At 67.1% G+C, this 41339-nt stretch carries 41 protein-coding genes, 2 tRNA genes and 1 riboswitch (1 of these 44 only partly in view); of the genes, 16 read left to right on the forward strand and 27 right to left on the reverse strand.

What is annotated here, in order from left to right; all coding sequences use genetic code 11:
- The 5 genes in view from AC27VE_RS15235 to AC27VE_RS15255 are tightly spaced (at most 59 nt apart) and all read left to right on the forward strand, a layout consistent with a single transcriptional unit that may run on beyond the window.
- Nucleotides 1–367: the 3' portion of an ABC transporter ATP-binding protein gene (locus AC27VE_RS15235; RefSeq protein ID WP_280029210.1), read on the forward strand. 356 nt of this gene lie to the left of the window's left edge; 367 of the gene's 723 nt are visible here — the last part of the coding sequence; its start codon lies beyond the left edge, outside the window; its stop codon occupies nucleotides 365–367.
- A 10-nt stretch (nucleotides 368–377) separates the two neighbouring features.
- Nucleotides 378–1568 carry a CaiB/BaiF CoA transferase family protein gene (locus tag AC27VE_RS15240; RefSeq protein ID WP_488704345.1) on the forward strand — a complete coding sequence of 397 codons (1191 nt, stop codon included), beginning with the start codon at nucleotides 378–380 and terminating at the stop codon, nucleotides 1566–1568.
- An 11-nt stretch (nucleotides 1569–1579) separates the two neighbouring features.
- The gene (locus AC27VE_RS15245; protein ID WP_488704346.1) at nucleotides 1580–2521 is read left to right on the forward strand and encodes a hydroxymethylglutaryl-CoA lyase; all 942 of its coding nucleotides are present in this window, start codon (nucleotides 1580–1582) and stop codon (nucleotides 2519–2521) included.
- 59 nt (nucleotides 2522–2580) lie between these two features.
- Nucleotides 2581–3366, forward strand: a complete 786-nt coding sequence (gene otnI / locus AC27VE_RS15250) for a 2-oxo-tetronate isomerase (RefSeq protein ID WP_454677982.1) — start codon at nucleotides 2581–2583, stop codon at nucleotides 3364–3366.
- A 29-nt stretch (nucleotides 3367–3395) separates the two neighbouring features.
- Entirely contained in the window at nucleotides 3396–4376 is a 981-nt protein-coding gene (locus tag AC27VE_RS15255) for a Bug family tripartite tricarboxylate transporter substrate binding protein (protein WP_427960693.1), read from the forward strand.
- A gap of 11 nt (nucleotides 4377–4387) precedes the next feature.
- On the opposite strand, the gene AC27VE_RS15260 is transcribed toward AC27VE_RS15255, so the two are convergent.
- Both AC27VE_RS15260 and AC27VE_RS15265 read right to left on the reverse strand, forming a co-directional pair.
- The gene (locus tag AC27VE_RS15260) at nucleotides 4388–5293 is read right to left on the reverse strand and encodes an EamA family transporter (protein WP_488704347.1); all 906 of its coding nucleotides are present in this window, start codon (nucleotides 5291–5293) and stop codon (nucleotides 4388–4390) included.
- 66 nt (nucleotides 5294–5359) lie between these two features.
- The gene (locus AC27VE_RS15265; RefSeq protein WP_006227120.1) at nucleotides 5360–6004 is read right to left on the reverse strand and encodes a LysE family translocator; all 645 of its coding nucleotides are present in this window, start codon (nucleotides 6002–6004) and stop codon (nucleotides 5360–5362) included.
- A gap of 192 nt (nucleotides 6005–6196) precedes the next feature.
- Here AC27VE_RS15265 and AC27VE_RS15270 point away from each other — a divergent pair, with 192 nt between their 5' ends.
- Entirely contained in the window at nucleotides 6197–6667 is a 471-nt protein-coding gene (locus AC27VE_RS15270; protein WP_006227121.1) for an Lrp/AsnC family transcriptional regulator, read from the forward strand.
- On the opposite strand, the gene AC27VE_RS15275 is transcribed toward AC27VE_RS15270, so the two are convergent.
- Nucleotides 6654–7643, reverse strand: coding sequence for a Bug family tripartite tricarboxylate transporter substrate binding protein (locus tag AC27VE_RS15275; RefSeq protein ID WP_488704348.1), 990 nt, complete (start codon nucleotides 7641–7643; stop codon nucleotides 6654–6656). The genes AC27VE_RS15270 and AC27VE_RS15275 overlap by 14 nt on opposite strands.
- 187 nt (nucleotides 7644–7830) lie before the next feature.
- Entirely contained in the window at nucleotides 7831–8754 is a 924-nt protein-coding gene (locus tag AC27VE_RS15280; RefSeq protein ID WP_488704349.1) for a LysR family transcriptional regulator, read from the reverse strand.
- 151 nt (nucleotides 8755–8905) lie between these two features.
- On the opposite strand from AC27VE_RS15280, the gene AC27VE_RS15285 reads away from it, so the two are divergent.
- Nucleotides 8906–10078: a M20 aminoacylase family protein gene (locus tag AC27VE_RS15285; protein WP_488704350.1), complete on the forward strand. Its 1173-nt coding sequence runs from the start codon at nucleotides 8906–8908 to the stop codon at nucleotides 10076–10078.
- 16 nt (nucleotides 10079–10094) lie between these two features.
- Here the strand turns inward: AC27VE_RS15285 and AC27VE_RS15290 are convergent, their stop codons facing one another.
- The 7 genes from AC27VE_RS15290 to AC27VE_RS15320 are packed head-to-tail and all read right to left on the reverse strand — an operon-like array spanning nucleotide 10095 to nucleotide 18466.
- On the reverse strand, nucleotides 10095–12557 hold the full coding sequence (locus tag AC27VE_RS15290) for a mechanosensitive ion channel family protein (protein WP_488704351.1): 2463 nt from the start codon (nucleotides 12555–12557) through the stop codon (nucleotides 10095–10097).
- A 44-nt stretch (nucleotides 12558–12601) separates the two neighbouring features.
- A complete protein-coding gene (locus tag AC27VE_RS15295; RefSeq protein WP_488704352.1) occupies nucleotides 12602–13381 on the reverse strand; it encodes a 3-oxoacyl-ACP reductase in 780 nt (259 codons plus the stop codon).
- 1 nt (nucleotide 13382) lies between these two features.
- Nucleotides 13383–14384: an ABC transporter substrate-binding protein gene (locus AC27VE_RS15300; protein ID WP_488704353.1), complete on the reverse strand. Its 1002-nt coding sequence runs from the start codon at nucleotides 14382–14384 to the stop codon at nucleotides 13383–13385.
- 20 nt (nucleotides 14385–14404) lie between these two features.
- Nucleotides 14405–15169: an ABC transporter permease gene (locus AC27VE_RS15305; RefSeq protein WP_488704354.1), complete on the reverse strand. Its 765-nt coding sequence runs from the start codon at nucleotides 15167–15169 to the stop codon at nucleotides 14405–14407.
- Nucleotides 15166–15930, reverse strand: a complete 765-nt coding sequence (locus tag AC27VE_RS15310; protein WP_488704355.1) for an ABC transporter ATP-binding protein — start codon at nucleotides 15928–15930, stop codon at nucleotides 15166–15168. Before AC27VE_RS15310 ends, AC27VE_RS15305 begins: the two co-directional genes overlap by 4 nt.
- The gene (locus tag AC27VE_RS15315) at nucleotides 15927–17387 is read right to left on the reverse strand and encodes an acyl-CoA reductase (protein ID WP_488704356.1); all 1461 of its coding nucleotides are present in this window, start codon (nucleotides 17385–17387) and stop codon (nucleotides 15927–15929) included. Before AC27VE_RS15315 ends, AC27VE_RS15310 begins: the two co-directional genes overlap by 4 nt.
- The gene (locus AC27VE_RS15320; RefSeq protein WP_488704357.1) at nucleotides 17384–18466 is read right to left on the reverse strand and encodes a LuxE/PaaK family acyltransferase; all 1083 of its coding nucleotides are present in this window, start codon (nucleotides 18464–18466) and stop codon (nucleotides 17384–17386) included. The genes AC27VE_RS15315 and AC27VE_RS15320 overlap by 4 nt, the downstream gene beginning before the upstream one ends.
- A 70-nt stretch (nucleotides 18467–18536) precedes the next feature.
- Nucleotides 18537–18628, reverse strand: a riboswitch (TPP riboswitch).
- A gap of 166 nt (nucleotides 18629–18794) precedes the next feature.
- Here AC27VE_RS15320 and AC27VE_RS15325 point away from each other — a divergent pair.
- The gene (locus AC27VE_RS15325; RefSeq protein WP_315139812.1) at nucleotides 18795–19100 is read left to right on the forward strand and encodes a type II toxin-antitoxin system RelB/DinJ family antitoxin; all 306 of its coding nucleotides are present in this window, start codon (nucleotides 18795–18797) and stop codon (nucleotides 19098–19100) included.
- Between the two features lie 75 nt (nucleotides 19101–19175).
- Here AC27VE_RS15325 and AC27VE_RS15330 read toward each other — a convergent pair.
- Together AC27VE_RS15330 and AC27VE_RS15335 are read right to left on the reverse strand one after the other, a co-directional pair.
- Nucleotides 19176–19251 (reverse strand) — tRNA-Phe (locus tag AC27VE_RS15330).
- 130 nt (nucleotides 19252–19381) lie between these two features.
- Nucleotides 19382–19457, reverse strand: a tRNA-Phe gene (locus AC27VE_RS15335).
- Between the two features lie 273 nt (nucleotides 19458–19730).
- Between AC27VE_RS15335 and hemA the strand changes: the two genes are divergently transcribed.
- The 5 genes from hemA (at nucleotide 19731) to AC27VE_RS15360 (ending at nucleotide 24046) form a co-directional block, all read left to right on the forward strand.
- Nucleotides 19731–21005 (forward strand): glutamyl-tRNA reductase, encoded by a 1275-nt coding sequence (gene hemA / locus AC27VE_RS15340; RefSeq protein WP_006227134.1) that lies wholly within the window; start codon nucleotides 19731–19733, stop codon nucleotides 21003–21005.
- Nucleotides 21006–21089: 84 nt separating this feature from the next.
- Entirely contained in the window at nucleotides 21090–22172 is a 1083-nt protein-coding gene (gene prfA / locus AC27VE_RS15345) for a peptide chain release factor 1 (RefSeq protein ID WP_006227135.1), read from the forward strand.
- 10 nt (nucleotides 22173–22182) lie between these two features.
- A complete protein-coding gene (prmC, locus tag AC27VE_RS15350) occupies nucleotides 22183–23016 on the forward strand; it encodes a peptide chain release factor N(5)-glutamine methyltransferase (protein WP_427960719.1) in 834 nt (277 codons plus the stop codon).
- Between the two features lie 132 nt (nucleotides 23017–23148).
- Nucleotides 23149–23475: a Grx4 family monothiol glutaredoxin gene (gene grxD, locus AC27VE_RS15355; RefSeq protein WP_006227137.1), complete on the forward strand. Its 327-nt coding sequence runs from the start codon at nucleotides 23149–23151 to the stop codon at nucleotides 23473–23475.
- A gap of 7 nt (nucleotides 23476–23482) precedes the next feature.
- Entirely contained in the window at nucleotides 23483–24046 is a 564-nt protein-coding gene (locus AC27VE_RS15360) for a UbiX family flavin prenyltransferase (RefSeq protein ID WP_006227138.1), read from the forward strand.
- Between the two features lie 42 nt (nucleotides 24047–24088).
- Here AC27VE_RS15360 and AC27VE_RS15365 read toward each other — a convergent pair whose 3' ends face one another.
- Nucleotides 24089–25162 carry a tetratricopeptide repeat protein gene (locus AC27VE_RS15365; RefSeq protein ID WP_488704358.1) on the reverse strand — a complete coding sequence of 358 codons (1074 nt, stop codon included), beginning with the start codon at nucleotides 25160–25162 and terminating at the stop codon, nucleotides 24089–24091.
- A gap of 173 nt (nucleotides 25163–25335) precedes the next feature.
- Here AC27VE_RS15365 and AC27VE_RS15370 point away from each other — a divergent pair, with 173 nt between their 5' ends.
- The gene (locus AC27VE_RS15370; RefSeq protein ID WP_088588883.1) at nucleotides 25336–26130 is read left to right on the forward strand and encodes a MetQ/NlpA family ABC transporter substrate-binding protein; all 795 of its coding nucleotides are present in this window, start codon (nucleotides 25336–25338) and stop codon (nucleotides 26128–26130) included.
- A 28-nt stretch (nucleotides 26131–26158) separates the two neighbouring features.
- Here the strand turns inward: AC27VE_RS15370 and AC27VE_RS15375 are convergent, their stop codons facing one another.
- From AC27VE_RS15375 to AC27VE_RS15390, 4 genes are read right to left on the reverse strand one after another with little or no spacing between them, the layout of a single operon-like run.
- Nucleotides 26159–26974, reverse strand: a complete 816-nt coding sequence (locus AC27VE_RS15375) for an SDR family NAD(P)-dependent oxidoreductase (protein ID WP_427960722.1) — start codon at nucleotides 26972–26974, stop codon at nucleotides 26159–26161.
- Nucleotides 26971–27762 (reverse strand): citryl-CoA lyase, encoded by a 792-nt coding sequence (locus AC27VE_RS15380; RefSeq protein WP_088588885.1) that lies wholly within the window; start codon nucleotides 27760–27762, stop codon nucleotides 26971–26973. Before AC27VE_RS15380 ends, AC27VE_RS15375 begins: the two co-directional genes overlap by 4 nt.
- Nucleotides 27759–29279: a class I adenylate-forming enzyme family protein gene (locus tag AC27VE_RS15385; protein ID WP_488704359.1), complete on the reverse strand. Its 1521-nt coding sequence runs from the start codon at nucleotides 29277–29279 to the stop codon at nucleotides 27759–27761. Before AC27VE_RS15385 ends, AC27VE_RS15380 begins: the two co-directional genes overlap by 4 nt.
- Before the next feature lie 17 nt (nucleotides 29280–29296).
- Nucleotides 29297–30286 (reverse strand): Bug family tripartite tricarboxylate transporter substrate binding protein, encoded by a 990-nt coding sequence (locus tag AC27VE_RS15390; protein ID WP_488704360.1) that lies wholly within the window; start codon nucleotides 30284–30286, stop codon nucleotides 29297–29299.
- Between the two features lie 102 nt (nucleotides 30287–30388).
- Here AC27VE_RS15390 and AC27VE_RS15395 point away from each other — a divergent pair, with 102 nt between their 5' ends.
- Nucleotides 30389–31195, forward strand: coding sequence for an IclR family transcriptional regulator (locus tag AC27VE_RS15395; protein WP_488704361.1), 807 nt, complete (start codon nucleotides 30389–30391; stop codon nucleotides 31193–31195).
- Here AC27VE_RS15395 and AC27VE_RS15400 read toward each other — a convergent pair.
- The 4 genes from AC27VE_RS15400 to AC27VE_RS15415 form a co-directional block, all read right to left on the reverse strand.
- Complete coding sequence (locus AC27VE_RS15400) at nucleotides 31143–31688, reverse strand: DUF934 domain-containing protein (protein ID WP_006227142.1); 546 nt, start codon at nucleotides 31686–31688, stop codon at nucleotides 31143–31145. The two genes, AC27VE_RS15395 and AC27VE_RS15400, sit on opposite strands and share 53 nt — an antisense overlap.
- On the reverse strand, nucleotides 31681–33423 hold the full coding sequence (locus AC27VE_RS15405) for a nitrite/sulfite reductase (protein WP_006227143.1): 1743 nt from the start codon (nucleotides 33421–33423) through the stop codon (nucleotides 31681–31683). Before AC27VE_RS15405 ends, AC27VE_RS15400 begins: the two co-directional genes overlap by 8 nt.
- Before the next feature lie 542 nt (nucleotides 33424–33965).
- Nucleotides 33966–34157, reverse strand: coding sequence for a DUF2970 domain-containing protein (locus AC27VE_RS15410; RefSeq protein ID WP_183015691.1), 192 nt, complete (start codon nucleotides 34155–34157; stop codon nucleotides 33966–33968).
- A 74-nt stretch (nucleotides 34158–34231) separates the two neighbouring features.
- Nucleotides 34232–35167: a LysR family transcriptional regulator gene (locus tag AC27VE_RS15415; protein WP_006227145.1), complete on the reverse strand. Its 936-nt coding sequence runs from the start codon at nucleotides 35165–35167 to the stop codon at nucleotides 34232–34234.
- A gap of 256 nt (nucleotides 35168–35423) precedes the next feature.
- On the opposite strand from AC27VE_RS15415, the gene AC27VE_RS15420 reads away from it, so the two are divergent.
- The gene (locus tag AC27VE_RS15420) at nucleotides 35424–36761 is read left to right on the forward strand and encodes a DUF3100 domain-containing protein (protein ID WP_006227146.1); all 1338 of its coding nucleotides are present in this window, start codon (nucleotides 35424–35426) and stop codon (nucleotides 36759–36761) included.
- A gap of 120 nt (nucleotides 36762–36881) precedes the next feature.
- Here the strand turns inward: AC27VE_RS15420 and AC27VE_RS15425 are convergent, their stop codons facing one another.
- The 5 genes from AC27VE_RS15425 to AC27VE_RS15445 all read right to left on the reverse strand — a co-directional run.
- A complete protein-coding gene (locus tag AC27VE_RS15425; protein ID WP_488704362.1) occupies nucleotides 36882–37472 on the reverse strand; it encodes a hypothetical protein in 591 nt (196 codons plus the stop codon).
- A 241-nt stretch (nucleotides 37473–37713) separates the two neighbouring features.
- Nucleotides 37714–38313 carry a glutathione S-transferase gene (locus AC27VE_RS15430; RefSeq protein ID WP_088591094.1) on the reverse strand — a complete coding sequence of 200 codons (600 nt, stop codon included), beginning with the start codon at nucleotides 38311–38313 and terminating at the stop codon, nucleotides 37714–37716.
- A 24-nt stretch (nucleotides 38314–38337) separates the two neighbouring features.
- A complete protein-coding gene (locus tag AC27VE_RS15435; protein WP_488704363.1) occupies nucleotides 38338–40044 on the reverse strand; it encodes an FAD-dependent oxidoreductase in 1707 nt (568 codons plus the stop codon).
- A gap of 5 nt (nucleotides 40045–40049) precedes the next feature.
- A complete protein-coding gene (locus AC27VE_RS15440) occupies nucleotides 40050–40778 on the reverse strand; it encodes an SDR family NAD(P)-dependent oxidoreductase (RefSeq protein WP_488704364.1) in 729 nt (242 codons plus the stop codon).
- Nucleotides 40779–40787: 9 nt separating this feature from the next.
- Nucleotides 40788–41339: SDR family NAD(P)-dependent oxidoreductase (locus AC27VE_RS15445; protein ID WP_488704365.1), on the reverse strand; the 552-nt coding region annotated here is incomplete at its 5' end.

A 41339-nucleotide genomic window follows, 5' to 3' on the forward strand; every position in this document is an offset into this window, starting at 1 on the left:
TTGCTTTGCCATGTTCCCGCGCCTGAAAGAGCGCCGGGATCAGTATGCGGGCACGCTGTCGGGCGGCGAACAGCAGATGCTGGCCATCTGCCGCGCGCTGATGAGCAAGCCGCGCATCCTGATGCTGGACGAGCCGTCCCTGGGCCTGGCGCCGCTGATCGTGGCCGAGATCTTCAAGATCATCAAGTCGCTGAAGGAACGCGGCATGACGATCCTGCTGGTCGAGCAGATGGCCAATCAGGCGCTGGCGATTTCGGACCGCGCCTATGTGCTGGAGGTGGGCTCCATCGTGATGGAGGGCACCGGCCAGGAATTGTTGGCCAGCGAGCGCGTGCGCGAGGCCTATCTGGGAAAACACAAGAGCTGACGAGGCAATCATGTCATCCAAACCATTGAGCGGGATCCGTGTGCTGGAGTTGGGCCAGCTGATCGCCGGGCCGTTCGCCGCCAAGATGTTGGGCGAATTCGGCGCCGAGGTGATCAAGATCGAGCCGCCCGGCAAGGGCGACCCCCTGCGCAACTGGCGCCTGATCCACGACGGCACGTCCGTCTGGTGGCAGGTGCAGTCGCGCAACAAGAAATCGGTCAGCCTGGACCTGCGCCAGCCCGAGGCGCAGGACCTGATCCGCGCCCTGGTCAAGGACATCGACGTCGTGGTCGAGAACTTCAAGCCGGGCACGATGGAAGGCTGGGGCCTGGGCTGGGAAGACCTGCGCGCCATCAATCCGCGGCTGGTGATGCTGCGCGTGTCCGGTTATGGCCAGACGGGCCCGTACCGCGACCTGCCCGGCTTCGGCGCCATCGGCGAAGCCATGGGCGGCCTGCGCCACCTGAGCGGCGAGCCGGACCGCACCCCCGTGCGCGTGGGCATTTCCATCGGTGATTCGCTGTCCGCGCTGCATGGCGTGATCGGCATCCTGCTGGCGCTGCGTGCGCGCGACCAGAACGGCCAGGGCCAGATGATCGACGTGGCGCTGTATGAATCCGTCTTCAACATGATGGAGAGCCTGTTGCCGGAATACGCCGTGTTCGGCGAAGTGCGCCAGCCGGCGGGCAGCAGCCTGCCGGGCATCGCGCCCAGCAATGCGTACCGCTGCCAGGACAACAAGTACGTACTGGTGGCCGGCAACGGCGACAGCATCTTCAAGCGCCTGATGGGCGTGATCGGCCGCCCGGACCTGGCCGATGCGCCGGAACTGGCCAACAACGCCGGCCGCGTGAAGCACGTGGTGATGCTGGACGACGCCATTTCGCAGTGGACGGGCCAGCACCCGCTGGACGAGGTCCTCGTCCGTCTGAACGAAGGACAGATACCGGCCGGCAAGATCTACGACGTGGCCGATATCGCCACCGATCCGCACTACCAGGCGCGCGGCATGATCCTGGACGGCGCGCTGCCCGATGGCACGCCGATCAAGCTGCCGGGCATCGTGCCCAAGCTGTCGGAGACGCCGGGCGAGGTGCGTAGCGCCGCGCCCGCCCTGGGCCAGGACACGGACGGCGTGCTGGCCGGCCTGGGCATCGACGAGGCGAAGCGCGCCGACTGGCGCGCGCGCGGCATCATCTGAAAGGGACAGCCATGAACGAACCGAGCGCAACCCGCAAGAAGCTGTACATCCAGGACGTGGCGCCCCGGGACGGCTTCCAGAACGAAAAGCAGTTCATCGAGACGCAGGACAAGATCGACTTCATCAACGCGTTGTCCCAAAGCGGATTCGCCAAGATCGAGGCCACGTCCTTCACCTCGCCCAAGGCCATTCCGGCACTGCGCGACGCCGAAGCCGTGATGCACCAGATCGAACGCAATCCGGACGTGGTCTACACGGTGCTGGTGCCCAACGTGCGCGGCGCGCAACGGGCGCTGGAGTGCAACGTGGACGAGGTCAACCTGGTGATGTCGGTGAGCGAGACCCACAACCGCGCCAACCTGCGCATGACGCGTGAGCAGTCGTTCGAGCAACTGAGCGACGTGGTCAGCGTGGTGCGCGGCAGCCGCGTCGCGGTCAACGTGTCGCTGTCGACGGTTTTCGGCTGCCCGATGGAAGGCGACATCAACGCCTTCGACGTGCTGGAACTGGTGGGGCGCTTCGCCGCGCTGGGCGTGGATGGCATCACCCTGTGCGACACGACCGGCATGGCCTATCCCACGCAGGTGGGCAAGATCAGCCGCGAGGTCCGCCGGCTGTTTCCGGATCTGACCACGACCCTGCACTTTCACAACACGCGCGGCATGGCGCTGGCCAACACGCTGGCGGCGCTGGAGGCGGGCGTCGACCGCTTCGACGCGTCGCTGGGCGGACTGGGCGGATGCCCGTATGCGCCGGGCGCCAGCGGCAACGTCTGCACGGAAGAACTGGTGCACATGCTGGAACTGATGGGCTACGACACGGGCGTGGACCTGACCCGAATTTTGGGCATCGCGGCGACCTTGCCCGCGCTGGTCGGGCACGACATCCCCAGCCAGATCCTGAAGGCGGGGCCGCGCCTGACGCTGCATCCGGCGCCCGACTTCGGCGGGTAGCCCCGGCGGGGCGGCGGTGTGCTAAGTTGCCGGGAATGCCGCCCGGCCCGGAGCCCGCCATGCTGAAATTCGCCGCCAACCTGTCGATGATGTACCCGGAACATGCGTTCCTGGACCGCTACGCCGCAGCAGCGGCGGATGGTTTTCTGGGCGTGGAATGCATGTTCCCATATGAAGCGCCCGCGGCCTTCGTGCGCGAACGCATCGATGCGGCCGGGGTGTCGCAGGTGCTGTTCAACGCGCCGCCCGGCGTGGTCAGCCAGGGCGAGCGCGGGCTGGCCGCCTTGCCCGGCCGGCAAGCGGAGTTCCAGGCCGGAATCGAACAGGCGCTGTCCTACGCGACGGCGTTGTCCTGCTCGAATGTCCACGTGATGGCGGGCCTGGCGCCGGCCGACGTGCCGCGCGAGGCCCTGCTGGATTGCTACCGCGAGAACCTGGACTGGGCCGCGCGCCAGGCGCGTTCGGCGGGCGTCACGGTGCTGATCGAACCCATCAATACCCGCGACATACCGGGCTATATCCTCAATCGCCAAGACGATGCGCATGCGATCGTGCAGGCCGTCAATGCGCCCAACCTGAAGGTGCAGATGGACCTGTACCATTGCCAGATTGTCGAAGGCGACGTCACCGCCAAGCTGCGGGAATACCTGCCGACCGGACGCGTGGGGCACCTGCAGATCGCCGGCGTGCCGTTGCGCCACGAACCGGATCGCGGCGAACTGGATTACGGCTGGGTGTTCGGCGTGCTGCGCGAACTGGACTACCGGGGATGGATCGGCTGCGAATACCGGCCGGCAGGCGATACCTCCGCCGGCCTGCGCTGGCTGTCCCCCGCACGCGGTTGATGGACGCGAACATTTCAGGAGACCAGGTCATGAGTACAAGCACCATCCGCCGCGCCTTGCTTGGGGCGGCGCTGTCGGCCGCCGCCGCATTTTCCGCCAGTGCGCCCGCCGCGGAATATCCGGACCATCCGATCCGCTGGCTGGTGCCGTTCAGCCCCGGCGGCGGCAGCGACCTGGCGACCCGCATCGTCGCCAAGCACGTGGGCGACTCGCTGGGCCAGACGGTGGTGGTTGAAAATCGCCCCGGCGCCGCCACCATCGTCGCCGCGCAGGAAACCGCCCGCGCCGCGCCGGACGGCTATACGCTGATGACGGCAGGCATGAGCACCCTGGCGCTGAACCCGTCGTTGTACAAGAACCTGCCTTACGAGCCGTTCCGCAATCTGTCGATGGTGTCTACGCTGGTGAACCTGCCCATCGTCCTGGTGGCGTCGCCGGCATCCGACTTGACCACCATGACCGACGTCTTGATGTATCTGCGCAGCGGCAAGCAGGCCAGCTACGCCTCGCTGGGCGTGGGCAGTCCGCACCATCTGGCCATGGAACTGTTCCTGCAGACCTTCGGCGGGCAGGCCACGGCGATCCCATACAAGGGCACGCCGCCCGCCCTGCAGGACGTGGCCTCGGGGGTTGTGCCCCTGATGATGGCCGACCTGGCCGCCGCGCGGCCGTTGATCCAGGCGGGCAAGCTGCGCGCCATCGCCGTACCGGCCGCGCAACGGTCGGCGCTGCTGCCCGACGTGCCAACCTTCGGGGAGGCCGGCGCCTATCCCCTGGAAGCCGCGGCGTGGCAAGGCGTGGTGGCCCCGGCCAGGACGCCCAAGCCTATCGTGGAAAAGCTGAGCCGCGCCATCGTGGCGGCCTTGCAGTCGCCCGACGTGATCAAGCAACTGACCTTGCAAGGCATGGAACCCGCCGGCAGCACGCCGGACGCGTTCTTTGCCTATGCGAGCGAGGAACGCGACCGCTGGGGCGCGGTGATCCGCCACAAGGGCATATCGGCCGACTGACGGCGCATGCCTTAGTCGGGGGCGGGCACCTGGGCCTTGCGGCTGCGTTGCGCGGTTGCCGCGCAACCGGCCGACGCCAGGATGATCCCGCAGATGGCCAGCCATTGCGTCTGGGTCAGGTGTTCGTTCAGCACGATCACCCCGGCCAGCGCGCCCATCGCGGGCTCCATGCTGAGCAGCACGCCAAAGGTCTTTTGCGGCAGCCGCCGCAGCGCCACCATTTCCAGCGAATACGGCAAGGCGCTGGACAGGATGCCGACTCCGATGCCGGCCAGGATCAGCTTGGGGTCCAGCAGGGCCATGCCCGCATGGGCGGCGCCCACCGGTAGCGCGACCATCGTGGCGGCCAGCAGGCCCAGCGACGTCGCCTGGCCGCCGTGCACGTTGCCGGCCATCTTGCCGAAGATGATGTAGAGCGCCCAGCAGACCGCGGCAGCCAGCGCGTAGGCGATGCCCGTCGGGTCCAGGTCATGGATGGATTGGCCGGTGGGGATCAGCAGCACGAGTCCGGCCAGCGCACAAGCGATCCAGACAAAGTCGATCGCGCGCCGTGACAGCACCACCGCCAAGGTCAGCGGCCCGGTGAATTCGATGGCGATCGCCACGCCCAACGGCAGCGTGCGCAGCGCCATGTAGAACAGCAGGTTCATGCAGGCCAGCGTGACGCCGTACAGGGCGATCTTGGCCGCGTTCTTTTTGGTCAGCGGAAAGCGCCACGGCCGCCAGAACGCGATCAGGATGATGGCGCCGATCACGATGCGGTAAGCGGTCGTGCCCTGCGCGCCCACTTCGGGAAACAGCGACTTGGCGAACGAGGTGCCAATGCACAGCGAGGCCATGGCGCCGATCAGCGACAGGGTGGGAAGTAGGGTGGAGGCCGAGGCGTTCTGCCCGGTGTTCAAGGTGGCGGCGGTCATGGTGGCGGGGTGAAGCTCAAAGCGTTGGGGCGGTGCGCAAAATCAAAAAGGGCCTGGGTCCAGCCATCACGGGCCAGGATTCACGGCGGTGGAGTAAAGCACATACAGGGCCAGGCCGACCATGATGGCGCCCAGCAGTCCTTGCTGCATCCGCAGGAACCACGGATTGCGCCCGACCCAGCCGCGGATACGCGACGCGCCGAATGCGAAGCAGCTGCCATAGGGCAGGCTCAGCACCTTCATCGTGATGCCCAGCACCAGCATCTGGACCCACACGGGCCCGTTGTCCGGCGTGGTGAACTGCGGCAGGAAGGCGATCATGAACAGCAGCACCTTCGGGTTCAGCAGATTCGTCATGAAGCCCTGCCAGAAGGCGTCGCGGGCGTCGCCCGGCCGGGCGCTCAGCGACACCTCGGCCGATTGCGCGCAGCGGATGATCGCCTTGATGCCCAGGTAACCCAGGTACAGACCGCCTGCCGCCTTGATGCCCACGAACAGCGCCGGGAAGGCCCGCAGCACGGAGGCCAGGCCCAACACCACAGCCGGCACCTGGATGAAGCCGGCCGCCACATTGCCCAGCACGCTATGGAAGGCGGGGCGGAACCCCTGCGTCATGCCCCGCGACAGCGTCAGCGCCATGTCGGGGCCGGGCGTGAGCTTGAGCGCCGCATCGGCGGCAAGGAAAAGCAGGAAAAGCTGGAGTGAGGGCATTGCGGGATACGGCTGGAAATCCCGCGTGGCGGGTGGCAGGCTCCCAGTGTAAGCAAGCCGCCTGAATATTTCCTTCGTCCGCAGGGCCGGAAATGAAGTTTCCCGTCGAAATGGGGCCGGATTCCGTCGCGGGCAGGATTAGAATCTGGCGGGTAGCCCTATCCGCCCAGATACCACGCGTTCCGAGCCCCCATGGAACTAGACGATTTCGACCTTCAGATCCTGCAAAGCCTGCAGGAAGACAACCAGCGCACCAGCCAGGACGTTGCCGAGCGCGTGAACCTGTCGCCCGTGTCCTGCCTGCGCCGCATGAAGCGCCTGCGCGAAGCCGGCGTGGTCACGGCCGACGTGTCGGTGGTGGATCCCGCCGCCGTGGGACGGGGGATCATGATGGTGGTGCTGGTGTCGCTGGAGAGCGAGCGCGCCGACAAGCTGGACCAGTTCAAGCGCGCGATGTCGGGCGCGCCCGAGATCATGCAGTGCCTGTCAGTCACGGGCGAGGTCGATTTCGTGCTGACCCTGACCATGTCCGACATGGCCGAATACGAGGTCTTCGCCCAGCGCCACTTCTGGGGCAACCCCAACGTCAAGCGCTTCTCCACCCTGGTGGTCATGAACCGGGTGAAGCACGGGCTGACGGTGCCGATGCCTACATCGGCTTGAGCCCCAGCGCGTCGATCATCTGCCGATACTTGGCGACCTGCGCCACCGCGTAGGCGTCGGCATCCTGCTGGCTCATCGGCCGCAACAGCAGCCGTCCTTCGGCTTCCATCCGCTCGCGCAGGTCGGGCTGCTCCAACGCATATCCCACCGCGCGGCGCAAAGTGGCCACGGCTGGCGCCGGCGTATCCTGCCGCACGTAGTAACCGCCCGCGATCGTGTAGACGAAGTCCGGGATGGTCTTGCTTTGCGAGATCAGCGGCAGCTTGGCCAGCGGCGGGGGCAAGGTGTCGGAAAAGCTGGTCAGGATCTTTATCTGCTGCTGCGCCGCCATGCCTTCCATCGCCTGCTGATAGGGCAGGACGGCGAAATCGACCTGCCGGCCGATCAGGTCCTGCAGGGCGGGCGCCGCGCCGCGATAGGGCACGTGCAGGAATTCCGCACCCACGCGCCGGCCCAGGTACTCGGTCATGATGTGGTACAGGGAACCCACCCCGACGCTGCCGAAGGTCAGGGGCTTGGCGCCCGGCCGCTTGGCGTAGGCGATGAAGTCATCGACGGTCGATACGGGTAAGTCAGCGCGCGCCAACAGCACGATGGTGGCTTCGCTGATGGGCTGGGTCAGGCGGAAGTCTTCGGGCTTGTAGCGGGCCGCCGTGTTCAGGAACGGGCTCAGGATGACTTCGTTGGCCGACCCATGCAGGAAGGTGTAGCCGTCGGGGGCGCTGGTCAGCACGCGGCGCGCGCCCAGCATGCCGGCGCCACCGCCTACGTTCTCGACGATGACCTGCTGCTTGAGCGCATGGGCGATGTGCACGCCGAACTGCCGCGCCGAGGCATCGCTGGCGCCGCCGGCCGGATACGGCACGATCAGGCTCAAGGGCTTGTCGCCGGGGTAGTCCGCGGCCTGCGCCAGCGGGGCGGCAGCGCAGGCCGCCAGGCAAATGGCGGCCGCCCGGGCCGGTAGGTTCCAACGCATGCTGCTTCTCCCTTGTCATTGCTGTTGTCGAGGCAGTCGGGTTCCCGGACTGCTTCACGCAGTCTAGGCAGCGGCGTTTGCCCGCATCAATGTCGGGCGGCCGGTCGGATCATTGTGAATTCCGCAACGATGCGCTGCCGGCCTGGGGGTGGCCTGCATCAGTGCGTAAGGTTCAGGCGAGGACGGCTCAGGCGCGCCGGGGCTCCAGGGCGGGAAACGTCTTCAGGATGTGGCGCAGCATGCTGGCGGTCGCGGGCGGCAGGTGCCGGCCCGCCAGGCTGATGACGTGCGTGCGGCTGTTGTTCAGGATGGGATTGGCCAGCGGCAGCGACACCATCTGGCGGAACTGCGCGCCTTTGAGCGGCATGGACAGCGGGTTCACGACATAACCCAGCCCCTGGCTGGCGAACTCCCACAGGATCTTGAACGAATTGGTCAGCAAGGCTGGCTTGAGCTTGACGTTTTCGTCCAGCTCCGCCGCCTGGATGTGCTGGCGCACGCCGAACGATTCGTCCATCGCGGCCCAGCCGTGCGGCGCCAGGTCCGCCAGCCGCAAAGCCCGGCGCGTGCGCGCCAGCGGGTGGTCCTTGTGCACATGCACGCGCATCGGCGCGGCGCGGGAATAGTGCGACCGCAGCCGGACATCGTTGGGCGGCTGGAAGGCCAGGGCGATCTGCGCGCGTTCCTCCACGATGCAGCGCACGGTTTCGTTGGTGCCGGCCACATGGATGCTATAGGTGATGTCGGGATGCTGGCGCACGAACGAAAGTAGGACGGGTTCCCACAGCATGTCGACGAACCCTTCGCCCAACGCCAGCTCGACGTGGCCGCGGGTGGCGCTTTTCAGGTTGTTGACCTCGGCCTGGAAGGACTCATTCAAGTCCTGCTGCCGCCGCGCGAACAGCGCCACCAGGCGCCCCGCATCGGTCGGCACGACGCCGCGTCCGCGGCGTTCCAGCAAGGTCAGCCCCGTGTCCGCCTCCAGCCGGGCGATGGCGCGGCTGATGGCCGACGGATCGGTATTCAACTGGTCGGCCGCGGCGCGCAGCGTGCCGGTCTCGATGACTTGCAGCAGACACAGCGTCCGCTTGAACTCCAGGACATCATCCATCAGGGCTTCCTTGCCGCGGTCTTGGCGTGGGGTTGGATCGTTGCAAAAACCGCATCGATAAGACTTGATCATTGCTATCGGCTTTGTACCCGCGCCTGTCTATAGTCGGTAGCCGTATTTCCCCCAAGCCGCCTTACGGAGACCCCGCCCCATGGCCATCGTCCAATCGCCCGTCAGCCCCGACCTGCTGCATCAAATGCGCGAATGGCGCCGCGATCTGCACGCGCATCCTGAAACCGCCTTCTGTGAATTCCGCACGGCTGACCTGGTGGCCCGGGAGCTCGAACGGGCCGGCGCTGTCGTTCACCGCGGGTTGGGCCAGACCGGCGTGGTGGGCACGATGACACGAGGCGAGGGGCCGGTGATCGGCCTGCGTGCCGACATGGACGCGCTGGACATGCAAGAGCTGGGTGACGCCTCGCACCGTTCGACCATCGCCGGCAAGATGCATGGCTGCGGCCACGACGGCCATACCGCCATGCTGCTGGGCGCGGCGCATCATCTGGCCGGCGACACCGGTTGGCGGGGCACGCTGCATTTCATTTTCCAGCCTGCGGAAGAGCACGCGGGCGGCGGATTGGCGATGGTGCGGGACGGCCTCTTCACGCAGTTTCCCTGCGACGCCGTCTTCGCGCTGCACAATTCGCCCAACCTGCCCTTCGGGACGGTGGCAACCCGCGTGGGTACCGTGATGGCCAACTGCGATACCTACGAGATCACCGTGACGGGCAAGGGCTGCCACGCAGCCCAGCCTGAACATGGCGTCGACCCCATCGTGGCGGCGGCGCAGGTGGTCACCGCCATGCAGACCATCGTCAGCCGCAACGTCAAGCCCACCGATGCGCTGGCGCTGAGCCTCACGCAGATCCACGCGGGCGACACGTGGAACGTCGTGCCCAACAGCGTGCTACTGCGCGGCAGCTGCCGCACGCTGACGGCCGCCACGCGCGACCTGGCCGAATGCCGGCTGCGCGAGGTGTGCGCCGGCGTGGCCATGACCTCCGGCACCACGATCGACGTGCAGGTGTTCCGCGGCTATCCCGCATGCGTCAACACCGAGGCCGAAGTGCGCTTGGCCGCCCGGGCGGCGGCGCGCGTGGTGGGCGCGGAACAGGTGGACACGGCCTGCACGCCGCGGATGGGGTCGGAGGATTTCGCCTATATGCTGGAGCAGCGCCCCGGCGCGTATGTGTTCGTGGGGGCGGCCCGCCCGGGACAGGACAATCCGCCTGTGCACAACCCGTACTACGATTTCAACGACGACATCCTGCCCTTGGGCGCGCACTATTGGGTGGAACTGGTGAAGGAAGCGATGCCCGCATAAGCCGCGGCGCCACGGCTCAGCCGGATTCGGTGGCCGCGGGCGGCGGCCGCGTCGCCAGCATGGCGCCGGCCTCGTTCGAAATGCTGCGCAGATGCAGGTCGCGCTGCGGGAACGGGATCTCGATGCCGGCCTGTTTCAGCGCCGTATACATGCCCGTCAGCATGTCGCTGCGGATATCGATCCAGCGGTCGAAATCGGTGGTCCAGGCGCGCAGGCTGAAGTCCAGCGTGCTGGCGCCGAAACCCATGAACAGCACCACGGGCGCCGGGTCGGCCACGATGCCGGGCGTTTGCCGCGCCACGCCGTTCAGCAGCGCGATCACCTGCGCAGGGTCGGTGCCGTATGCCAGCCCGACGCTGATTTCAATGCGGCGGCTGCGGTCCAGCATGGTCCAGTTCGTCAGTTTTTCGGACAGCAAGGTGCCGTTTGGCACGATCACATCGGCGCCTTCGAAAGTCTTGATCCGCGTGGCCCGCATCCCGATCTCGCGCACTTGCCCCGACGTGCCGCTGATGTCCACGACGTCGCCGGGCTGGATCGGGCGTTCGAACATCAGGATCAGGCCCGACACGAAGTTGTTCACCACGTTCTGCAGGCCGAAGCCGATGCCCACGCCCAACGCGCCAAACACAATGGTCAGTTGGCTGGTCTGGAAGCCCGCCGCCGACAGCGCGATGCCCAGGCCCAGCAGCAGCACCAGGTAATAGGTCAGCGACGCGATGCTGTTGCCCACCCCGCGAGGCAGCGCCATGCGCGTCAGCACCTCGTCGTGCAGGACCAGGCGGATGGTGCGCGCGGCCCAGAACGCGATCACCACCGAGATCAGGAACACCAGGATATTGCCCAGGCTGATCGAGATCGTCCCGACGGCCAGCGTATAGGAGAGCAGTTCGGCGACGAAGGCGTAGGTCGACCGCAGTACGCGGAAGCGGTCCATCGCGTACACCGCCCAACCCACGGCGGCGGCCGCGGTCAACAGGCGGATCAGCAGTTGCACCAGCGGCGGCGCATGTTCGCGCGCCAGCCGGAAGCGAGAGATCCCCTGACGCGCCAGCAGCAGTTGCAGCAGCGTGGTGATGACGGTGACGCCCGCGTAGAGCACCAGCCCGAAGTAGCCGCTGCCGATGACGGCGCTGGTCAACATTTCGGCCAGGGACACATTGCCGAACAGGTTGGCGGCCAGCGACGCGCACAGCAGCGCCGCGGCGCCCCAGGCGATGGCCCGCAAGGCGCGCATCTGCCGCGTGGGGGCGACGGGCACCGCTTTGTGGCCCCGGCGCATCAACCACAGGATGGCGGCCAGCGCGACGGCGGTCAGCGCTACGGTGGACAGCCGGTAGAACAGCGTGTTGGCCAGAAACAGGAACCCCAGGCGCTCGGCCAGGAACAGCCCGGTGATGACGTGCGGCCACTGATCCATCTGGCGGCGGACCGAGGGCGGCAGCAAGCGCAGCACCGGCACCGCCGCCAGCACCAGCGCGACCTGCTGCACCATCAAGGGGGCATCCGGCTCCAGCGCCAGCACGCCCAGCATGGACAGCAGCAGCCACGTCGACAGGGGACGGCCAAGCACGCCTGCTGCGGTTTCGCTCATGACGCCCGCCCGGATCGCGTCCCGGCTTTTTCGCGCCAGCCATAGCAGCAGCGGCAGCAGCACCAGCTGCAATATGCGCAGCGCGCGCTGGTTGCCGCTTTCGGCCGCGTTGTAATCGCGGGCGAAACGCACTTCGATGTCCAGCCCCGTGCGCAGCAGCGCCATCGTGTCCTGGCCCGAGTCCGGGGTTTGGCCCAGGGCCCAGAGCGGGGGCGAATCCACGCGCATCAGGCGGGAATCGATGTAGTCGATGGCGTCGGTCACCGAACGTTGGCCGGCCTTGATCCGTTCCTCGATGGAAGCGGCGCGCTGTTCCAGTTCGGCTTGCCGCGACAGCGGCCCGGACAGCGCCTGGGCGGCTGCGGTCAATTGCGCCAGCACCGCATCCATGCGGTCGGTCAGCGCGGGCGGCAGGTTGGCCGCACCCGCGGCATCCTTGATCGCCTGCCACGCGGCGCGCCGCCGGAACAATTCCGCCGCGTCGCTGGCGTACCAGGAGGTGGCCTGACGCAGGTCGGATCGCCAACGCGCCAGCCGGTGGGCGTCAAACAGCCAATGCCGCTCCAGGCTTTCCACCCGCATGATCGGCAGGGTGCGCAGCTGGGCGGGCTGGAATTCATAGAGTTTTTCGTCGGCGGACTTGGCGATGGCGTCCAGCGTGGGTGTGAACGCCGTGCCCGGGTCGGCCGTGGCGACGCGTTGCAGCACGCCTTCGGCGTACCGCAGGTCGGTATCCGCCCGCAACGGGATGTCCGCCATCTGGATGGCCTCGGGCGGAGCCGGGGCGGGCGCCGCCGGCGCCGAGGCCGTTTGTGCGCTTGCCAGGCCCGGCAGGCCTAGCAGCAGTCCGAACAGGCAGTGGAGGATTCGTGCTCGGACGCGCATGTCGCGACTCCGTTGGGATGCGGCGAACCGGGGGGCTACCCACTCTAGCGCATCACCAGTCCGCCGTCCACGAACAGCACCTGCCCGGTCATGAATCCGCTCCAGTCGGACGCCAGGAACAACACGGGGCCGGCAACGTCCTCGGGCCGGGCGATGCGCCGCAGCGGCGTGGTGGCGATCAACTGCTCGCGAAACGACTCCTGCGTGCCGCCGCTGGCCTGGGTCGGGTAGACCAGGCCGGGGGCGACGCAGTTCACGCGGATGCCGTAGGGTCCCAGTTCGGTGGCCAGATTGCGGCTGAACGCCACCAATGCCGCCTTGGCGGTGGTGTAGTCGTGATACGGCACCACCGGATGCTCGATCAGGTTGCTGGCGATGTTGACGATGGCGCCTTGCGCGCGCTGCTTGAAATGCGGCAGCGCGGCGCGGCAGACGTTGAACGCCGCCCCGACGGCGCCGTCGAACTGCGATTGGTAGTCCTGCCAGCCGAGGGCGTCGAACGCGGTGCGCTGCCGGGGATCGAACGCGTAATGCCGCAAGGCGTTGTTGACCACCACATCCAGCCGGCCCGCATCCTGCACGATGCCGTCGACCATGGCGCGCACCGCCTCCGGCGAGCCGACATCGGCCTGCACGGCCCAGGCGTCGCCGCCGGCGGCCTGGCATTGCGCCACCACGGCCTCGGCGGCCTCGGCATTGCTCAGGTAGTTGACGACCACTGTCGCGCCTTCCCGCGCAAAGCCGCGGGCGATTTCGGCGCCGATGCCGCGGCTGGCGCCGGTCACCAGCACCACCTTGCCTGTGAACTTCAGGGCGGCGCTCATGTCAGGCTGCCGGCAGCAGGCTGGCGTCGACGGCGGCGGACACGTCGATGCGATTCTGAATCAGGCCCAGCTTGCGATAGGCATCGGCGGCCTGTTGCAGCAGGTCCAGATCCAGCGTGCCCAGCGGGCGGCCGCCGGAAGCGATCGAGGCCGCATTGCGCAACCGGATCACTTCCAGGTTGATGGCGCGGTCGGTGCCGTCGATGGCGCGCTTGCCGGCCAGCGTTGCGGCTTCCTCCGGCTGGGCGATCATCCACGCGGCGCTGTCGCGGTACGCCTTCAGGAACGCGCGCAGCAACGGCTGCTTTTGCTGCAGGACGGATTCCCTCACCACGAACAGGTCGCTGGACATGTTCAGGGTGTCGCGCACTTCCATCACATTGACCTCGCCCAGGCCGCGCCGGCGTCCCACGAGCAGGCCGGTGTCGGTGGCGGCGGTGGCGTCGACCTGGCCTTGCAGCAGCGGGGCGAAATTCAGCACGCCCGTCACGACGATTTCAACGTCGGCCTCGGTCAGGCCGGCCTGGTGCAGCATCACCAGCAGGTTCTGGCGCGTGCCGCTGGCCAGGCTGTAGACGCCGATGCGTTTGCCTTTCAGGTCCGCCGGCCGCGTGATGTTGGCCGACTTCAGCGACACCACGTTGAAGACGTTCTGCGGGTAAATGTCGTAGATGGCGCGCAGCTTCTCGCCCTTGTCCAGGGCCATGAAGAACGAACCCGGGTCGGTGAAGGCCACGTCGGCCTGGCCGCTGAGGATGTTGCGGATGGCGTCGCCGCCGCCCGCGCCCGGCAGGTAGACCAGTTCCACGCCCTGCGCCTTGAAGAAGCCCTTGTCGGGCTCGGCCAGCAGGTTGGTGATTTCGCTGATGGGCTTGCTCCAGCCGGCCAGCGTGACCTTGCCTGCGGCGGCGTCTTGGGCGCATGCGGCCGCCGGCGCCAGAGACGCCGCGGCGAAGCTCGCGGCTGCGGTCAGCAGCGCGCGGCGGGTGGGAGAGGGGAGCATGGGACGAGTCCTGAAGAATGTCATGAGTGATCGGCGTAGGGGCGCAGCAGGCGCCGCTCCAGCATCAGCGTGGCCTGATAGCCCAGTAGCCCGATGGCGGCGATGGCCGTCAGCGCCGCGAACATGAGGGGCGTGTCCATCATGCCTTGCGCGGCGATGATGACGGCGCCCAACCCGCGGCTGGCGCCGATGAATTCGCCCACCACGGCGCCGACCAGCGCCAGCACCAGGGCCACGCGCAGCCCGGCCAGGATGCCGGGCAGCCCCGCGGGCAGTTTCAGGCGCAGCAAGGTCTGCGCGCGCGAGGCGCCCAACATGCGGAACAGCTGCAGCCGGTTCGGATCCACCTGCCGCAAGCTGGTCAGCGTGTTTTCCATCAAAGGGAAGAAGCAGATCAGCGCGGTCATGACGACGGTGGGCGCCATGCCGAAGCCGAACCACAGCACGAACAGCGGCGCCAGCGCCAGCTTGGGCACGACCTGGCTGATGATGACGTAGGGCTTGAGCACGCGATCCAGCAAGGCCGATTCCGCCAACGCCACGCCCATCGCCAGGCCGGCTGCGCCGCCCAGCGCCAGCCCCAGCAGCATTTCGGCCAGCGTGGCGCCGATGTGCGGCCACAGATAGCCGGTGGCAAGGCTCGTCCACAGCGTCGTGGCGACGGCGGAAGGGGCGGGCAGCACCAGCGCGGAAATGCCCGCTTGCCTGACAACCGCCTCCCAAGCGCCGATCAGGACGACCAGCAGCGCGACCGCCAAAAAGCGAGACGTGAAGGCGGCCGTCATGGGCGGGCCCCGTTCATGAATTCGAACACCTGCGCGCAATATGCATTGAACGCGGCGCCGTGCCGCATGGACTGCGTGCGCGGCGCGGGCAAGTCCACGTGCAGGTCGGCCACCATGCGGCCTTGGTGCATGACCGCGACGCGGTCGCCCAGGTAGACGGCTTCGCTGATGTCGTGCGTGACGAACAGCACCGTTGTCTTGCGCAGGCGGCACATCCGCACCAGGTCGTCCTGCAGCTCGCCGCGCGTGATGGCGTCCAATGCCGCGAAGGGCTCGTCCAACAACAGCAGGGCCGGCGCAAGGATCAGTGCCCGTGCCAGTGCCACCCGGCTCTGCTGTCCGCCGGACAGTTGCCGGGGGTAATGCTGCGCATGGTCGGACAGGCCCAGCATTGCCAGCAGTTCGTGCGCGTGCGCGGTGTCCTCCGAAGACGGACGGCGTTGCAGCGACACGGGCAGCAGCACGTTGTCGATCACGCGGCGCCATTCCAGCAACGTGGGGGCCTGGAACACATAGCCCAGCTGCGGCCCGGGGGCGGCGGGCGTACCGTCCCACAGGCGGATGTGGCCGGATTGCGGCCTCAGCAGGCCGGCGGCCAGCTTCAGCAGCGTCGTCTTGCCGCAGCCGCTGCGCCCGACCAGGCAATGAAATCCACCGGCCTCCAGTCGCCAATCGATACCGTCGACGATGGGTGGGCGGCCCGGGTAGGTATAGACCGCCCGTTCGATGTCCAGAAAAGGCCTGGTCACAGCGGCGTTCATGGCTCGTAGGACGCGAACGGATCGGCCGCGGCTTCGGCGGACTGCTCGATTTCAGTCATGCGGACGAGATCCAGCAAATTGAAGCGGCCATCGTGATGCCAGCCGGCTTCGGGCACGCTCATCGCGCCGATGGCGCTCACGCGGGTGACGCCTGCCGCGCCCAGTTGTTCGGCCAAGCGGTACAGCTCTTCCGGCGTGGCGGCCACGCCGGCGGTCTGCAGGAATTCGCGGCGGGACGCCACTAGCGGCGCCACCTCGTCCAGCGCGTCGATGCCGGCCACCGTGATGCTGCGCTGCAGAGCGGTCGGCGCCAGGGAGGCCGCCTCATCGACGTAGGCCACGCTCCATGCCGTTTCCATGTCGCCGATCAGCGCGTCCGCGCCGCCTGGGGGCAGCGTCCATTCGATCGACTGCCGCCATTTCGCCACGGCGGCAGATTCTTCCAGGTCTAATGCGCGCCGCGGAAAGCGTCGCTGCAGATTCGACAGCTCGCCGGCCAGGTAGCCCGCGAAATCGCGCGGCGAGACCGGGCCGCCGCGTTGCACATAGAACACGTGCGGCGAATAGCATCCCTGCTGGTCGTAGCGCATCACGTCCCACGCCGCGCGCCGGGCCAAGGCGGGCGCCTTCTGGGCGTCCAGCGCCATTGCGCTGACCACGCCGAAACCCAGCTTGTGCCCGTGCGCCAGAAAGCGTGCCGTGACCGGCAGGCGGCGCTGGATGGCGTGCAGCGCGTCGTTGCCGCCGTAGGCCACGACCGTATCGGCCTGGGCATAGAGCGCCGACGCGTCTTCGTCTCCCGCGCCGCGCCACCACACCACGGCCAGGCAATCGGCCAGCGGCGGGTGCACCTCGGCCAGCAAGCGTGCGAACCAGCCCGCGAACAGCGGCTCGGCGCTGGGCAGTTTTCCAATGTTGCCGGCCTTCACCAGCAGCCCGCAGACCAGGCTCCACAACGCCAGCGCGGGAACGTTGCCCGCCCAGCTATGGGCGAGCAGCTGCGGACCGTAGGCGCGCACCGCGCCGCCCTTGGCGGCAGGCTGGAAGCCGTCCAGCACTTTGGGGTTGGCGAAGTCTTCGGCCACGAAGCGGTGCAGTTGTGGTGCGCGGAACGTCTTGAAAAAGCCGGTCAGGCCCAGGCGTACCATCTCGGCGTCGTAGCCGCTGACGATCGGCAGCAGCGCGTCGGCCTGCCGCCGGTACGGGTCGTCGGGATCAAGCAGGCGGGCGATGGCGCGGTCGATGACTGCGATGATCTCCGACACCGTCATCGTCTTCAGATGCTGCGCGCTGGCGCGTTTGACGCGCTCGGCAAGTGCCTGCATCTGCAGCGCGGTCAATACCGGCACCGCGACGTCGACGCGCTGGCCATCCTGCTCGAACGGCAGGGTCTGCCATTGGACGTCGGCCGCGGCCAGTCCCGGCAGGTATCCGGCCTCGACCCGGACCGTGTTCATGGCGTGGCCGACCGGATGAATTCTTCCACCGCCAGCGAGCATCCCTTGGCCTGCGCGCCCTCGGCGCGGCCCAGCAGCAGGAAGCCGCCGTCTGCCGGCAGGCCGACGTCTTCCGTCAGGATGGTGTTGACCGAATTGAAGTTGCCCAAATCGCAGTGCGCCAGGATGCCGCGTTCACCGGCCGGCACGGTGCGTCCGGTGGCCGGATCGACCAGGCGCGAACGGATCCAGTGCGGCCCCGACTTGACCGACGGCACGACGGCATTGCCGTCGTCATAGAACTGCGTGCTCAGTTCCGTCATGCCGTACATGTTGATGCACAGCGTGCGCGGCACGCCCAGCAGCTCCGACAGTTCCGAATAAAAGGTGTCCAGCGGCAAGTCGCGCGACTGCCCCTTGTAGCCGCCGGTGTCCAGGATGCGGCTTCCGGGCGGCAGGCGGAATGACCGGCCTTCCTTGCGCAGCGCGTCGATCACATGCACGAAGCTGAAGCTGGCGCCCAGCAGCGCATAGGGCTCGCCCCGGCGCTCGACCTCTTCCAGCTGACGCCACAAGCCGTCCAGGTCGATGCCCTGCGGCGACATGAAATAGCGGCTGTCTTCGGTGCCGAAGGCGGACTTCGCCAGCGCCAGGTAATGCGCCAGCGACGAATTGGGCATCGCGATTTCGTCCGGGAACAAGATACCCATCGGCAGGCGAGGCGTGCCCTGCATGACGCGCTGGGAAAAATTGCGGGTCATGGACAGGTCGTACACGGCCAGGTGCGGATGGAAATGCCGCCCGCGCATATCGGCGCGCGTCGTGCCGCTGGTCATGAACACGCGCTCGTCAGGACGGGGCGGCTCGCAGCGCAGCTCCATCGCCTTGAAGGCATCGATGGGCACCGCCGGAATGTCGCTCCACGTCTTCACGTTGCGCACCGTCGCGCCGCGGCGCTGGCAGAAACTGCGATAGGGGGCGCTGGCGCCGTACTGATAGGCGAAGAGGCGCAGCGCGAGCTGATCGAACTGCTCGTCGGTGCAGCCGTCCTGGGCGATGAATTCGAGTACTTCCGCGACCGGCGGGGCGACGTTGTTCATGGGCGTTCGTGGCAATCCTGTACAGGGAAGCTCCGAAGCCCGCCTGCGCAAGCGGCGCAAGGGCGCGGCAGGACAAGGCGAATGCTCTTCTTACGCCGGCATGAACCGGGTCAAGTTCGCGGGTCTGAATCTCAGCACTGGCGTGCACCCCGGAGCAGGATCGATTTTACCCTGCAATGGGATTTCCCCCTTTTCCGGGCAACCATGTCATGAGTTCGGGTTCAGGATGTCCACCTTGGTTTTGGATCAAGTATTTGACAGCGGTCTTGTGTAATTCAATTGAATTACAATGCGGGAATCCCAAGTCTAGTCCACCAGGAGGCCTGCCATGCCCGCCACCGCTCTTGTTCAAACCCGCATCGACCCCGTTCTGAAAGCGCGCGCCACGCAAGTACTCAACAACATGGGCCTGACCGTGTCGGATGCCGTGCGTATTCTCTTGACCCGCGTGGCCAATGAAGGAACGCTGCCGTTCAATTTTGCCGTGGACCCTGCCGCGCATGACGCCTGGTTTCGCGCCAAAGTGCAAGAAGCCTTGAGCGACACGCGGCCAGCCGTGCCCAATGAAGAGGCCTCAGCCCACTTCGCCAAACGCCGCGCCGCCGCCCTGCGCAAAGCCGAGGGCAAGACGTGAAGGTGGAGTGGTCAGCGCTGGCGATGGAAGGCCGGAGGAACTCAGTGGCTGAGTATCGGCGCTAGGAGGAAATGTTGGTGGCCTGGGGCGGAATCGAACCACCGACACAAGGATTTTCAATCCTCTGCTCTACCGACTGAGCTACCAGGCCAACACGTACGCTTTGCAAAAAGCCCAGCGCGGCGGCTGGGCTTTTTCGGGATCTGTTGTCAGTTGTCTCGGTTGCCTTCAGTTGTCTGTCTGGCTGCCGCGACTCCGGTATTCGATCCCGATAATTCTTTTGGTGGCCTGGGGCGGAATCGAACCACCGACACAAGGATTTTCAATCCTCTGCTCTACCGACTGAGCTACCAGGCCAACGAAGTCCGCAACTATACACAAATTTCTTGCCGTGCGCCAGCCGGGGCGGAAAAATCCTCTATCCCTTTTGGCCGGAGCGCTTGCGCCAAGTGTTGGGAGAATGGCACGCAAGGGTGCGACGCAGGGTCGCGGCAAGGGGGCGGATTGGCCTGGGGATAACCCGCAGGGGTATAATCTTTAACGGTCTGCTGTTACGGCTTGGGGAACTTTCCGCAGTATCGTCCCCACACCTGACGCATTGTTCTTGGTGGCAGTTCTTCACGCTTACTCATGTCGGTAGCTGTCCTCGCCTTCGGTCTGAATCACACGTCCGCGCCGGTTTCGGTTCGCGAACGCGTGTCCATGCCCGTCGATCTGGTCAAGCCCGCGCTGGAAGGCCTGCGTTCGGCGTTTGGCGGCTCGGTCCGCGAAGCTGCCATCCTGTCCACCTGTAACCGCACCGAAATCTACTGCGCCGCTGACGGCCACGTTGCCGATCAGTTGCCCGCATGGCTGGCTGAACACAACCGCCTGGACGCCGGCACGCTGCGCCCGCACCTGTATCGCCACCATCAAGACGACGCCGTCCGCCACGCCTTCCGTGTGGCCAGCGGCCTGGATTCCATGGTGCTGGGCGAAACCCAGATCGTGGGCCAGATGAAGGACGCCGTGCGCGCCGCCGGCGAAGCCGGATCGCTGGGCACCTTGCTGCACCAGATGTTCCAGCGCACCTTCTCGGTCGCCAAGGAAGTGCGGTCCCAAACCGCCATCGGCGCGCAGTCCGTGTCCATGGCCGCCGCCGCCGTCCGCCTGGCCGAGCGCGTGTTCGGCAATCTGGACCAGGCCCGCACGCTGTTCATCGGCGCGGGCGAAATGATTGAACTCTGCGCCACGCACTTCGCCGCGCAGCGTCCGCGCAGCATGGTCGTGGCCAACCGCACGGCCGAACGCGCCGAAATCCTGGCCAACCGCTTCTCGGCCAGCACCATGAAGCTGTCGGACCTGACCGACCGCCTCTCGGAATTCGACGTCATCGTGTCCTGTACGGCAAGCTCCCTGCCCATCCTCGGGTTGGGGATGGTGGAACGGGCTACGCGCCTGCGCCGCCACCGCCCGATGGTCATGATCGACCTGGCCGTGCCGCGTGACATCGAACCCGAAGTCGGCCGCCTGGACGACGTCTACCTGTACTCGGTGGACGACCTGGGCCGCCTGGTGCAGACCGGCACCGACGCCCGCCGCGCCGCCGTCGTACAGGCCGAAGCCATCATCGAAACCCGCGTCCAGGGCTTCATGCACTGGATGCAGTCCCGCGAAGTGGTGCCCGTCATCCGCGACCTGCATCAGGCCGCCGAAGACGTCCGCGCCGCCGAACTGGAACGCGCGCGCCGCCTGCTGGCGCGCGGCGAATCGCCCGAAGCCGTGCTGGAACAACTGGCGCACGGCCTGACGCAAAAATACCTGCACGGCCCGCTGGCGGCGTTGAACCGCAGCGAAGGCGACGAGCGCAAGCAGCTGCTTGCCTGGATGCCGCGCCTTTTCCCCGGCCGCGACTCCCGCCGTTAGCGAATCTGTCCCACGTCCCGCCTCCTGGCGGGCGTTCGTCTTGTGGGCGCCCGCTATTCCTGTCTTCTCTTTGGTCATTCCCCCATGAAATCATCCATGCGCAGCCGGCTGGAGCATCTGTGTCACCGCCTGACCGAGGTGGACGCGTTGCTCGCCCAACCGGAAACCGCGTCCGATATGGACCGTTTCCGCAAGCTTTCGCGCGAACGCGCCGAACTGGAACCCGTGGTCGAGGCATTCACCGCCTTTGCCCGGACCGAGGAAGACCTGGCGACCGCGCAGGAAATGCTGTCGGACCCCGACATGAAGGCGATGGCGGAAGACGAGATCAAATCGGGGCGTGGCAAGCTGGAAGGCCTGGAAAGCGCGTTGCAGCTGTTGCTGCTGCCGCGCGATCCCAATGACGGCCGCAGCGTGTTCCTGGAAATCCGCGCGGGCACGGGTGGCGACGAAAGCGCGCTGTTCTCCGGCGACCTTCTGCGCATGTACACGCGGTACGCGGAAACGCGCGGCTGGCGCGTGGAACTGATGTCGGAAAGCGCGTCGGAACTGGGCGGCTACAAGGAAGTGATCGCGCGGATCGACGGCGACGGCGCCTACGGGCGCCTGAAGTTCGAGTCCGGTGCGCACCGCGTGCAGCGCGTGCCCGCCACCGAAGCGCAGGGCCGCATCCATACGTCGGCTTGCACCGTGGCCATCATGGCGGAAGCCGACGAGATGTCGGAGATCGTCATCAACCCGAGCGACCTGCGCATCGACACGTTCCGCGCCAGCGGCGCGGGTGGCCAGCACATCAACAAGACCGATTCGGCGGTGCGCATCACCCACTTGCCCACGGGCCTGGTGGTGGAGTGCCAGGATGACCGTTCGCAGCACCGCAACAAGGACAAGGCCATGCAAGTGCTGGCCGCGCGCCTGAAAGACAAGGAAACCCGCGAACGGCAAAGCAAGGAAGCCGCCGAGCGCAAGAGCCTGATCGGCACGGGCGACCGTTCCGAACGCATCCGCACCTACAACTTCCCGCAGGGCCGCGTGACGGACCACCGCATCAACCTGACGCTGTACAAGCTGCAGCAGATCATGGAAGGCGATCTGGAAGAACTGACCGGCGCGCTGATCGCCGAACACCAGGCCGAGCAGCTGGCGGCGCTGGGCGACGACATCTGAGGCGCGCGCCATGACCCAGCCCCAGTTGAACAGCCTGCTGGCCGACACCCGGCTGCCGCGCCTGGAAGTGCGCATGCTGCTTGAGCACGTGCTGGGCAAGCCGCGCGCGTGGCTGCTGGCGCATGACACCGATCCGCTGGATCCCCAGGTGGCGGCCGACTACGAGGCCTTGCTTGCGCGGCGCGTGGCCGGCGAGCCCATGGCCTATCTGCTGGGCCACCGCGAGTTCATGGGGCACCGGTTCCGCGTGACGCCCGACGTACTGATTCCGCGCCCCGATACCGAAGTGCTGGTGGAGACCGCGCTGGAATGCGTGGCCGGCGTGGCGGGCCCCGCCGTGCTGGACCTGGGCACGGGCAGCGGCGCGATTGCGATCTCGATCGCCCTGGCCCGCCGCGATGCACGGGTGATGGCCTCGGATGTCAGCGCCGCCGCGCTGGCGGTTGCCGCCGGTAATGCCTGGGAGCTGACCGCGTCGGTGCGCTTCGTGGAAGGCAGCTGGTACGAGGCCGTGCCTGCGGGCGAAGGCTTCGACCTGATCGTGTCCAATCCGCCCTACGTGGCCAGCGACGATCCGCACCTGGACCAGGGCGACCTGCGTTTCGAGCCGCGGGGGGCGCTGACCGATGGCGCCGGCGGCCTGGAGGACCTGGGCCATATCGTGGCGGGGGCCGGCCGGCACCTGAAACCGGGCGGCGCGCTATGGATGGAGCATGGTTGGGACCAGGCGCAGGCGGTGCGCGATTTACTGGCCGCCGCCGGCTTCGAAGACGTGCGCAGCCGCCAGGACCTGGCCGGAATCGAACGCATTTCTGGCGGGCGCTGGCGGGCCGCCGGGCGCTGACCGGCGCCGCTTGTTACAGATTCCGCCCCTGAATTCCCGGCATAGGCCGGCGCCGCATCCGGGTAATCCGGGCGGTTTCCCCGGCTGTACCTATAATTGGCGTATTCCGTTATGCCTGTCCAAGAGACCACCATGAGCGACGTTCAAGAATTCATCCGCGAAACCGTGACCCAGCACCCCGTCGTGCTGTTCATGAAGGGCACCGCCCAATTCCCGCAATGCGGCTTTTCCGGCAAGGCCATCCAGATCCTGAAGGGCTGTGGCGTGAAGAAGCTGGTTACCGTCAATGTGCTGGAAGACGACGAAGTCCGCCAGGGCATCAAGGAATTCTCCAGCTGGCCCACCATCCCGCAGCTGTACGTGGCGGGCGAGTTCATCGGCGGCTCGGACATCATGAATGAGATGAACGAATCCGGCGAACTGAAGACGCTGCTGGAGCAATCCGGCGCCACGGCCTAAGTCGTCCATGCGGCGACTGGTCATCGGCATCACGGGCGCCACCGGCGCGCTCTATGCGGTGCGCATGCTGCAAGCGCTGCGCGGCGTGGACGATGTCGAGACGCATCTGGTGGTGTCCGCGTCCGGCGTGCTGAACATCAAGCATGAGCTTGATGTCAGCCGCCACGACATCTATGCGCTGGCCGACCACGTGCACTCCGTGCGCGACGTGGGTGCCACGCTGGCCAGCGGCGCGTTCCAGACGGCGGGCATGGTCATCGTGCCGTGCTCGATGCGCACGCTGGCGGCCGTGGCCCACGGCCTGTCCGATAACCTCATTACCCGAGCGGCCGACGTTACCTTGAAGGAACGCCGGCGCCTGGTGCTGATGGTGCGCGAGACGCCCTTCAACCTGGCTCACCTGCGCAACATGACGGCCGTGACCGAAATGGGCGGCATCGTGTTTCCGCCGCTACCGGCCTTCTACCACCGGCCGGCCTCCATCGAAGAGATGGTGGACCACACGGTGGCGCGCGTGCTGGAGCTCTTCGACATCGTCGTGCCCGGCCCACACTGGGAAGGCATGAAGTAGCAGGGCCCCGCGGGACCCTGGGCTCGACGGCACTGCTGCTGGCTACTGCACCAGCCCCAGCCCATTCAGCGCGGCCAGGTTTTCCGGCCATTGGCGCGCGCGGGCGTTCTGCAGTTCGATGCGGGCCCAGGCCATCCAGCCTGCCCATTCGATGCGCTTGTCCCATGCGGTGCCCCACGCCTGCAAGGCCGCCAGTCCGGCGGCCGCATGCTGCTCGGCGGCATCGAAATCACCCGACGTCAACGCCAACTGTGCCAGCAGCAGGCGCGGTTCGCCCACCCACGGGTTGTGCGCGACCGCGGCTTCCAGCAGATGTCGGGCGCTGTCCATTTCCGTCAGCGGATGCATGCGCGTGATGACCTGCCAGTACAGCGCGCTGGCGGCCGCTTCGTCGCGCGGGCTGAGCGTGGCGTGGCATTGCTCGAACGCGGGCGGGATGGGGATGCCGGTGTCTGCGGGCATGCGCGACAGCGGCGCCAGCAGATGCGACAGCATCGACAGGATGTTCGACGGCGGCTTCAACGGGCCGGGCCACAGCGACGAGGCCCAATTCGTTTTCAGGTCGCGGCGCTGCTGCTGCGGATAGCCGGCGAAGATCTCGTCCTGCCAGCTGTGCCATTGCTCGCCGATGTCGGCGGCGGACACCACGATGAAGGCGGCGACCTGGCGCGGCGTGAAGGTGAATATCTGGCCGTCGGCGCCTTCCAGCGTCAAGCCATCGTTGCCTGCGCCCTGGCCCTGCAGCACGGCCTGCACGAATTTCGTGCGCGGCATCGCGCAGAACAGGCTGACCCATTCTTCGGCTTCCGTGCCTAGCACCTCGCGCAAGGTGGAGCGCTCGCGTTCGCGGTCGAACAGCGTCAGGTCCACGTATTCGTTGCCGTAGACGCTATGGAACAGGCCCAGCAGGCGCACTTCGCGCGGCTGGTTCCATAGCGTCAGCGTGCGGTACACGCCCAGCAGGTGGTGCTTGAACGTGCCCGCCTTGTGCCAGTCTTCTCCGGCGCTGCGCGCGAACAGCAGGTCCAGCAGCGCAGGCAGGTCCGCATCGACGGCGGCGTAGTGGTCGGCGAGCAGGGCGCGGGCCTGCGGATGGAGTTCGTTTGACGTGGGCATGGCGTTGGCGTGATGAATGAATGCAGCCGCTATTGTGTCCGCATGGCGCGGGCTTGTCATGGCGGCATGCCTTATACTGTTTTGCACATATCAATATGAATATTCATCGCTTCCGGTTTTGAGGGACGCTCACTAGAATCGCGGGTCATTCTTCCTTTCCGTAGAGTCCCATCATGCGCCTTCGCCATTCCCTGGCCGTTCTTGCCTCGTTGATCAGTATTGCCGCCGGCCCGGCCATGGCGCAGGACGCCGAACTGAAGGTGGGCGTGACTGTCGGCCCGCACGCGCAGATCGGCGAAGTGGTGCAGCAGGTGGCGGCCAAGGACGGCCTGAAAGTGAAACTGATCGAATTCAGCGACTTCATCCAGCCGAACGCCGCGCTGGATGCCAAGGAGCTGGACCTGAACATCTACCAGCACAAGCCTTTCCTGGACTCGCAGAACAAGGCGCGCGGCTACAAGCTGGTGCCCGTGGCGACCGCTGTGGTGCAGCAGATGGGCATCTATTCCAAGCGCCTGAAGTCGCTGGACGACCTGCCGCAGGGCGGCAAGGTAGCCATTCCGAATGACCCGACCAACGGCGCCCGCGCGCTGCTGGTGCTGCAGGCCGCCAAGCTGATCAAGCTGAAGGATGGTGTCACGGTGACCGCGTCGCTGTTCGATGTAGTCGAGAACCCCAAGAACCTGAAGTTCATCGAAATCGAAGCGGCGCAGTTGCCGCATTCGCTGTCGGATGTGGACGCGGCGGCCGTGAATTCCGCCTACGCCATCCCCGCGGGCCTGTCGCCCGCCAAGGACGCGCTGGCCCTGGAAAGCAAGGACGCGCCGTTTGCCGCCGTGGTGATCGCCGCGCGCGAAGACAACAAGAACGATCCGCGCATCGCCCGTTTCATCAAGGCCTACCAGTCGGATGAAGTGAAGGCGTTCGTGGCCAAGCAGTTCCCCGGCGCTTACTCGACGTCCTGGTAAGCGGCGCCGCGCCTGGCGGGTCGGCCCGTCAGGCGTATTTCCCCGTCAGCCCGCCATCGACAAGCAGCTCGGTGCCGGTGATGTAGGACGCGTCGTCCGACGCCAGGAACGCCACCGCTTTAGCGACCTCCCAGGGCGTGCCCATCCGACCCATCGGCACTTGCTTGTCGCGCGCGGCCAGCGCCGCCTGGAGATCATCGGGATCGAACATACGCGCCACGTTCTGCGCCACGCGCGGCGTATCGATAAGGCCGGGGATGACGGTGTTCACACGGATGCCGTCGGCGGCGTATTGCTGCGCCGCCATGCGCGCGAAATGAATCACGGCGGCCTTGCTGACGCTGTACGCCAGGTGCGGATAGCCGGTGTACCGGATGCCCGCGATGGACGACACCGTGACGATCGCGCCGCCGCCTTGATTGCGCATCAGCGGCGCCAGCAGACGCGTGGCGATGAGCAGGCTGGTCACGTTCACTTGCTGGATGCGGTCCCAGTCTTCCAGCGAAATCTCTTCCGGCCCGCCCACCTTGCCGATGCCCGCGTTGGCTTGCAGGATATCGATGCGCCCGTAGCGGCGCAGCGCGGCATCCACCGCGGCCTGCATGGCGTCCGGGTCGGCCACGTCTGCCTGCACGGCCAAGGCGCTGCCTCCCGCCAATGCGACTTCATGCGCGGCGTCTTCGGCGGCGGCCAGGTTGGCGTCCAACGCCACGATGGCCGCGCCTTGGCGCGCAAGCGTCACGCAGCTGGCGCGGCCGATGCTCCAGCCAGCGGCCGATGTGCCTGCGCCAGCCACCAGCGCGATCTTGCCCGCCAGGCGCGTGTCGGTGCCGGCCGTCGTCATGCCGATTCCCCGCCGTCTTGCTGGTGTGTCTTGCCGCGACCCACGTAGGGGATGGCGTGGTCGATGGTTTCCCAGATGTAGCGGCCGGACGGGCTCTGCTGTTCTTCGGCCACGTGCGAGACCAGGCCGGCGGCGCGCGAGATCACGGCGAACCCGCGCATCAGGTCGGTCGGCACGCCGATCTCGCTGAGCAGCGCGGCCACCGCGCCCGTGGCGTTGATGGTGATGTGTTTGCCATAGGTCTCGTCCACTGCTGCGGCCAGCAGGCGTAGCGCGTTCAGCGATGCACCGTCTAGATCCGGCTCGGCCTCGGCCAACGCCAGCAGCTTGATCGAACGCGGGTCGTCGGGCTTGTGCAGGTGGTGGCCGAAACCGGGCAGGGCGCGGCGCTGTTCGCGGAATTCGCGCGCGATGGCCAGCGCCTCGGCCCGGCCGTCTGGCGCTTGCTTGATGCGGTCCAGCAGGCGCGAGCAGTTTTCCATGGTGCCGACGAACTGGCTGCCCACCGCCATCAGGCCGGAGGCGACCGCGCCCTGCAGGTTTTCGGGCGCGCTCATGTAGATCAGGCGCGTGGCGATCGCGCTGGGCGTCATGCCGTGTTCCATCAGCGTCACCAGCACGGCATCGACGATGCGCATGTCCACCGGGCGCGCGTCGCGGCCCAGAATCTGCATGATCATGACTTCGGTGAAGGTCTTCTTGCCAATCAGGTCTTCGACCAGGTCGACGTCGCGGTACGACATCCCGGTCAGGTGATGGGCGCAGAGGCGGGTTTCGGGCGTGTTCATGGCGTCTCCTTTTGCGCGGCGTCGCGCACGGCGTTCTTCAGGACCTTGCCGACGCTGGAGCGCGGCAGGCTGTCATGGATATGGAATTGCTTGGGCGTGGCCACCGGACCCAGCAGCGCGCGCACGTGGGCCTTCAGCGCGTCGGCATCGGCCTGTGCGCCGGGGTGGAACTGCACGGCCGCGTGGACGGCTTCGCCCCACTTGTCGTCGGGCAGGCCGAACACCGAGCATTCGTACACCGCGGGGTGCGAGGACAGCGCGTTTTCGACATCCACGGGATAGACATTGAAGCCGCCGGTGATGATGACGTCGCGCAGCCGATCCTTCAGGAACAGGTAGCCGCGCGCATCGATCAGGCCGGTGTCGCCCGTATGGAGCCAGCCGTCGACAAGCGTTTCGGCGGTCTTCTCAGGCAGGCGCCAGTAGCCGGTCATCGTCAGGTCGCCGTGCACCACGACTTCCCCGATTTCGCCGCGCGGCAAGAGCGCGCCATCCGGGCCCATGATGGCCACGTCGGACAGCCACGTTGCGCGCCCGACCGAGGCGCGGTTCTGCGGCGCTTCCAGGTCGGCGGGCTGCAGCACGGTGGCGATCTGCGGCGCCTCGGTCTGCCCGTAGGTGGTGCCCAGCACGGGGCCGAAGAAGTCGCGCGCGCGGTCGATCTTTTCGGGCGGCATCGGCGCGCCGCCATAGATCAGGTTGCGCAGCTTGGGGAAGTCTGCGCGCGAGACGCCTTCCTGCGCCATGATCATGTATATCAGCGTGGGCGGCATGAAGCTCAGCGTGCCGCCGCGTTCGCGGAATGCCGCCGTGATGGTGGCGGGGGTGACGGCGTCCAGCAGCAGGTGCGCGCCGCCGCAGGCCAATACGGGCAACAGGTATGTGCCCGTGCCGTGTGTAATGGGGGCGGACACCACGTATCGGTCGTCGCAGGTCAGCGCCCAGCTGGCGATCTGGTTGATGATGCCCGCGTTCCAGGCGCGGTACGGCTGCATCACGCCCTTGGGCAGGCCGGTGGTGCCGCCAGTGAACTTGATGGCTTGCGTGGCGTCGCGCGACTGCGCGTGGCGCACCGGCTCGCATCCGGCGTATTGCTGCAGCAGGGCGTGCAGGCGCAATCCGTTTTCCCGGTCGCCTTCCTGACCGTCCTCAAGATGGATGCGCGCGCTGTCCGAGGGCGGCGCCAAGGGATCCCCGGCGGCGTCGACGATGACGATGGACGGTTCGGTGGCGTCCAGGATGCGCCCGATCTCGCGCGCGGTGCTGCGGTAATTGAGCGGCACCCAGACTTTGCCGCTGGCCAACACGGCCAGCAGCGCCAGGATGTGCCGCGCCGAGTTGCCGGCGCAGATGGCTACCCGGGTCTGCGGGTCGGGGTCCAGCCCTTGCAGCGCGGCCGCCAACGCCCGCGTGTCGGCCGCCAGCTGCGCATAGGTGACGGCGCCTTCCGGGCCGTCCAGCGCCACGCGTTCGGGATACTGCTCCGCGGCGCGGAAAAAGAAATCGATCGGGTACACCCTGTGCTCCTTAAAACCTAGTTGGCCTTGATGTCGGCGCGTTTGATGACGGCGCCCCATTTGCCGATTTCACTGTCGATCTTCTTGGCGAAGGTCTCGGGCGTATTCGGCGTGGCGGGCGCGTAGAAGCCGGACTGCTGGTAGGACGCCTGCAACGCCGGGCTGGCCAGCGCCTGGTTCAGCGCTTCGTTCAGGCGCGCGATGACGGGGGCGGGCGTGCCCGCGGGCGCCACCAGGCCGAACCACGATTCCACGTCGAAGCCGGGCAGCCCGGATTCGGCCAGCGTGGGCACGTCCGGCGTGGACGGCAGGCGCTGGGGCGAGGTGACGCCGATGGCGCGCAGCTTGCCGGCCTGCACGTGGGGCAGTGACGAAGGCAGGTTGTCGAACATGGAATCCACCTGGCCGCCCAGCAGGTCGGCCACGGCGGGGCCGCTGCCCCGGTACGGCACGTGCAGGATGTCGGTGCCCGTTTCCATCTTGAACAGTTCGCACGACAGATGGATGGACGAGCCGCTGCCGGAGGACGCGCAGGTCAGCTTGCCAGGATGCTGCTTGGCGTAGGCAATGTATTCCTGCACCGTCTTGACCGGCACCTTGGGGTTGACGACCAGGATGTTGGGGATGGTCGCCACCAGGCCGACGGGCTTGAAGTCCTTGATGAAGTCGTAGTTCAGCTGGCTATACAGCGTGCGGTTGATCGTGTTGGCGATGGAGCCCATGTACAGCGTGTAGCCGTCGGGGGCTGCTCGCGACACGATTTCCGCGCCGATGTTGCTGTTAGCGCCCGTCTTGTTTTCCACCACGAAGGTCTGGCCCAGCGTTTCCGACAGCGACTTGGCCATCAGGCGCGCGACGATGTCGGTGGCGCCGCCGGCGGCATAGCCGACGACAAGGGTGACGGGCCGTTCGGGATATGGCTTCGCCGCAAGGGCAGCGGGGCTGGCGATGAGCGCGCCGCCCAGGGCGGCCGCCAAGGCGGCCAGGCGCCTGGTGAATGTCTTCATGGTTGTCTCCGTCCTGTTTGTCTAATATTTGGACAGATCTTTGTCTGCCCGATTTCATATTGGGCTTTGATAGGGCCGTCATCAACGCAAGCTGTCCAAAATATGAACAAACCGGAATCCGAAACCGCAGGGCCTGTCGTACTGCGTCGCGGGCTGCGCGTGCTGGGGGTGTTGCGCCAGGCCGGAGCGGCGGGCATGCATGTGGTGGACATCGCGCGCGCAGCCGGCATGCAGCGGTCTACCGCCTATCGCTATCTGGACGTGCTGGTGGAAGAGGGCTATGCGCTTCGCGAGTCCGAGGCGCCGCGCTGGCGCATCGCGGAACTGGGGGTGATGATGGCGGGCGATCCGCACGCGCAGGCGGTGCGCGGCCTGCGCCCGGTGCTGCGCCAGATCAGCGACGTGACGGGCGACTCCGCGTTTCTCATCTGCCGGGCCGCGAACGATTCGCTATGCCTGCACCGCGAAGTGGGCAACTACCCGGTGCAGGTGCTGGCTGTCACGGTGGGGCATCGTCAACCCTTGGGCGTGGGGGCGGCGGGTCTGGCGCTGCTGGCGGCCTTGCCGCCGGCAGAGGCCGACGAGGTGGTGGCGCAGAACGAACAGGTGCTGCGCGCCTACGGCGGTATGACGGGCGTGCAGATGCGCCGCCTGGTCGAGAACACGCGGGATCGGGGCTGGTCGGTGGTGGGCAACGCCGCGGTGCCGGGCGTGTTGGGGGTCGGCGTGGCCTTGTGCGACGCGGGCGGCTACCCGCGCCTGGCCGTCAGCGTGTCGAGCCTGATCGACCGCATGCAGGCGCCGCGCCAGCGCAGCATCGCGGAACTGATCCGCAGCCAGCTGGCGCAGGACGAGGTCAGGCGGCTGCCGGCGGCGGCGCCCGGTACGTCTTCTGGTAGTGCACGGTAAAGGTCTTGAAGGCGTCCAGGGCCTTGTGCGGGTCGTGGCCCGGCTTGACCAGGAAGCTGTTGAAACCGACGCGTGCCTGGTAGTGGATGGTGTCGATCATCACGTCGCCGACCGCGCGCAACTCGCCCGTCCATTGGTATTGCGTGCGCAGCAGCTGCGCCAGCGAATAGCCGCGGCCGTCGGTGTAGTTCGGAAAGTCCACCGCGATGAATGCGATGCCGGCCGGGTCCAGCGTGCCGTCGGCCTCGGCCAGCTCGCGCAGGTCGGCATCAGGTTCCAACTGCACGGCAACGGGGTGCCGATGGCGGCGCAAGGTCGCGCGCGAAGTTTTCCAGACGGACAGCGGCACGATCCAGCCGGGTTCGTCGCTGGGTACCTGGCCTTCGGCGGCCACTTCGGGTTCGGGGACGAAGGGGCGCGCCGTGTCGGCTTGCAGGCGTCCGTCGCGGATCAGGTGCGGGCCGGGGGCGTCGTGGGCGTACAGGTCAGGCATGGGCGGGCTCGGCGCTTTGTGCGGGTTTGGCGAAGGCGGGATCAGCGTACACGTCCTGCTTGAAGGGGTCGATGCCGACGCGGTCCACCACGTCGATGAAGCGTTCGATCTCGCTGTCGCGCAATCCCAGGTAGGTGCGGATCAGGCGGTCGACCACGCCGGGCACCTGGTCGCGGGCGAACGACGGGCCGATGATGCGGCCGACGGCAGCACCGCCGCCGCGCGTGGATTCCAGGTCGGGCAGAGGCTTGGCGCCGCCGTTCTGGCGGCCGCCCAGCGTGACCTGATACCACTCTTCACCGGCCTTATCGACGCCCAGGATGCCGATGTGACCCACGTGATGGTGGCCACAGGAATTGATGCAGCCCGAGATGTTCAGGTCCAGCTCGCCGATCTCGAACAGGTAGTCCAGGTCGTCGAACTGGCGCTGGATGGCTTCGGCGACAGGGATGGAGACCGCGTTGGCCAGCGCGCAGAAGTCTCCGCCGGGACAGGCGATGATGTTGGTCAAGAGGCCGATGTTGGGCGTGGCCAGGTTCAGCGCTTCCAGCTTCTGCCAGAGTTCGTGCAGCCGCGAACGGCGCACGTCGGCCAGTATCAGGTTCTGCTCGTGCGAGACGCGCAGTTCGCCGAAGCCATAGGCGTCGGCCAGGTCGGCCACGGCGTCCATCTGGTCGGCGGTGATGTCGCCCGGCGGCACGCCGGTGGGCTTGAGCGACACGCTGACGGCGGCGTAGCCGGCGACCTTGTGCGCGTGCACGTTGGTGCGCAGCCAGCGCGCAAAGCGCTTGTCGCCCGCGGCCAGCGCATCGGTGTTGTCGGTTTCTTCGGCGGCGGCCGCGTCGTACTGCGGCCAGACGAAGCGCGCCTTGATGCTGTCGACGAATTCCTGGGTGATGGTGTCGGGGCCGCCCTTGATGAGCTGCCACTGTTCATCGACCTGCTGCGCGTAGACCTCCGGCGTCAGATCCTTGACCAGGATCTTGATGCGGGCCTTGTACTTGTTGTCGCGGCGGCCGTGCAGGTTGTAGACGCGCAAGGCAGCCTGCATGTAGGTCAGCAGGTCCTGCCATTCGACGAAGGGGTTGATCAGCTTGCCGACGATGGGCGTGCGGCCCATGCCGCCGCCCACCCAGACGCGAAAGCCCAGCTTGCCGTCGCGTTCAACGGCTTGCAGGCCGATGTCGTGCACGCCGACTGCGGCGCGGTCTTGCACGGCGCCGCTGACGGCGATCTTGAACTTGCGCGGGAGGAAGGCGAATTCCGGGTGCAGCGTGGACCACTGGCGGATGATCTCGCACCAGACGAGCGGGTCCACGAGTTCGTCCGGCGCGACGCCGGCGAAATGGTCGGTTGTGGTGTTGCGGATGCAGTTGCCGCTGGTCTGGATGGCGTGCATCTGGACGGTGGCAAGTTCCGCCAGGATGTCCGGCACGTCTTCCAGTTTCGGCCAATTGAACTGGATGTTCTGGCGGGTGCTGAAGTGGCCATAGCCGCGATCCCACTTGCGCGCGATGTGCGCCAGGGTGCGCAGCTGGCGCGACGCCAGCATGCCGTACGGAATGGCGACGCGCAGCATGGGCGCGTGGCGTTGGATGTACAGGCCGTTCTGCAGGCGCAGAACGCGGAATTCATCTTCGGTGAGCTGGCCGTCGAGGAAGCGGCGCGTCTGGTCGGCAAATTGCGCCACACGCTGCTCGACAAGCTGCTGGTCGACGGGGTCATACACGTACATGTCTACTGCCCTTGAAGTCTTCTCGGTCTGAGTCCCAGCGTCCGGCGCAGGGCGGCGGAAATAGGGGATTCATAACCGTAACAGGCAGCAGATATCAGCGTCTAAGTCATTCTGGTAATAAGGAAATAAGGCCCCCACGCTGCACGCGCTACGCGCGCTTGCTGCCCCCCGAGGGGGCGTCCTTCCTCCTTGGGGCGGCCCGGCGGGGAAGGAGGCCTCACGCTGCGCGCACTGCATAAGCTCAGCAGGGGACGTAGGATGGGTGGAGCGCGAGGAGGGCTCTATTAGAAAGAAGGCTTTCAGCGCGCGTAACCCATCAAGCAGCGGTGATGTCTTGGCGGCTTCAGCTACAACGCAACCGCCGCTTGATGGGTTGCGCGCGCTGGGCGGCAATGTTCTTGCTTAAAGAACTCTCGCGCTCCACCCATCCTACGTTTTAGCCCGGGGCGTAGAACACGGGCACGCAGAAACCGGCGCGCAGACCACCAGCGCGCAGACCGTATGGTGCCGGTCGTGGGTGGTAGCGCGAATCGCGGTTGGCGTTACAGCGCCGCGTTCACTGCCCAGCGCGCGACGAAGACCAGGATGATCACCAGGCAGGCGGCCAGGAGCAGGCCGGTGGCGATCAGGGGGCCGGGTTTGTTGTGGGCGATGTCGGCCTGGTAGCCGCGGCCGCGGCGCACGCCGAAAAAACCCCAGAGCACGGAGCGGACCGTGCGCAGGAAACTAAGCATATGTGCCTCCTGGCGGATGAGGGGATACGGCACTGTAGGCCGTGCCGTCCGCGCCAAACAGAGGCAGATTCGCGTCAACCGACCATATCAGATGCGGGCGCCCCGGGGGCGCCGATGCCGCGCACGATGTGGTCCAGCAGCTCCCGCGCAGCGGGCGAGATGTGGCGGCCCGCGCGGCTCAGCACGTGCAGGCTGCCCTGGTTCAGGATGGGATTGGCCAGCGGCAGGCTGGCCAGCCGCTGCGCCCGCATGTCGGCCGTGACGGCAATGGGCGGCGTCAGCGCGTAGCCGATGCCGGCTGCGGCAAACTGCCACAACGCTTTAAAGGAAGAGGTGGTCAGCACATTGCGCAGCCGCACTTGTTCGCTGATCTCGGCCGCCTGGATGTGCTGGCGCACGCCAAAGCCTTCCTGCATGGACGCGCCCGGATAGTCCGCCAGGTCGGTCAGCAGCAGGGGGCGATCCAGCCGGGTCAGGGGGTGATCCTGTCGGACGATGGCGCGGATGGGCTCTGGGCGCGAATAGTGGGTGCGCAGGCGGGCGTCGTTGGGCGGCTGGAACACCAATCCTATATAGGCGCGGTCGTCCACGATGCGCTGCACGATCTCGGAGGTGCGGGCCACGTCGATGTCCAGCGTGACCTCGGGGTGGCTGCGCCAGTAGCCGGGCAGCACGCGGTCGAACATCAGTTCGACGAAGCCTTCGCCCAGCACCAGGTCGATATGGCCGCGTTCGGCCTTGCGCAGGCTGTCGATCTCGGAAAAGAAGCTCTCCTGGATGTTCTGCTGGCGTTTCACATAGCGGGCGAGGATATGGCCCGCGTCCGTGGGCACCACCCCGCGCCCGCGGCGTTCGAACAGGGCCATGCCGCAGTCGCGCTCCAGCGCGGCGATGGCGCGGCTGACGGCGGAGGGGTCCATGTCCAGCACTTCGGCGGCGCCGCGCACCGAGCCGCGGCTCATGACCTGCATGAAATAGTGGGTGCGGCGGGCGTCGAGTTTTTCGTCCATGGCGGGGCTCTTCAAAGCGGAGTGCGGCGGGAGATCCACAGTGCCAACCTAGGGTTTACCCGTAAAATACGGGATAACTTGCAAAATTTTCCCAGGAAAAGGCTGTGCGTTGCATTTTACGCAACGCTAATGCGCAAGTGGTGTCATGGTTGCCCGCGAGGCCCCCGGGCGAAAATCCCGCCTGCTGCCCGCGCCGCCGCCGCAATGCGCCGCCGTGGCGCTACGAAAACTTATTCACGTTCATCAGGGGAATTCGATGTCTCACGCCAGCGTCAGTCTGGCCGCGCCTTCCATGCCGCTATCCGCCCGCATTCGCATGCTGGCCGCCATTTTGCTGGTGGTCGTCATTTCCGAAGCGATCGGCAGTGTCACGTTCGCGGTAGGCCCGGGCAAGATCGTTCTGCAACCGATGCTCTGGGCCATCTTCATCGGCGCGGTCGTGGCCGCTTTCGGCCAGCGCCTGCCGGCGGGTTCGGGCATCGACAAGGCCATGCAGACCCGCATCAGCGGCTATCTGCAGTACGCGCTGTTGCCGTTCCTGGCCAAGCTGGGCCTGATGGTGGGCGGATCGCTGCCGCAGGTGCGCGAAGCCGGCTGGGCCCTGGTGTTCCAGGAATTCGGCCACTTCTTCGGCACCATGGCCATCGGCCTGCCGCTGGCGCTGCTGCTGGGCATCAAGCGTGAAGCCATCGGCGCCACCTTCTCGGTGGGCCGTGAGCCCAGCCTGGCCATCATCGGCGAGCGCTACGGCATGAATTCGCCGGAAGGCCGCGGCGTGATGGCCGAGTACATCACGGGCACCGTGATCGGCGCGCTGTTCGTGGCGCTGATGGCCGGCTTCATTACCAGCCTGAACATCTTTGATCCGCGTTCGCTCGCCATGGGCGCCGGCGTGGGCTCGGGCAGCATGATGGCTGCCGGCGTGGGCGCCATCGCGTCCCAGCAGACGCCGGAAATGGCGCACCAGGTGGCCGCCCTGGCCGCCGCCGCCAACCTGTTGACGACGGTGGTCGGCGTGTACTTCACGCTGTTCATCTCGCTGCCCACGACCATCTTCCTGTACGGCAAGCTGGAACCCGTGCTGGGCCGTTTCTCGCGCAGCAAGGCGTCCGAAGCCGTTGTCGAGAGCAGCGTGTCGGAAGACGTGCCGGCGCATGGCGCCAAGATGGGCTTTGGCGATCGCCTGACCGCCTATCTGGTCTGCGGCCTGTTCGCACTGGTGGGCAACCGCCTGGGCTACAACGTGCCGTTCCTGGACGCGCTGCCGGGCATGGGCATCATCATCCTGCTGGTGGTCCTGACCGACCTGATCCTGCGCGTGTTGCCCAAGCTGCCCGCCGTGGCCGTGCTGTCGCTGATCGCCATGACCGCGGGCTGCCCCGGCGTGCTGCCGTACTCGGACCAGATCATCGCCGCCGTCGGCAAGGTGAACTTCCTGCCGTTCACGACCGTGATTCTGGCCATGGCCGGCCTGTCGATCCTCAAGGACCTGCCCGCTTTCCGCAAGCTGGGCTGGAAGATCGTGGTGGTGTCCCTGGCCGCCAACGCCGGCACCTTCCTGGGCGCCACGATGATCGCGGAATTCTTCCACTGATCCATCGCGCCTGACCATCGGTCAACGAAAAAGCCGCCTGGCGACAGGCGGCTTTTTCTTTTGCGGCGGGCGTCATGGCGTGGCCGCCGGGATGACTGCCGAAGCGGCCGCAAAAGGCGCTCAGCGCGCGTCGGGTGTCACGCCGGGACGGTAGCGTGCGTTGTCGGTGACGTTTTCGGTGGCGCCGATGTTGGCCACGGCGGGCACGCCGACGCCAGCCGCCTTCACGGCCACGGCGGCCTGCCATTCCTGGACTTGCGGATTGCCCATCGCAACCCGGTAGGGCTGCAGCGGCGTCAGTCCTTCGATGGTGCCCAGATCATTGGCGCTGCCGGCGCGCTGCGCCAGCGGATCCGGTTGCGCTGTGAAGTCGTCGACGGCGCGGCGCATGCGGATGTCGGCGTACTGATCGCGCAGCGCATCCAGATTGACCTGCGGCGCAGCAGGCGGCACGTGTGGCGCATCGGCGCCGGCATGCGCGTTCCGGGCGAATACGCCAAAGGCAGAGGGAGGATCGGCGTCACGCAGTCGGGCGACGCGTTGGGCTTCCCAGGCTGTCGTGGCTTGCGCCGCGCGCTGCGCCTGACGCGCGGCAGCGTTTTGGGCCAGACGTTCGGCTTCCCAGGTGGGACGGGTGTCGTCCAGCATCGGGATGCGCGCCGGGTAGGGCGCGGCGACGCGGGGAACAGCGGAGATCGCAGCAACGTTCATGCGGGGCTCCTTGTCGTGGTGGGCCAGAAGTTTGGTCTGGCCAGCGGGTGACAAGTTCACTGTAACAGGAAAGCGTGCGGCCCCCGAGCGGGCTTTTTACCTGGGGCCGCCCCAAGCAAAAAAAGGCCCCTGGCCGAAGCCAGGGGCCGAGCGGCGGCGCCCGTGGGGCGGCGCCGTACCAGGCGGGCGGCGGGACGGGACTCCGGCGGGGTTTCCCGGCCGCACCGCCTGCCCCAAACGCTCAGGGCTTGGTGGCCTGCATGGAGGGGCGTTGGCTGAACGCTTCGTACCAGGCGGCGGTGGCGGGGTGTCCGTCGCGCCAGTTCAGGTCGGGGAAGCGGAAGTCCAGGTAACCCAGCGCGCAGCCGATGGTGATGACGCCGATGTCCAGGCGGCCTTCCAGCGATGCGGCATGCTTTTCAACCAGCGCGAGACCGTCGCGGACCTTGCCCAACTGGCCATCGACCCAGCCGTCCCAGCGCAGCGCCTCCGGGCGCAGCGCGGTTTCATAGCGGGCCAGCAAGGCGGCGCCCATCATGCCGTCGGCCATCGATTGCTGGGTCAGCACCTGCCAGCGCGTGCCGTCGGTCGGGAACAGCGCGCCGCCTCCCAGATCGTTCAGGTATTCGCACACCACGCGGCTGTCGAAGATCGACTGGCCATCGTCGGCAATGAAGGTGGGCACCTGGCCCAGCGGGTTGCTGGGGATGATGGTCTGGTCGCGGGCGACGGGGCCGGCGGCGCTGGGCAGCTTTTCGATGCGGTCGGCCAGGCCGAGCTCATGCGCGACGACCATGCATTTGCGGACGAATGGCGAAGCGGGCGAGTGGAAGATCTTCATGGGGGTCCTTGTCGGTAAGAGGCGTCAGTGTTGTGCATGGGCCAGGTGTTGTCCAGCCACCCAGCCGAAGGTCAGGGCCGGGCCCAGCGTAATGCCGGGCGCCGGGTAGGCGCCGCCCATCACGGACTGCATATCGTTGCCGGCCACGTACAGGCCGGGGATGGGCGCGCCCGCGGTGTCCACGGCCTGGGCGTTGGCGTTCGCCGCGATGCCGCAGGCGGTGCCGATGTCGCCGGGGTAAACCTTGACCGCGTAGCAGGGGCCGTCGGCAAGCGGGGCCAGGCAGGGGTTGGGTTGGTGCTCCGGATCGCCCAGATAGCGGTTGTAGGCGGTGCCGCCTTTGCCGAAATCCGGATCCTGGCCTTGGGCGGCGTAAGTGTTGTAGCGCGCGACGGTGGCCGCCAGCGCGCTGGCCGGCGCGCCGATCTTGGCGGCCAGCGCCGCCAACGTGGGCGCCTGGATCAGATAGCCGGCGTCGATCAGGTGTTGGCGGGGGCGGCCGCCCGGCAGCGCCAGGCCCAGGCCCCAGGTGTCGATGAAGCGTTGGTCGCAGATCAGGAACGCGGGGATGGTGGTCACGGTCTTGTTGCTGCGGTACATGCCCTGCACGAACTCGTGATACGACGTGGATTCGTTCACGAAGCGCTCGCCCGCGCCGTTCACGGCGATCAGGCCGGGCTTGGCGCGGTCCCACACCAGGTGCGGGTAATGCAGGCGTTTGCCGTCGCCCGTTTCCAGCAGGGAGACCGGCGCCCAGAAGGCGGGGCTGGCGTAGCCCGTGCCCAGGGCGGCGCCTGCCTGTTCCGACAAGCGGATGCCGTCGCCGGTGTTGTCGCGCGGCGCCATGGACCAGTCGCCGGTGGGCTGCGGATAGGTGTGGGCGCGGCGCTCGAGGTCCCACGGGAAGCCGCCGGTCGCCATGACCACGCCGCGACGGGCCCGGATGTTCACGGACTTGCCGCCCTGTACGACCGAGGCGCCCAGCACGCGGCCGGCGGCATCGCGGTGCAGGGCCTGCACGGGCGCGTTCAGCCAATAGGCGACGCCGCGCGTCAGCAAACCATGGAACAGCTGCGCGGCCAGCGCGTTGCCCAGCAGCAGCCGGGTTCCCCGGTGATAGCCTCGCAAGCGGTCCGCTGCAAAGCGCAGCACCAGCTTCATGCTGTGGCGCCAGGCGCCAAACGCGCGCGTGGCGCGCAGCAGATGGCGCACGTCGGTGATGTTGACCATCATGCCGCCCAGCACCGTGAATTCCTTCAACGGATCGCGCAGCGTGCGGAAGTGGCGGCCAAGCTTCCTGCCGTCGAACTCCACCGGGTCCAGCGATCGGCCGCCCATCGCCGCGCCCGGCCGGTCAGGGTAATAGTCGGGCGATGCGGTGCGCGCGGCTACGTCCAGGAAGCCGCGTGACACAAGGTAATCCATCATGCGCGGACCGGCCTCCAGATAGGTGCGCTTCATCTCGTCTGACGCCGCGGCGCCAACGGTCTGTTCCAGATACGTCCAGACCTTGTCGAAGCTGTCGGGGTGTCCGGCGCTGTCCGTCTGCGCATTCAGCGGTATCCACAGCGCGCCGCCGGAAATCGCCGTCGAGCCGCCGATGCGGCCGGTCTTCTCGACTAGCAGCACGTCCAACCCTTCCTCATGTGCCGTCAGCGCCGCCGCCATGCCGCCCGCGCCGGAACCGACCACCAGCGCGTCGACTTCCTTGTCCCACTTGATGCTGTCCATGCTGCTTATGCTCCCGACCCGCCCAGCGATTTGCCGCCGTCCACAAAGAGGACCTGGCCGGTGATGAAATCCATGTGCGGCGCGGCCAGGAAGGACACGGCATTGGCGATGTCTTGCGGCTGGCCCGCGCGGCCGGTGGGCTGCAAGGCCAGTTGCGCCGCCAGGCGATCAGGCGTCAGGTTGCGCAAGAGCGGCGTGTCGATCAGGCCGGGGGCGATGGCGTTGACCAGAATTCCGCGCGATGCCAGCTCCATGGCGGCGGCGCGTGTATAGCCCACCAACGCCGCTTTCGAGGCCACGTAGTGAGGATGGTTCTTTGCGCCCAGATAGGCGCGCGACGCGATGTTGACGATCTTGGCGCCCGCCGCCATGGTGCGTGCGGCTTCCTGCGTCAGCGTCGCCACCGCCAGCAGGTTGACGTCGAACGCGCGGCGGAAGTCGTCCGTGCCGACGTCGAAGAACTTGCGCTCGTCGAACAGGCCGGCGTTGTTGACCAGCGCGGCCAGTGGCGGCAGCGAGGACACCATTGTCCGCGTGGCCGCCTCATCCGTCAGATCGACGACGCGGTGCGCCACCGGCAGCCCGCGTGCGCGCAGCGCCTGGGATTCCTGTTCCGCCAGCGCGCCGTTGCGGTCCGCCATCACGACGCTGAAGCCATCGCGCGCCAGGCGCTCGACGATGGCCAGGCCCATTCCGCTTGCCCCGCCGGTGACTAGTGCCGTACCCAGATTCATGGTGTCTCCTTATACGGCCAGGTAGCCGCCGTCCACAGGCAGCACCACGCCGTTCACATAGCTGGCCATGTCCGAGGCCAGGAACAGGACGGGCCCGACGATTTCGTCCGCGCGGCCGGCGCGCGCCAGCGGGGCGCGTCCCATGTACCAGTCGGTGCCGTTGGCTTGTGCGCGCTGGCCCGCCGTCATGTCGGTCTCCATCAAGCCCGGCGCCACCGCATTCACGCGCACGCCATGCGGGCCGAGATCGCGCGCCAGCACTTCCGTGAACGAGCGCACGCCGCCCTTGGACACGACGTAGCCCGCCGTTGAAATGCCGCAGCCGTACGCCACGATGGAGCACAGGTTGACGATGGCGCCGCGCGTGGCTTTGAGCTGTTCGACAAAGGCGTGCGTGACGTTGAACGTGCCTTGCAGATTGACCTGCATGACGCGGTCCCAGATGGCGGGCGTCTGCGGGTCGTCGAACGGCGCGCGCGCCGAGATGCCGGCGTTGTTGATCAGGATGTCCAGGTTGCCGTGGCGCGCCGCGCAGTGCGCCGCAAAAGCGCGCACGGCGCC

The sequence above is a fragment of the Achromobacter sp. 18P8.1.1 genome (assembly GCF_057799415.1).

Coding starts and splice junctions, on each gene's coding strand:
- AC27VE_RS15240 (WP_488704345.1), top strand. CDS start 378: ATGTCATCCAAACCATTGAGCGGGATCCGTGTGCTGGAGTTGGGCCAG.
- AC27VE_RS15245 (WP_488704346.1), top strand. CDS start 1,580: ATGAACGAACCGAGCGCAACCCGCAAGAAGCTGTACATCCAGGACGTG.
- otnI (WP_454677982.1), top strand. CDS start 2,581: ATGCTGAAATTCGCCGCCAACCTGTCGATGATGTACCCGGAACATGCG.
- AC27VE_RS15255 (WP_427960693.1), top strand. CDS start 3,396: ATGAGTACAAGCACCATCCGCCGCGCCTTGCTTGGGGCGGCGCTGTCG.
- AC27VE_RS15260 (WP_488704347.1), bottom strand. CDS start 5,293: ATGACCGCCGCCACCTTGAACACCGGGCAGAACGCCTCGGCCTCCACC.
- AC27VE_RS15265 (WP_006227120.1), bottom strand. CDS start 6,004: ATGCCCTCACTCCAGCTTTTCCTGCTTTTCCTTGCCGCCGATGCGGCG.
- AC27VE_RS15270 (WP_006227121.1), top strand. CDS start 6,197: ATGGAACTAGACGATTTCGACCTTCAGATCCTGCAAAGCCTGCAGGAA.
- AC27VE_RS15275 (WP_488704348.1), bottom strand. CDS start 7,643: ATGCGTTGGAACCTACCGGCCCGGGCGGCCGCCATTTGCCTGGCGGCC.
- AC27VE_RS15280 (WP_488704349.1), bottom strand. CDS start 8,754: ATGGATGATGTCCTGGAGTTCAAGCGGACGCTGTGTCTGCTGCAAGTC.
- AC27VE_RS15285 (WP_488704350.1), top strand. CDS start 8,906: ATGGCCATCGTCCAATCGCCCGTCAGCCCCGACCTGCTGCATCAAATG.
- AC27VE_RS15290 (WP_488704351.1), bottom strand. CDS start 12,557: ATGCGCGTCCGAGCACGAATCCTCCACTGCCTGTTCGGACTGCTGCTA.
- AC27VE_RS15295 (WP_488704352.1), bottom strand. CDS start 13,381: ATGAGCGCCGCCCTGAAGTTCACAGGCAAGGTGGTGCTGGTGACCGGC.
- AC27VE_RS15300 (WP_488704353.1), bottom strand. CDS start 14,384: ATGCTCCCCTCTCCCACCCGCCGCGCGCTGCTGACCGCAGCCGCGAGC.
- AC27VE_RS15305 (WP_488704354.1), bottom strand. CDS start 15,169: ATGACGGCCGCCTTCACGTCTCGCTTTTTGGCGGTCGCGCTGCTGGTC.
- AC27VE_RS15310 (WP_488704355.1), bottom strand. CDS start 15,930: ATGAACGCCGCTGTGACCAGGCCTTTTCTGGACATCGAACGGGCGGTC.
- AC27VE_RS15315 (WP_488704356.1), bottom strand. CDS start 17,387: ATGAACACGGTCCGGGTCGAGGCCGGATACCTGCCGGGACTGGCCGCG.
- AC27VE_RS15320 (WP_488704357.1), bottom strand. CDS start 18,466: ATGAACAACGTCGCCCCGCCGGTCGCGGAAGTACTCGAATTCATCGCC.
- AC27VE_RS15325 (WP_315139812.1), top strand. CDS start 18,795: ATGCCCGCCACCGCTCTTGTTCAAACCCGCATCGACCCCGTTCTGAAA.
- hemA (WP_006227134.1), top strand. CDS start 19,731: ATGTCGGTAGCTGTCCTCGCCTTCGGTCTGAATCACACGTCCGCGCCG.
- prfA (WP_006227135.1), top strand. CDS start 21,090: ATGAAATCATCCATGCGCAGCCGGCTGGAGCATCTGTGTCACCGCCTG.
- prmC (WP_427960719.1), top strand. CDS start 22,183: ATGACCCAGCCCCAGTTGAACAGCCTGCTGGCCGACACCCGGCTGCCG.
- grxD (WP_006227137.1), top strand. CDS start 23,149: ATGAGCGACGTTCAAGAATTCATCCGCGAAACCGTGACCCAGCACCCC.
- AC27VE_RS15360 (WP_006227138.1), top strand. CDS start 23,483: ATGCGGCGACTGGTCATCGGCATCACGGGCGCCACCGGCGCGCTCTAT.
- AC27VE_RS15365 (WP_488704358.1), bottom strand. CDS start 25,162: ATGCCCACGTCAAACGAACTCCATCCGCAGGCCCGCGCCCTGCTCGCC.
- AC27VE_RS15370 (WP_088588883.1), top strand. CDS start 25,336: ATGCGCCTTCGCCATTCCCTGGCCGTTCTTGCCTCGTTGATCAGTATT.
- AC27VE_RS15375 (WP_427960722.1), bottom strand. CDS start 26,974: ATGACGACGGCCGGCACCGACACGCGCCTGGCGGGCAAGATCGCGCTG.
- AC27VE_RS15380 (WP_088588885.1), bottom strand. CDS start 27,762: ATGAACACGCCCGAAACCCGCCTCTGCGCCCATCACCTGACCGGGATG.
- AC27VE_RS15390 (WP_488704360.1), bottom strand. CDS start 30,286: ATGAAGACATTCACCAGGCGCCTGGCCGCCTTGGCGGCCGCCCTGGGC.
- AC27VE_RS15395 (WP_488704361.1), top strand. CDS start 30,389: ATGAACAAACCGGAATCCGAAACCGCAGGGCCTGTCGTACTGCGTCGC.
- AC27VE_RS15400 (WP_006227142.1), bottom strand. CDS start 31,688: ATGCCTGACCTGTACGCCCACGACGCCCCCGGCCCGCACCTGATCCGC.
- AC27VE_RS15405 (WP_006227143.1), bottom strand. CDS start 33,423: ATGTACGTGTATGACCCCGTCGACCAGCAGCTTGTCGAGCAGCGTGTG.
- AC27VE_RS15410 (WP_183015691.1), bottom strand. CDS start 34,157: ATGCTTAGTTTCCTGCGCACGGTCCGCTCCGTGCTCTGGGGTTTTTTC.
- AC27VE_RS15415 (WP_006227145.1), bottom strand. CDS start 35,167: ATGGACGAAAAACTCGACGCCCGCCGCACCCACTATTTCATGCAGGTC.
- AC27VE_RS15420 (WP_006227146.1), top strand. CDS start 35,424: ATGTCTCACGCCAGCGTCAGTCTGGCCGCGCCTTCCATGCCGCTATCC.
- AC27VE_RS15425 (WP_488704362.1), bottom strand. CDS start 37,472: ATGAACGTTGCTGCGATCTCCGCTGTTCCCCGCGTCGCCGCGCCCTAC.
- AC27VE_RS15430 (WP_088591094.1), bottom strand. CDS start 38,313: ATGAAGATCTTCCACTCGCCCGCTTCGCCATTCGTCCGCAAATGCATG.
- AC27VE_RS15435 (WP_488704363.1), bottom strand. CDS start 40,044: ATGGACAGCATCAAGTGGGACAAGGAAGTCGACGCGCTGGTGGTCGGT.
- AC27VE_RS15440 (WP_488704364.1), bottom strand. CDS start 40,778: ATGAATCTGGGTACGGCACTAGTCACCGGCGGGGCAAGCGGAATGGGC.